At 43.7% G+C, this 57,671-nt stretch carries 49 protein-coding genes, 11 tRNA genes and 3 rRNA genes (2 of these 63 only partly in view); 39 read left to right on the top strand and 24 right to left on the bottom strand.

Features of this window, described 5'->3' with window-relative positions; translation table 11 throughout:
- The 8 genes from alr to C1X04_RS14930 all read left to right on the top strand — a co-directional run.
- Positions 1-915 carry the 3' portion of an alanine racemase gene (alr, locus tag C1X04_RS14965; protein WP_137170352.1) on the top strand. It extends 183 nt beyond the left edge of the window, so 915 of the gene's 1,098 nt are visible here — the last part of the coding sequence; its start codon lies off the left edge, out of view; its stop codon occupies positions 913-915.
- Positions 916-1,140: 225 nt separating this feature from the next.
- Positions 1,141-3,759, top strand: coding sequence for an alanine--tRNA ligase (gene alaS, locus C1X04_RS14960; protein ID WP_137170351.1), 2,619 nt, complete (start codon positions 1,141-1,143; stop codon positions 3,757-3,759).
- A gap of 45 nt (positions 3,760-3,804) precedes the next feature.
- On the top strand, positions 3,805-5,046 hold the full coding sequence (locus tag C1X04_RS14955) for an aspartate kinase (RefSeq protein WP_110577004.1): 1,242 nt from the start codon (positions 3,805-3,807) through the stop codon (positions 5,044-5,046).
- Positions 5,047-5,190: 144 nt separating this feature from the next.
- Entirely contained in the window at positions 5,191-5,379 is a 189-nt protein-coding gene (csrA, locus tag C1X04_RS14950) for a carbon storage regulator CsrA (RefSeq protein WP_110577005.1), read from the top strand.
- A gap of 58 nt (positions 5,380-5,437) precedes the next feature.
- Positions 5,438-5,527: transfer RNA gene (locus C1X04_RS14945), tRNA-Ser, on the top strand.
- Positions 5,528-5,585: 58 nt separating this feature from the next.
- A tRNA-Arg gene (locus C1X04_RS14940) sits at positions 5,586-5,662 on the top strand.
- A gap of 54 nt (positions 5,663-5,716) precedes the next feature.
- A tRNA-Arg gene (locus tag C1X04_RS14935) sits at positions 5,717-5,793 on the top strand.
- A gap of 59 nt (positions 5,794-5,852) precedes the next feature.
- Positions 5,853-5,929 (top strand) — tRNA-Arg (locus C1X04_RS14930).
- Between the two features lie 62 nt (positions 5,930-5,991).
- On the opposite strand, the gene C1X04_RS14925 is transcribed toward C1X04_RS14930, so the two are convergent.
- Positions 5,992-6,918 carry a tRNA-dihydrouridine synthase gene (locus C1X04_RS14925; RefSeq protein ID WP_175404991.1) on the bottom strand — a complete coding sequence of 309 codons (927 nt, stop codon included), beginning with the start codon at positions 6,916-6,918 and terminating at the stop codon, positions 5,992-5,994.
- Positions 6,919-7,146: 228 nt separating this feature from the next.
- Between C1X04_RS14925 and C1X04_RS14920 the strand changes: the two genes are divergently transcribed.
- From C1X04_RS14920 to C1X04_RS14860, 13 genes are all read left to right on the top strand, one after another.
- Entirely contained in the window at positions 7,147-7,395 is a 249-nt protein-coding gene (locus C1X04_RS14920) for an OadG family protein (RefSeq protein ID WP_137170349.1), read from the top strand.
- 38 nt (positions 7,396-7,433) lie between these two features.
- On the top strand, positions 7,434-9,230 hold the full coding sequence (gene oadA / locus C1X04_RS14915; RefSeq protein WP_137170348.1) for a sodium-extruding oxaloacetate decarboxylase subunit alpha: 1,797 nt from the start codon (positions 7,434-7,436) through the stop codon (positions 9,228-9,230).
- A 19-nt stretch (positions 9,231-9,249) separates the two neighbouring features.
- Positions 9,250-10,422, top strand: coding sequence for a sodium ion-translocating decarboxylase subunit beta (locus tag C1X04_RS14910; RefSeq protein WP_110577009.1), 1,173 nt, complete (start codon positions 9,250-9,252; stop codon positions 10,420-10,422).
- A 406-nt stretch (positions 10,423-10,828) separates the two neighbouring features.
- A 16S ribosomal RNA gene (locus tag C1X04_RS14905) occupies positions 10,829-12,366 on the top strand.
- A gap of 172 nt (positions 12,367-12,538) precedes the next feature.
- Positions 12,539-12,615 (top strand) — tRNA-Ile (locus C1X04_RS14900).
- A 134-nt stretch (positions 12,616-12,749) separates the two neighbouring features.
- Positions 12,750-12,825 (top strand) — tRNA-Ala (locus C1X04_RS14895).
- Between the two features lie 267 nt (positions 12,826-13,092).
- Positions 13,093-15,979, top strand: a 23S ribosomal RNA gene (locus C1X04_RS14890).
- Positions 15,980-16,164: 185 nt separating this feature from the next.
- Positions 16,165-16,279 (top strand): 5S ribosomal RNA (rrf, locus tag C1X04_RS14885).
- Together the 16S, 23S and 5S rRNA genes with 2 tRNA genes alongside form the textbook arrangement of a ribosomal RNA operon.
- 1,144 nt (positions 16,280-17,423) lie before the next feature.
- Positions 17,424-17,633: a cold-shock protein gene (locus C1X04_RS14880; RefSeq protein ID WP_024024079.1), complete on the top strand. Its 210-nt coding sequence runs from the start codon at positions 17,424-17,426 to the stop codon at positions 17,631-17,633.
- A gap of 148 nt (positions 17,634-17,781) precedes the next feature.
- Positions 17,782-18,327 (top strand): DUF2058 domain-containing protein, encoded by a 546-nt coding sequence (locus C1X04_RS14875; RefSeq protein WP_110577453.1) that lies wholly within the window; start codon positions 17,782-17,784, stop codon positions 18,325-18,327.
- A gap of 685 nt (positions 18,328-19,012) precedes the next feature.
- Positions 19,013-19,915 (top strand): porin, encoded by a 903-nt coding sequence (locus tag C1X04_RS14870; protein WP_137170347.1) that lies wholly within the window; start codon positions 19,013-19,015, stop codon positions 19,913-19,915.
- Positions 19,916-20,168: 253 nt separating this feature from the next.
- Positions 20,169-20,807, top strand: coding sequence for a cupin domain-containing protein (locus C1X04_RS14865; protein WP_137170346.1), 639 nt, complete (start codon positions 20,169-20,171; stop codon positions 20,805-20,807).
- 31 nt (positions 20,808-20,838) lie between these two features.
- Positions 20,839-21,546, top strand: coding sequence for a fumarylacetoacetate hydrolase family protein (locus C1X04_RS14860; RefSeq protein WP_137170345.1), 708 nt, complete (start codon positions 20,839-20,841; stop codon positions 21,544-21,546).
- Here C1X04_RS14860 and C1X04_RS14855 read toward each other — a convergent pair.
- Together C1X04_RS14855 and C1X04_RS14850 are read right to left on the bottom strand one after the other, a co-directional pair.
- A complete protein-coding gene (locus C1X04_RS14855) occupies positions 21,536-21,994 on the bottom strand; it encodes a tRNA-uridine aminocarboxypropyltransferase (protein ID WP_137170344.1) in 459 nt (152 codons plus the stop codon). The genes C1X04_RS14860 and C1X04_RS14855 overlap by 11 nt on opposite strands.
- A gap of 144 nt (positions 21,995-22,138) precedes the next feature.
- Complete coding sequence (locus C1X04_RS14850) at positions 22,139-23,350, bottom strand: ammonium transporter (RefSeq protein ID WP_137170343.1); 1,212 nt, start codon at positions 23,348-23,350, stop codon at positions 22,139-22,141.
- A gap of 439 nt (positions 23,351-23,789) precedes the next feature.
- Between C1X04_RS14850 and C1X04_RS14845 the strand changes: the two genes are divergently transcribed.
- Together C1X04_RS14845 and C1X04_RS14840 are read left to right on the top strand one after the other, a co-directional pair.
- Entirely contained in the window at positions 23,790-24,002 is a 213-nt protein-coding gene (locus C1X04_RS14845; protein WP_110577459.1) for a cold-shock protein, read from the top strand.
- Between the two features lie 123 nt (positions 24,003-24,125).
- Positions 24,126-24,791, top strand: coding sequence for a glutathione S-transferase (locus C1X04_RS14840; protein ID WP_137170342.1), 666 nt, complete (start codon positions 24,126-24,128; stop codon positions 24,789-24,791).
- Between the two features lie 13 nt (positions 24,792-24,804).
- On the opposite strand, the gene C1X04_RS14835 is transcribed toward C1X04_RS14840, so the two are convergent.
- Positions 24,805-25,647, bottom strand: coding sequence for an outer membrane protein assembly factor BamD (locus tag C1X04_RS14835; RefSeq protein ID WP_110577461.1), 843 nt, complete (start codon positions 25,645-25,647; stop codon positions 24,805-24,807).
- 159 nt (positions 25,648-25,806) lie between these two features.
- On the opposite strand from C1X04_RS14835, the gene rluD reads away from it, so the two are divergent.
- The 3 genes from rluD (at position 25,807) to clpB (ending at position 30,313) form a co-directional block, all read left to right on the top strand.
- Positions 25,807-26,790: a 23S rRNA pseudouridine(1911/1915/1917) synthase RluD gene (rluD, locus tag C1X04_RS14830; RefSeq protein WP_110577462.1), complete on the top strand. Its 984-nt coding sequence runs from the start codon at positions 25,807-25,809 to the stop codon at positions 26,788-26,790.
- 66 nt (positions 26,791-26,856) lie between these two features.
- Positions 26,857-27,603 carry a peptidoglycan editing factor PgeF gene (gene pgeF, locus C1X04_RS14825; protein ID WP_137170341.1) on the top strand — a complete coding sequence of 249 codons (747 nt, stop codon included), beginning with the start codon at positions 26,857-26,859 and terminating at the stop codon, positions 27,601-27,603.
- Positions 27,604-27,727: 124 nt separating this feature from the next.
- Positions 27,728-30,313 (top strand): ATP-dependent chaperone ClpB, encoded by a 2,586-nt coding sequence (clpB, locus tag C1X04_RS14820; RefSeq protein WP_137170340.1) that lies wholly within the window; start codon positions 27,728-27,730, stop codon positions 30,311-30,313.
- Between the two features lie 69 nt (positions 30,314-30,382).
- Here clpB and C1X04_RS14815 read toward each other — a convergent pair whose 3' ends face one another.
- The 13 genes from C1X04_RS14815 to C1X04_RS14755 all read right to left on the bottom strand — a co-directional run bounded on the left by C1X04_RS14815 (position 30,383) and on the right by C1X04_RS14755 (position 38,293).
- Positions 30,383-30,967 carry a TIGR04219 family outer membrane beta-barrel protein gene (locus C1X04_RS14815; RefSeq protein WP_137170339.1) on the bottom strand — a complete coding sequence of 195 codons (585 nt, stop codon included), beginning with the start codon at positions 30,965-30,967 and terminating at the stop codon, positions 30,383-30,385.
- Positions 30,968-31,081: 114 nt separating this feature from the next.
- Positions 31,082-31,156 (bottom strand) — tRNA-Gln (locus C1X04_RS14810).
- Positions 31,157-31,174: 18 nt separating this feature from the next.
- Positions 31,175-31,251, bottom strand: a tRNA-Met gene (locus tag C1X04_RS14805).
- Positions 31,252-31,285: 34 nt separating this feature from the next.
- Positions 31,286-31,360: transfer RNA gene (locus C1X04_RS14800), tRNA-Gln, on the bottom strand.
- A 14-nt stretch (positions 31,361-31,374) separates the two neighbouring features.
- A tRNA-Met gene (locus C1X04_RS14795) sits at positions 31,375-31,451 on the bottom strand.
- Positions 31,452-31,461: 10 nt separating this feature from the next.
- A tRNA-Gln gene (locus C1X04_RS14790) sits at positions 31,462-31,536 on the bottom strand.
- A gap of 114 nt (positions 31,537-31,650) precedes the next feature.
- Positions 31,651-32,742 carry a redox-regulated ATPase YchF gene (ychF, locus tag C1X04_RS14785; protein ID WP_110577433.1) on the bottom strand — a complete coding sequence of 364 codons (1,092 nt, stop codon included), beginning with the start codon at positions 32,740-32,742 and terminating at the stop codon, positions 31,651-31,653.
- Positions 32,743-32,767: 25 nt separating this feature from the next.
- Complete coding sequence (pth, locus tag C1X04_RS14780) at positions 32,768-33,352, bottom strand: aminoacyl-tRNA hydrolase (RefSeq protein ID WP_110577432.1); 585 nt, start codon at positions 33,350-33,352, stop codon at positions 32,768-32,770.
- 21 nt (positions 33,353-33,373) lie between these two features.
- The gene (locus C1X04_RS14775; protein ID WP_110577431.1) at positions 33,374-33,952 is read right to left on the bottom strand and encodes a 50S ribosomal protein L25/general stress protein Ctc; all 579 of its coding nucleotides are present in this window, start codon (positions 33,950-33,952) and stop codon (positions 33,374-33,376) included.
- Positions 33,953-34,021: 69 nt separating this feature from the next.
- Positions 34,022-34,969: a ribose-phosphate diphosphokinase gene (locus tag C1X04_RS14770; RefSeq protein ID WP_110577430.1), complete on the bottom strand. Its 948-nt coding sequence runs from the start codon at positions 34,967-34,969 to the stop codon at positions 34,022-34,024.
- Between the two features lie 80 nt (positions 34,970-35,049).
- On the bottom strand, positions 35,050-35,925 hold the full coding sequence (gene ispE, locus C1X04_RS14765; protein ID WP_137170338.1) for a 4-(cytidine 5'-diphospho)-2-C-methyl-D-erythritol kinase: 876 nt from the start codon (positions 35,923-35,925) through the stop codon (positions 35,050-35,052).
- Positions 35,910-36,488, bottom strand: coding sequence for a lipoprotein insertase outer membrane protein LolB (gene lolB, locus C1X04_RS14760; protein ID WP_137170337.1), 579 nt, complete (start codon positions 36,486-36,488; stop codon positions 35,910-35,912). Before lolB ends, ispE begins: the two co-directional genes overlap by 16 nt.
- On the bottom strand, positions 36,485-38,293 hold the full coding sequence (locus C1X04_RS14755) for a tetratricopeptide repeat protein (protein ID WP_137170336.1): 1,809 nt from the start codon (positions 38,291-38,293) through the stop codon (positions 36,485-36,487). The genes lolB and C1X04_RS14755 overlap by 4 nt, the downstream gene beginning before the upstream one ends.
- Positions 38,294-38,491: 198 nt before the next feature.
- On the opposite strand from C1X04_RS14755, the gene hemA reads away from it, so the two are divergent.
- The 3 genes from hemA to prmC are packed head-to-tail and all read left to right on the top strand — an operon-like array spanning position 38,492 to position 41,714.
- Positions 38,492-39,760, top strand: coding sequence for a glutamyl-tRNA reductase (gene hemA / locus C1X04_RS14750; protein ID WP_110577426.1), 1,269 nt, complete (start codon positions 38,492-38,494; stop codon positions 39,758-39,760).
- Positions 39,761-39,763: 3 nt separating this feature from the next.
- On the top strand, positions 39,764-40,852 hold the full coding sequence (gene prfA, locus C1X04_RS14745) for a peptide chain release factor 1 (RefSeq protein ID WP_110577425.1): 1,089 nt from the start codon (positions 39,764-39,766) through the stop codon (positions 40,850-40,852).
- 22 nt (positions 40,853-40,874) lie between these two features.
- Positions 40,875-41,714 carry a peptide chain release factor N(5)-glutamine methyltransferase gene (gene prmC / locus C1X04_RS14740; RefSeq protein WP_137170335.1) on the top strand — a complete coding sequence of 280 codons (840 nt, stop codon included), beginning with the start codon at positions 40,875-40,877 and terminating at the stop codon, positions 41,712-41,714.
- 47 nt (positions 41,715-41,761) lie between these two features.
- Here the strand turns inward: prmC and yaaA are convergent, their stop codons facing one another.
- The gene (gene yaaA / locus C1X04_RS14735; protein WP_137170334.1) at positions 41,762-42,544 is read right to left on the bottom strand and encodes a peroxide stress protein YaaA; all 783 of its coding nucleotides are present in this window, start codon (positions 42,542-42,544) and stop codon (positions 41,762-41,764) included.
- Positions 42,545-42,635: 91 nt separating this feature from the next.
- Between yaaA and C1X04_RS14730 the strand changes: the two genes are divergently transcribed.
- The 3 genes from C1X04_RS14730 to C1X04_RS14720 all read left to right on the top strand — a co-directional run bounded on the left by C1X04_RS14730 (position 42,636) and on the right by C1X04_RS14720 (position 45,433).
- Positions 42,636-42,821: a hypothetical protein gene (locus C1X04_RS14730; RefSeq protein ID WP_110577422.1), complete on the top strand. Its 186-nt coding sequence runs from the start codon at positions 42,636-42,638 to the stop codon at positions 42,819-42,821.
- Between the two features lie 53 nt (positions 42,822-42,874).
- Complete coding sequence (locus C1X04_RS14725; protein WP_137170333.1) at positions 42,875-43,786, top strand: hypothetical protein; 912 nt, start codon at positions 42,875-42,877, stop codon at positions 43,784-43,786.
- A gap of 99 nt (positions 43,787-43,885) precedes the next feature.
- Positions 43,886-45,433 carry a PAS domain-containing methyl-accepting chemotaxis protein gene (locus tag C1X04_RS14720; protein WP_137170332.1) on the top strand — a complete coding sequence of 516 codons (1,548 nt, stop codon included), beginning with the start codon at positions 43,886-43,888 and terminating at the stop codon, positions 45,431-45,433.
- A 62-nt stretch (positions 45,434-45,495) separates the two neighbouring features.
- Here the strand turns inward: C1X04_RS14720 and C1X04_RS14715 are convergent, their stop codons facing one another.
- The 4 genes from C1X04_RS14715 to hemC are packed head-to-tail and all read right to left on the bottom strand — an operon-like array spanning position 45,496 to position 49,687.
- The gene (locus C1X04_RS14715; protein ID WP_110577419.1) at positions 45,496-46,725 is read right to left on the bottom strand and encodes a heme biosynthesis HemY N-terminal domain-containing protein; all 1,230 of its coding nucleotides are present in this window, start codon (positions 46,723-46,725) and stop codon (positions 45,496-45,498) included.
- The gene (locus tag C1X04_RS14710) at positions 46,722-47,993 is read right to left on the bottom strand and encodes a uroporphyrinogen-III C-methyltransferase (protein ID WP_137170331.1); all 1,272 of its coding nucleotides are present in this window, start codon (positions 47,991-47,993) and stop codon (positions 46,722-46,724) included. The genes C1X04_RS14715 and C1X04_RS14710 overlap by 4 nt, the downstream gene beginning before the upstream one ends.
- On the bottom strand, positions 47,986-48,747 hold the full coding sequence (locus tag C1X04_RS14705) for a uroporphyrinogen-III synthase (RefSeq protein WP_137170330.1): 762 nt from the start codon (positions 48,745-48,747) through the stop codon (positions 47,986-47,988). Before C1X04_RS14705 ends, C1X04_RS14710 begins: the two co-directional genes overlap by 8 nt.
- Positions 48,748-48,763: 16 nt before the next feature.
- Positions 48,764-49,687: a hydroxymethylbilane synthase gene (gene hemC / locus C1X04_RS14700; protein ID WP_110577417.1), complete on the bottom strand. Its 924-nt coding sequence runs from the start codon at positions 49,685-49,687 to the stop codon at positions 48,764-48,766.
- A 156-nt stretch (positions 49,688-49,843) separates the two neighbouring features.
- Here hemC and argH point away from each other — a divergent pair, with 156 nt between their 5' ends.
- Positions 49,844-51,244, top strand: a complete 1,401-nt coding sequence (gene argH, locus C1X04_RS14695) for an argininosuccinate lyase (RefSeq protein WP_110577416.1) — start codon at positions 49,844-49,846, stop codon at positions 51,242-51,244.
- 84 nt (positions 51,245-51,328) lie between these two features.
- Here the strand turns inward: argH and C1X04_RS14690 are convergent, their stop codons facing one another.
- Complete coding sequence (locus tag C1X04_RS14690) at positions 51,329-52,159, bottom strand: hypothetical protein (RefSeq protein WP_137170329.1); 831 nt, start codon at positions 52,157-52,159, stop codon at positions 51,329-51,331.
- A 108-nt stretch (positions 52,160-52,267) separates the two neighbouring features.
- Here C1X04_RS14690 and C1X04_RS18585 point away from each other — a divergent pair, with 108 nt between their 5' ends.
- The 6 genes from C1X04_RS18585 (at position 52,268) to trxA (ending at position 56,428) form a co-directional block, all read left to right on the top strand.
- A complete protein-coding gene (locus C1X04_RS18585; protein ID WP_217494972.1) occupies positions 52,268-52,504 on the top strand; it encodes a lipoprotein in 237 nt (78 codons plus the stop codon).
- Positions 52,505-52,518: 14 nt separating this feature from the next.
- A complete protein-coding gene (gene lysA / locus C1X04_RS14680; protein ID WP_137170328.1) occupies positions 52,519-53,772 on the top strand; it encodes a diaminopimelate decarboxylase in 1,254 nt (417 codons plus the stop codon).
- A gap of 10 nt (positions 53,773-53,782) precedes the next feature.
- Entirely contained in the window at positions 53,783-54,613 is an 831-nt protein-coding gene (gene dapF / locus C1X04_RS14675; RefSeq protein WP_110577413.1) for a diaminopimelate epimerase, read from the top strand.
- Between the two features lie 7 nt (positions 54,614-54,620).
- Positions 54,621-55,286: a DUF484 family protein gene (locus tag C1X04_RS14670; protein WP_110577412.1), complete on the top strand. Its 666-nt coding sequence runs from the start codon at positions 54,621-54,623 to the stop codon at positions 55,284-55,286.
- Complete coding sequence (locus C1X04_RS14665; RefSeq protein WP_110577411.1) at positions 55,283-55,996, top strand: HAD family hydrolase; 714 nt, start codon at positions 55,283-55,285, stop codon at positions 55,994-55,996. The genes C1X04_RS14670 and C1X04_RS14665 overlap by 4 nt, the downstream gene beginning before the upstream one ends.
- A gap of 105 nt (positions 55,997-56,101) precedes the next feature.
- Entirely contained in the window at positions 56,102-56,428 is a 327-nt protein-coding gene (gene trxA / locus C1X04_RS14660; RefSeq protein WP_110577410.1) for a thioredoxin TrxA, read from the top strand.
- A gap of 53 nt (positions 56,429-56,481) precedes the next feature.
- Here the strand turns inward: trxA and C1X04_RS14655 are convergent, their stop codons facing one another.
- On the bottom strand, positions 56,482-57,671 hold the 3' portion of the coding sequence (locus C1X04_RS14655; RefSeq protein WP_137170327.1) for a peptidoglycan DD-metalloendopeptidase family protein. Its footprint extends 217 nt past the window's final position; only the last 1,190 of its 1,407 coding nucleotides appear in the window; its start codon lies off the right edge, out of view — the gene reads right to left on this strand; the stop codon is at positions 56,482-56,484.

The raw sequence follows: 57,671 nt of genomic DNA, 5'->3' as shown, positions 1-57,671 counted from the left end.
ATTGAGGAAGCCATTGCTTTGCGTGACGCTGGCGTTGTTTCCCCTATTTTGCTGTTGGAAGGTGTGTTTGAGGGTGAGGAGTGGGCGCTGTGTGAAAAGCATGGCTTCTGGGCCGCTATCGAAAACACTCAGCAGCTTGATGAGTTGCGTGCTAGTCATGCCAAAATCGAAAAGGTTTTTTTGAAATTAGACTCTGGCATGCATCGCCTTGGTGTTGATAAAGAGGCTGCACCGTCATTCGTAACTGCTCTAAAAGAGAGTGGTCAAGTGGGTGAAGTGGTGCTTATGACGCACTTTGCTTGTGCCGATGATTTGTCTGATCTTACGACAATGAAGCAGTTGGCGTATTTTGAACAAACTCGGCAGTTAATTGGTGACATTGAATCCAGTGTCGCTAACTCGGCTGCCATAATGAAATGGAGTGTGCCTGAAGGTGGTTGGATTCGTCCCGGCATTATGTTGTACGGAATTTCACCTTTTGCAGAGGTGAGTGGGCGTGCAATGGGGCTACGACCTGCCATGACATTGTCGTCAAAAGTGATTTCGACACGTAAAGTCAGTAAAGGCGATAAAGTGGGTTATGGATTGGGTTATGTCGCCGCAGAAGACCATATGTTGGCGACGGTTGCAGTGGGTTATGGTGATGGTTACCCACGCCATGCTGAAAACGGTACGCCCATGTTAGTGGGGGGGGAGCCCGCTTGTTTGGCTGGTCGAGTCTCGATGGATATGATTACTGTGCGTATGCAGGATTATTCTGCTGAACTTGCCATGGGCGAAGAGGTGGTTCTATGGGGTGGGGATGTTCCTGTCGAGGAGGTTGCCGACTACGCTGGTACTATAGGTTATGAATTGGTAACTAGAATGACAGCGCGACCTCATTATCGTTATACCCGCGGTGATCATTCTCAGTAGTCCTTTCTTAGAAAACCTTAGGTGAAAGTCGGTTTGTGTCAGCAAATTGGGCTTTTGCTTAAGGTTTGCACAAAATAAGCGTTAAATTACTATAGTTTCTTTTGAAAACACCTATCCTTTGCGTGTACTATTTTGTGCTTTTCATTGCATCGAGTAGGCATGTGTTAATCTGCCATTCACGCAATCCAATTCGTCCAGAAAATAGAGATAGAGACTCATCCCATTATGAAGAGTTCTGAGTTACGCCAGTCATTTTTATCGTACTTTGAAAGTAAGCAGCATCAAATCGTGGAATCCAGCTCTTTGGTACCAGGAAATGATCCGACTTTGTTGTTCACCAATGCTGGCATGGTCCAGTTTAAAGACGTGTTTTTGGGAGAGGATCTTCGTCCATACTCACGAGCAACAACGTCTCAGCGTTGTGTGCGAGCGGGTGGCAAGCACAATGACCTAGAAAACGTTGGTTACACGGCGCGTCATCATACTTTCTTTGAAATGCTAGGTAACTTCAGCTTTGGTGATTACTTTAAAAAAGATGCCATTCATTATGCTTGGGAGTTTCTAACCGTTGTGTTGAAGTTGCCAACAGAGAAACTCTTGGTAACGGTTTATGCTGAAGACGATGAAGCCTACGATATTTGGAATAAAGATATAGGTCTGCCTGCAGAAAAAATCGTTCGCATTGGCGATAACAAAGGTGGCCGTTACCAGTCTGATAACTTCTGGGCAATGGGCGACACAGGGCCATGCGGTCCTTGTACTGAAGTATTTTATGATCATGGTGAGCATATTTGGGGTGGGCCTCCAGGTTCTCCGGAAGAAGATGGTGACCGTTTTATCGAAATCTGGAACGTGGTCTTCATGCAGTTTAATCGTTCTGCTGATGGTGAGATGGCGCCTTTGCCTAAGCCTTCTGTTGATACTGGCATGGGCTTAGAACGTATTGCTGCAATTCTGCAAGGTGTTCACAGTAACTATGAAATCGATTTGTTTCAGAATCTAATCAAAGCTGCGGCAAAAGTTGTTGGTACTCAGGATCTGAGTGCGCAGTCTCTTCGCGTTATTGCAGACCATATTCGTTCTTGTTCCTTCATGATCGTCGATGGTGTGATTCCGTCGAATGAAGGTCGTGGTTATGTCTTGCGTCGTATTATTCGTCGTGCCATTCGTCACGGTAATAAGCTGGGTCAAAAAGGTGTCTTTTTCCATAAGTTGGTAGAAGCGCTTGATGTTGAAATGGGTGAAGCTTACCCAGAGCTAACTAAGTTAAAAGAGCGTGTTGCTTCTATTCTGTTAAAAGAAGAAGAGCAGTTTGCTAAGACGCTTGATCAAGGGATGAAAATCCTTGAGGAAGCGATTTCTGAACTAGGCGATAAAAAAGTTATTCCTGGCGAGACAGTGTTTAAACTTTATGACACTTATGGTTTTCCAGCAGATTTAACCAATGATGTCGCTCGTGAGAATGATCTAGAGATTGATGAAGCTGGATTTGAAGTTGCAATGGATGCACAACGTGCTCGTGCTCGCTCAGCAAGCAATTTCTCTATGGATATGTCCGGCAGTATAAAGCTGGACTCTGTTACTGAGTTCACTGGTTATGACAATCTGGCTGGTGCTTGCGAAATTGAAATGATCCTTGTTGACGGTGAATCTGTTCAGTCTATTGAGGCAGGTCAAGTTGCCGCTGTCGTTTTGAAATCGACTCCGTTTTACGCTGAGTCTGGTGGTCAAGTTGGTGACCAAGGTTGGTTGCGTGGCGCAGGAGCGTTCAAAGTTTCTAACACAACAAAACAAGCTAAGGCACACCTGCATTATGGTGAGTTAAAAGAAGGTAGTTTGACTGTTGGAGATCAAGTGACGGGTGAGGTAGATCGTACTTTGCGTATGGCTACAACATTGAATCACTCTGCGACTCACTTAATGCATGAAGCGTTACGTCGTATTTTGGGGGATCATGTTCTGCAGAAAGGCTCTTTGGTAAACGCGGAGCGTTTGCGTTTCGATTTTTCGCATTTTGAAGGTGTGACAGCGACCGAAATTGAGCAAATCGAAGATATGGTAAACGAACAGATTCGTTTAAACCGTGTTGTAGAAACAGACATTATGGATGTCGAGTCCGCTAAAGCGAAAGGCGCTATGGCGTTATTTGGCGAAAAGTATGACAGCGAAGTGCGTGTGTTGACGATGGGCGCTGATTACTCGATTGAGTTATGTGGTGGTACTCACGTAAGCCGCACAGGTGACATTGGTTTCTTTAAAATTGTTTCAGAGAGCGGTATTGCAGCCGGTGTTCGTCGTATAGAAGCGGTGACGGGTAAAGTTGCGATTGATACAACGCGTCAAACAGAGTCAATTCTTGACGGTATTGCCAGTCTTGTTAAAGGCAATCAAGACAGTGTTCTAGATAAAGTTGTGGCCTTAAATGATCATGCTCGTAGCTTGCAAAAAGAGCTGGATGCAGTGAAAAGCAAAATGGCAGCTTTGGCTGGTGCTGATTTGGCTTCTCAGGCAGTGGATATCAATGGCGGTAAGTTGTTGGTCGCTCAAGTTGAAGTGGAAGATCCAAAAGCATTGCGCGATTTGCTTGATGAGTTGAAGAGCAAGCTTGAATCTGCCGTTATTCTTTTGGCAGCGGTGAATGATGGTAAGGTAAGTTTGATTGCTGGTGTAACAAAAGAACTGACTAAAAACGTGAAAGCGGGTGACCTGATTAAGATGGTTGCACCTTTGGTTGATGGTAAGGGCGGTGGTCGTCCTGATATGGCTCAGGCTGGTGGTAATAATCCAGATGGTTTGCCTGCTGCGCTTGCGTTAGTGCCTGATTGGGTTGCTGAACGAGTATAACTTGATACGCTCTGTTTGAGCTTTGATTTGGGTGATAGAAAGATTATGGCGTTGTTAGTTCAAAAATACGGCGGCACTTCGGTAGGTACTATAGAGCGTATCGAAGCGGTTGCAGATCGAGTGTTAAAGCATAAGCAACAAGGCGATGATATTGTCGTAGTTGTTTCGGCTATGAGTGGTGAGACCAATAGACTGATTGATCTTGCTAAAAGCATCAGTGCTTCACCTAATGCGCGGGAGATGGATGTTCTTTTGTCGACAGGGGAGCAGGTTACCATCGCTCTTTTGTCAATGGCGTTGATGAAGCGTGGGCTTGATGCTCGTTCTTATACGGGATCTCAAATTCGTATTACAACTGACAACGCACATGGTAAGGCTAGAATCCAAAAAATTGACACCGAAGCGATGCGTGCAGACTTAGATGCTGGACGAGTGATTGTAGCGGCCGGTTTTCAAGGGGCGGATGAGTTTGGCAATATTACGACTCTGGGGCGAGGTGGCTCAGATACGACTGGTGTGGCTTTGGCGGCGGCTTTAAAGGCGGATGAATGCCAGATCTACACGGACGTTGATGGCGTTTATACGACAGATCCTAGGGTTGTGGACAGTGCTCGACGTTTGGAAAAGATTACCTTTGAAGAAATGTTGGAGATGGCCAGTCTTGGTTCTAAAGTGTTGCAGATTCGCTCTGTAGAGTTTGCTGGTAAATATCAAGTGCCACTGAGGGTACTGTCTAGTTTTGTTGAAGGTGAAGGTACATTGATTACAACTGAGGGGGTTAAGGGTATGGAGCAACCAGCGGTTTCTGGGATTGCATTCAATAGAGATGAGGCAAAGTTAACCCTGAAAGGTGTGCCTGATATACCTGGTATCGCTTCTCGTATTCTTGGCCCTATTAGCGATGCCAACATAGAAGTAGATATGATTGTTCAAAACGTATCTGTGGATGGTACGACTGACTTTACCTTTACTGTTCATCGCAATGAATATGATCAGGCGCTTGCAACATTGAATACGATTGCGAGTGAGCTTGGTGCGAAAGCCGTGTTGTCTGATGCTAAGATCGCTAAGGTGTCTATTGTGGGGGTGGGGATGCGCTCTCATGCCGGCGTGGCGAGCACAATGTTCAAGGCTTTGGCTGCTGAGTCGATAAATATTCAGCTGATTTCGACATCAGAAATTAAAGTTTCAGTCATTATTGATGAAAAATACATGGAGTTGGCTGTTCGAGCTTTACATTCAGCATTCAAATTAAACGAAGCGACACCAGGCGTGAGCGAAGCGTAACAATTGGATACATAAAACCCTGTACGAATGGATGGTTTAATTTTTAGAGAGGGGCTACAATAGCCCTTGTAGGAATTGCCCTACACCATGTGTAAGGCAATTCGACTAAAAACATTTAAAAGCTATTACAGGGAGATTGCTCAAATGCTTATTCTTACTAGACGTGTTGGTGAAACTTTAATGGTTGGTGACGAGGTTTCTGTCACTGTATTAGGCGTAAAAGGTAATCAGGTTCGTATTGGTATTAATGCACCTAAAGATGTTTCTGTTCATCGTGAAGAGATTTATCTACGCATTCAAAAAGAACAAGACGATCAAGATTTAGAAGATTAATTTTAAAAAAAGCCTTTACAAGACAAATGTGTCGTATATAATGCGCCCCACTTGTTACGGAGAGTTGGCCGAGTGGCCGAAGGCGCGCCCCTGCTAAGGGTGTATGGGTTAACACTCATCGAGGGTTCGAATCCCTCACTCTCCGCCATTTCAAGTTTTATTTAGAGACTATCCTTTCTAAATAAAAAGAGAAAAGAAATTGCAGTGCACCCGTAGCTCAGCTGGATAGAGTACTCGGCTACGAACCGAGCGGTCAGAGGTTCGAATCCTCTCGGGTGCACCATTTCAAAAATACATTTTGTTTTATCCAGAATAAAATGTAGGAATAAATTGCTATGCACCCGTAGCTCAGCTGGATAGAGTACTCGGCTACGAACCGAGCGGTCAGAGGTTCGAATCCTCTCGGGTGCACCATTCATTCCCCAATGCATTTTTTATTTATCCACATTTAAAATGTACTAAAAAATTGCTATGCACCCGTAGCTCAGCTGGATAGAGTACTCGGCTACGAACCGAGCGGTCAGAGGTTCGAATCCTCTCGGGTGCACCATTTCCTTTTCTTATTTATCTCCCCAAATATTTATATCCTCCCAATATTTTTTACCTCCTTTGTTATTTCATTATTTCTTCAAAGCACGTTGTTATTTCGTCTGTATTTTTGCTACGACGTAGTGCCTGCAGGTTTTCTTTGATTTCTACAAAATTGAAGCGTAAGTGTCCGCACCATTGTTTTAACCTGCCAAGTGTTGCAACCTCATCATAGTGCTGTTTCAGTTCCTTAGTGTAAGTGCTGAATAGCTTTATAAAAGTGGATTTATCAATGCTGCTTATTTCACAGTTTAGCTCGGCTCTTAGTTGTTGAAAAATAAATGGGTTATTAAGAGAGCCTCTTCCAATCATAAAATGTTGGCAGCCTGTGATGGCTTGACAGCGCAGTAGGGACTCTGTGTCTATGATGTCGCCATTTGCGACAACGATCATTTTTGTCTTATCCTGAATTGCGCCAATTTTTTCCCAGCGAGCCGGTGGCTTGTAGCCATCTTTTTTGGTCCGCCCATGGATTGTCAGTGTACCTACTCCAGCGGCTTCAATTGCTGCCACATTTTCAAATAATAGGTCTTCATTCTCAAAGCCTAAGCGAATTTTTGCAGAGACAGGGATTTCGTTTGGTAGGCTTTTGCGAATGGCGCTCATGATCTCGTGCAATGTATCTGGCGTTTGCAGTAGCACTGAGCCACCGCCATGACCATTTACACGTTTTGCTGGGCAGCCAAAATTTACATCGATATGTGTGGCACCAGCCTCAACAGCATTTAACGCACTTTGTGCCATGAGTTCAGCATTGCTGCCTAGTAATTGTGTGTGGACTGGGTGATTGTATTGTGTTTTTGCTGCCTGTTGGTTTTCAGGAATAAGGCGTTTAAATGTGCTTGAAGGGATGGGGTATTGCGTAACCCTAATGAATTCGGAAACTAAATAGTCCATTCCACCAATTCTGGAAAGTAATGCTCTCATTGTGTGATCCATAACACCCTCCATTGGGGCTACGGCCAGTACAATATTATTCTTGTGTGCTCTTTTAATGGGAAAAGGTGCTTTTTCTAGGGAATTGTTCACGAAATAAGTCTAACTGTTATGCGAAAAAAATATGAAACTGTTCTGGTTTATGATAAAAACTATCTATAACAAATAAACAGTGCTGCTGTGTGTGCATCTGATCACATTAGGTCTGTACAAACAAGGCAAGATAAATAAGGTGTTAATGCTATGAATGGGCTGATAGAAGATGGTTTTGGGCTGATGGTCTTGGGAATGGGGTTTGTTTTCCTGTTTCTGGTTGTCTTGATATATGCGACTAAGTTCATGTCGCGTCTGCTTAATAATTGGTTCCCTGAGCAAGCTGTTGTTGCTCCAAATTCTGCGCCAAAGGTTTTGACCCCCTCTGGTGTCGATGCGCAACTGACAGCCGTTATTACCGCAGCAGTTCACCAGCATCAAAAAAGTAAAAAATCCTAATCTCATATTAATAACTTTACTCTCTACGAGGCAGAAACATGACAACAACAAAGCAACCTCTTGGCATTACTGATGTCGTTTTGCGTGATGCTCACCAATCTTTGTTTGCTACGCGTATGCGTATTGACGATATGCTTCCTATTGCTGAAAAGCTTGATCAAGTTGGCTTTTGGTCGCTTGAGTCTTGGGGCGGGGCGACGTTTGATGCTTGTATTCGCTTTATTGGTGAGGATCCATGGGAGCGTATTCGTGAGCTTAAAAAGGCAATGCCTAATACGCCTCAGCAAATGTTGTTGCGCGGGCAAAACTTGCTTGGTTACCGTCACTATGCCGATGATGTAGTTAATAAATTTGTGGAGCGGGCTGCGTTTAATGGCGTAGATGTTTTTCGAATTTTTGATGCAATGAATGATCCTCGTAACTTGGAAACGGCGATTAAGGCGGTTAAGCAGCAGGGTAAGCATGCACAAGGCACTATTTCTTATACTAAGAGTCGAGTACATACAACTCAGAACTGGGTTGATTATGCCAAAACGCTTGAGGATATGGGTGCGGACTCTATTGCCATCAAGGATATGTCGGGGATTTTAACTCCATATGATGCTTTTGAGTTGGTGAGTTTGCTTAAAGCTCAAACTCAATTAGAAGTTCAATTGCATGCACACGCAACTTCTGGCTTGTCAGATATGACGATACTAAAAGCGGTTGAGGCTGGCGTGGATCGTGTTGATACTGCGATTTCTTCTATGTCGATGACATACGGTCATAGCGCAACAGAATCTGTAGTTGCAGCTTTGCAGGGTACAGATAGAGATACAGGCTTGGATTTAGAGTTGCTAGAAGAAATTGCTTCGTATTTCCGAGATGTAAGGAAAAAGTATGCGAAGTTTGAAGGGTCTCTTCGTGGTACAGATTCTCGTATTTTGATAGCTCAAGTTCCTGGTGGCATGTTAACGAACATGGAAAGTCAGTTGAAAGAGCAAGGTGCTGCAGATAAGTTTGATGAAGTGTTAAAAGAGATACCAAAAGTTCGTGAAGATCTAGGTTTGATTCCACTTGTTACGCCTACTTCTCAGATTGTTGGTACTCAGGCTGTTTTGAATGTCCTAACAGGTGAGCGTTATAAATCAATTTCAAAAGAGACAGCAGGTATTTTGAAAGGGGAATACGGTGCTGCGCCAGCTGAGTTTAATCGTGAATTGCAGGCGAGAGTGTTGGATGGTTCCGAGGCGATCACTTGCCGACCAGCTGATTTGTTGTCACCAGAAATGGAGAAATTGACCGATGAATTGGTTGCTCTTGCCAAGGAAAAGAGTATTTCCCTATCAAGTGATCAGATTGATGATGTTTTAACGTATGCTTTGTTTCCTCAAATCGGGCTGAAATTCTTGCAAAATCGCGGGGATTCTAGTGCTTTTGAGCCAGCTCCTTCCATTGAAGATGCCGTTGAAAGTACGTCAGTAGCGGCGAGCGCCCCTTCGAGCGAGGCGAGTGTTTATACTGTTTCAGTTTCAGGGCAGAGCTTTGTTGTTCAGGTGTCGGAAGGTGGTGATGTAAGTAATATTCAGCCAGTAGCAAGTGCTCAAACTTCTCCGGTACCGGTATCAGCGCCAGCACAAGCTTCTGGCGAGGATGTGCCTTCTCCATTAGCAGGCAATATATTCAAAGTGCTCGTGTCTTCAGGGCAGCAAGTGAATGAAGGCGATACCGTCATGATTCTAGAGGCGATGAAAATGGAGACTGAGATCTCTGCGCCTAAGTCAGGTGTCGTGGGTTCCATTAATGTAAAAGAAGGTGACTCCGTACAGGTCGGTCAGTCGCTTCTCACTTTGTAGTTAAAGGAACAAGTTTAAAATGGAAAATAAATTATTAAACCTTTACCACGATACTGGGATTTATCAGCTCGAATTTGGCCAGTTTGTGATGATCTGTGTCGGTTTGTTGTTGGTCTTTTTGGCGATAAAGAAAGGCTTTGAGCCGTTATTGCTGTTGCCTATCGGTATTGGGGCGGTGCTTGTCAATATTCCTGGTGCAGGATTTATGGCGGCTCCTGTCTATGATGCCGCTGGTCACATGGTGTCGCCAGGTGGGCTGCAATATTATATCTACCATGGAGGAATTGAGACGGGCTTGTTTCCGTTGCTCATTTTCATGGGGGTTGGAGCCATGACGGATTTCGGTCCTATGTTGGCGAACCCTAAAACCTTGCTTCTTGGGGCTGCTGCACAGTTTGGTATTTTTGCTACCGTAATTGGGGCGGTGCTTCTTGGTGCTTCAGGTATTATGGATTTCTCATTAGCGGATGCTGCTGCAATTGGTATTATCGGTGGTGCAGATGGTCCGACAGCTATTTTTGTTGCTAGCCGATTAGCTCCTGATTTATTGGGTGCCATTGCTGTTGCTGCTTATTCTTACATGGCGTTAGTTCCGCTTATTCAACCGCCAATAATGCGAGCGCTAACAACCAAAGAAGAGCGCTCTATTAAAATGGAGCAGCTTAGACCTGTTACTAAAAAAGAGAAGATTGTCTTCCCTATTGTTGTGACTATTCTTGTCGCTATGTTTTTGCCATCTGCAGCGCCTCTATTAGGGATGTTTTGTTTTGGTAACTTGATGCGAGAGTGTGGCGTTGTTAATCGCTTAAGCGATACGGCTCAAAATGCGTTGATTAATATTGTTACTATCTTCTTAGGTTTAGGGGTAGGGTCAAAGCTGAGTTCTGAGGCTTTCTTAAATTTAGAAACACTTGGAATATTAGGTTTGGGTTTGGTTGCTTTTTCTATTGGTACAGCTGCTGGCGTATTAATGGCGAAGGTAATGAATCGATTCTCCAATGAAGCTATAAACCCACTTATTGGCGCGGCAGGTGTTTCAGCTGTTCCCATGGCTGCGCGTGTCGCTAATAAAGTCGGGCTTGAAGCCAATAAACAAAACTTCCTTTTGATGCATGCGATGGGGCCGAACGTTGCAGGTGTAATTGGTTCTGCTGTCGCGGCAGGCGTAATGTTGAGTTACGTTGGTGGTTAGCGTTTAGTTCCGTTCCAACAAAAAGACACTTAGGTGTCTTTTTGTTTATGTGGGGCTTAGAGAAGAAAAATAAAAACTTTTCATAAAAAGTGAAAAAAGAGCTTGCGCTAAAAAATTCAGAATGTATTATACGCCCCCACTGACACGGAGAACAACGCAAGCGAAGGTTTGCACTTACCAAGGTAAGTAAGTTGAACAAGGTGTCAAACGCTCTTTAAAATAGATAATCAGATAATTTGTGTGGGCGCTCGCTGGAGGCTTCAGAAGATCCTTTTAGGATCAAAAAAATTGAAGTCTTGCGAAACGTCTAACACGTCAATTCGCTTTATGTTGGCTTATTGTTTTTAGGAACGGTGAGTCGATTAAGTTATTGTTAGTGTAATAGATTTTGAGTAAGCAAACTTTTTAACTGAAGAGTTTGATCATGGCTCAGATTGAACGCTGGCGGCAGGCTTAACACATGCAAGTCGAGCGGTAACAGGGGAGCTTGCTCCTGCTGACGAGCGGCGGACGGGTGAGTAACGCGTAGGAATCTGCCTAGTAGAGGGGGACAACATGTGGAAACGCATGCTAATACCGCATACGCCCTGAGGGGGAAAGGAGGGGACTTTTCGGAGCCTTCCGCTATTAGATGAGCCTGCGTGAGATTAGCTAGTTGGTAGGGTAAAGGCCTACCAAGGCGACGATCTCTAACTGGTCTGAGAGGATGACCAGTCACACTGGGACTGAGACACGGCCCAGACTCCTACGGGAGGCAGCAGTGGGGAATATTGGACAATGGGCGGAAGCCTGATCCAGCCATGCCGCGTGTGTGAAGAAGGCCTTAGGGTTGTAAAGCACTTTCAGGAGTGAGGAAGGGCGTTTGGTTAATACCCAAGTGTTTTGACGTTAGCTCCAGAAGAAGCACCGGCTAACTCTGTGCCAGCAGCCGCGGTAATACAGAGGGTGCAAGCGTTAATCGGAATTACTGGGCGTAAAGCGCGCGTAGGTGGTTTGTTAAGTCGGATGTGAAATCCCAGGGCTCAACCTTGGAATGGCACCCGATACTGGCAGGCTAGAGTACGGTAGAGGGGTGTGGAATTTCCTGTGTAGCGGTGAAATGCGTAGATATAGGAAGGAACATCAGTGGCGAAGGCGACACCCTGGACTGATACTGACACTGAGGTGCGAAAGCGTGGGGAGCAAACAGGATTAGATACCCTGGTAGTCCACGCCGTAAACGATGTCTACTAGCCGTTGGGTTGTAATGACTTAGTGGCGCAGCTAACGCAATAAGTAGACCGCCTGGGGAGTACGGCCGCAAGGTTAAAACTCAAATGAATTGACGGGGGCCCGCACAAGCGGTGGAGCATGTGGTTTAATTCGAAGCAACGCGAAGAACCTTACCTACTCTTGACATCCAGTGAACTTAGCAGAGATGCTTTGGTGCCTTCGGGAACACTGAGACAGGTGCTGCATGGCTGTCGTCAGCTCGTGTTGTGAAATGTTGGGTTAAGTCCCGTAACGAGCGCAACCCTTATCCTTATTTGCCAGCACTTCGGGTGGGAACTTTAAGGAGACTGCCGGTGACAAACCGGAGGAAGGTGGGGACGACGTCAAGTCATCATGGCCCTTACGAGTAGGGCTACACACGTGCTACAATGGCGTATACAGAGGGCTGCGAACTTGCGAGAGTAAGCGAATCCCAGAAAGTACGTCGTAGTCCGGATTGGAGTCTGCAACTCGACTCCATGAAGTCGGAATCGCTAGTAATCGTGAATCAGAATGTCACGGTGAATACGTTCCCGGGCCTTGTACACACCGCCCGTCACACCATGGGAGTTGATTGCTCCAGAAGTAGCTAGCTTAACCTTCGGGATGGCGGTTACCACGGAGTGGTCAATGACTGGGGTGAAGTCGTAACAAGGTAGCCCTAGGGGAACCTGGGGCTGGATCACCTCCTTAAACGATAGAAACCTCTGGTGAGCGTTCACACAAATTATCTGATGTCTAATTTATGAGAAGCACAGAAGTGTTTTAATCTGTTGTTCTGTTGGTTAGAGCGTACCCCCTTATTTTGGTAAAGAGTAGGGTGAGGTCGACCGAACTAAAACAAACAGCAAGTTATATTGTATTTGGGTCTGTAGCTCAGTTGGTTAGAGCGCACCCCTGATAAGGGTGAGGTCGGCCGTTCAAATCGGCCCAGACCCACCAGAATTCCAATAACATCGTTATTTAAGCTCTCGTTTAGCAAGCTAAACGTCGACCTTAAAAGCCTTGTTCTTGAAAACCTGGTATTTGATTAGAGATATGTTCTTCAATCCACCAAATACAATCTAGTAAATAATGGGGCTATAGCTCAGCTGGGAGAGCGCCTGCTTTGCACGCAGGAGGTCTGCGGTTCGATCCCGCATAGCTCCACCATTTACTTAAGATACTGTGTGAAAGATTAGAAGAGAGTTCTAAGCAAGACGCTAAACATCTTACGCATTCGTGTGTTGGGTGATTTTTAGTCTCTGACTTAGTGCTTTGCACTAAACTTGCTCTTTAACAATTCAAATTTTGAAATAGACGATAATCAAGCGTCAAACCGGTGGAAAGCACCTTTAACCTAGGTGACTTTCTAAATCGTAAATCCAGAGGGGGACAAAAGCCCTTTGGTATGTGATCCGAAACTATTTTGGGTTATATGGTCAAGTGACCAAGCGTGCACGGTGGATGCCTTGGCAGTCAGAGGCGATGAAGGACGTGGTAATCTGCGAAAAGGTTCGGGGAGTTGATAAACAAGCTTTGATCCGAACATGTCCGAATGGGGAAACCCACCCGCTTGCGGGTATCGTATGGTGAATACATAGCCATACGAGGCGAACCCGGGGAACTGAAACATCTAAGTACCCGGAGGAAAAGAAATCAACCGAGATTCCCTAAGTAGCGGCGAGCGAAAGGGGATTAGCCCTTAAGTGATTTTGGTGTTAGTAGAAGGCTCTGGAAAGGGCCGCCGTAGAGGGTGATAGCCCCGTATACGAAAACACCTTAATCATGAAAACGAGTAGGACGGGACACGTGTTATCCTGTCTGAATATGGGGGGACCATCCTCCAAGGCTAAATACTCCTGACTGACCGATAGTGAACCAGTACCGTGAGGGAAAGGCGAAAAGAACCCCTGTGAGGGGAGTGAAATAGATCCTGAAACCGTGTACGTACAAGCAGTGGGAGCGGACTTGTTCCGTGACTGCGTACCTTTTGTATAATGGGTCAACGACTTATTTTCAGTAGCAAGGTTAAGCACATAGTGGAGCCGTAGGGAAACCGAGTCTTAATAGGGCGTTTAGTTGCTGGGAATAGACCCGAAACCGGGCGATCTATCCATGAGCAGGTTGAAGGTTGAGTAACATCAACTGGAGGACCGAACCCACATCCGTTGAAAAGGCTGGGGATGACTTGTGGATAGGAGTGAAAGGCTAATCAAGCTCGGAGATAGCTGGTTCTCCTCGAAAGCTATTTAGGTAGCGCCTCGTATCTCACCATTGGGGGTAGAGCACTGTTTGGGCTAGGGGGTCATCCCGACTTACCAACCCCATGCAAACTCCGAATACCAATGAGTGCAATTACGGGAGACACACGGCGGGTGCTAACGTCCGTCGTGGAAAGGGAAACAACCCAGACCGTCAGCTAAGGTCCCAAAGTTACAGTTAAGTGGGAAACGATGTGGGAAGGCTTAGACAGCTAGGAGGTTGGCTTAGAAGCAGCCATCCTTTAAAGAAAGCGTAATAGCTCACTAGTCGAGTCGGCCTGCGCGGAAGATATAACGGGGCTCAAACTGTACACCGAAGCTACGGATGCTTAGTTTACTAGGCATGGTAGAGGAGCGTTCTGTAAGCCGTTGAAGGTCAAGCTGTAAGGCAGGCTGGAGGTATCAGAAGTGCGAATGTTGACATGAGTAACGATAAGGGGAGTGAAAAACTCCCCCGCCGGAAGACCAAGGTTTCCTGTCCCATGTTAATCAGGGCAGGGTGAGTCGGCCCCTAAGGCGAGGCAGAAATGCGTAGTCGATGGGAAACAGGTTAATATTCCTGTACTCGTGCATATTGCGATGGAGAGACGGAGAAGGCTAGGCCAGCACAGCGATGGTTGTCTGTGTTTAAGGCGGTAGGTTTAGGGCTTAGGCAAATCCGGGCCCTTTTAAGACCGAGAACTGATGACGAGCCCTCTTTTGGGCGAAGTGGTTGATGCCATGCTTCCAGGAAAAACTTCTAAGCTTCAGATATGCAGGAACCGTACCCCAAACCGACACAGGTGGTCAGGTAGAGAATACCAAGGCGCTTGAGAGAACTCGGGTGAAGGAACTAGGCAAAATGGTACCGTAACTTCGGGAGAAGGTACGCCGGCCGGTGTGAAGGACTTGCTCCGTAAGCACTAGTCGGTCGAAGATACCAGGTGGCTGCGACTGTTTATTAAAAACACAGCACTCTGCAAACACGAAAGTGGACGTATAGGGTGTGACGCCTGCCCGGTGCTTGAAGGTTAATTGATGGGGTTAGCGCAAGCGAAGCTCTTGATCGAAGCCCAAGTAAACGGCGGCCGTAACTATAACGGTCCTAAGGTAGCGAAATTCCTTGTCGGGTAAGTTCCGACCTGCACGAATGGCGTAACGATGGCCACACTGTCTCCACCCGAGACTCAGTGAAATTGAAATCGCAGTGAAGATGCTGTGTATCCGCGGCTAGACGGAAAGACCCCGTGAACCTTTACTATAGCTTCACAGTGAACTTTGAACCTACTTGTGTAGGATAGGTGGGAGGCTTTGAAGCGGTGACGCCAGTTACCGTGGAGCCACTCTTGAAATACCACCCTGGTATGTTTGAGGTTCTAACTCAGGTCCGTAATCCGGATCGAGGACACTGTGTGGTGGGTAGTTTGACTGGGGCGGTCTCCTCCCAAAGAGTAACGGAGGAGCACGAAGGTGTGCTCAGCATGGTCGGAAATCATGCATAGAGTGTAAAGGCAAAAGCACGCTTAACTGCGAGACAGACACGTCGAGCAGGTACGAAAGTAGGTCTTAGTGATCCGGTGGTTCTGTATGGAAGGGCCATCGCTCAACGGATAAAAGGTACTCCGGGGATAACAGGCTGATACCGCCCAAGAGTTCACATCGACGGCGGTGTTTGGCACCTCGATGTCGGCTCATCACATCCTGGGGCTGAAGCCGGTCCCAAGGGTATGGCTGTTCGCCATTTAAAGTGGTACGCGAGCTGGGTTTAGAACGTCGTGAGACAGTTCGGTCCCTATCTGCCGTGGACGTTTGAGATTTGAGAGGAGCTGCTCCTAGTACGAGAGGACCGGAGTGGACGAACCTCTGGTGTTCCGGTTGTCACGCCAGTGGCATTGCCGGGTAGCTATGTTCGGACGGGATAACCGCTGAAAGCATCTAAGCGGGAAGCCTCCCTTAAGATAAGATCTCACTGGGACCTAAGTCCCCTAAAGAGCCGTTCGAGACTAGGACGTTGATAGGTTGGGTGTGTAAGTGCTGTGAGGCATTGAGCTAACCAATACTAATTGCTCGTGAGGCTTGACCATATAACACCAAAGTGGTTTTAGAAACACAAAAGACACAGATTACGATAAAGCATCAGCAATGATGAGCATCGGTTTGATACTTGGTTATCACTATTTCAAAATGAATTGTTAAAGATCCAAGCACGTATTCGCGTGTTGTGGTGAGACGAAAAAAGTCCAGCCAGAACAAAACGCAAAACGAATTGCTTGACGATCATAGAGGCGTTGAACCACCTGATCCCATCCCGAACTCAGAAGTGAAAAGCGCCATCGCCGATGGTAGTGTGGGAGATCCCATGTGAGAGTAGGTCGTCGTCAAGCTTTAAAATGAAAAGAACCTCGTCCTGCGAAGCAGGGCGGGGTTTTTTCGTTTTGGAATATCGTCATCTATCTCTTTACTACTTTTGGATACATGTGATCACACGATGCACCGAAGGTGCTAGTGGAAGACATCCGCAGGATGCCCGAAGGTGATGAAGCACCGCTTCAGATCATTGTGGTCGTCGTATCGTGCTCCAAAGTCAGGTTTTTTCGTTATGGGGAATTAATAGGCTAAGCTGTAATGGCTTACTCTTTTGTGCCCCGCTTGCGCCTGTCTCATTCTTCGACGCGTCTGCTCGGGTCATCAAAAGAGAACGCCTTAAATCGTCTATCTGAACTCATGCCACGTAGTAATGGCTTACCCTCTGTATCCAGTTTGCGCTTGTCTTATCCTTCGGTGCGTCAGTGCGGGATATTAAGCGCGCCTTGTGTCATTTAGTGGGCATCAGTACACGATGTGATCGTTGATGTTATTCTGACGAAGGTGGGAGTCTACGGGGGAGTCTTTGCAGATTAGTCTGTCCGGTAGTTTACTTTGCTATCCGATTCGCTTTTGTTTGCTGTACAAGCTGTTGGTGTAGCAAATACACTTAATAGAATTACATTAAAAATGTGTGCTTGGACTGTACTAATTTTCAAAATGGATTTGTCTAACTGTATCAATATTAGTGAAAATGGTAGGGGAAAAGTTGTGTTTTATGGGGGGTAAAAAAAAATTATGCTTCTATTCAGCTTGAGCATCCTACCTAAAATACTGACGTCAATGCGTGTTATTTTACAAAAAATGTATGGATGTTGGGGGGCTTGGTAAAAAATATTTTATTCTTCATTTGTTTTTTTTGATGTTAGATTTTTATAAATATTCTTAAAAAACATGAAGTTAAAATATATCCGGTGATAATTTGAGGTTTGTATTATGAAGTACTGTAATTTTTTTTTAAAACTTCATTGACCCAACGCTTGAAAGCGGACTACAATCAGTTTCGTTTAAAAGAGTTGGCAATATTTATGTCCAGAGTTGCGAATAATACGTCATGTATGTTCGGTCCTGTTAAGTCATAAGTAATACCGAGTTTTTTTAGCACTATAACGTAGATGATTTACATCTTCGTATAAATTAACTTAACCTACAGGATAAACAGACATGTCTGACGTAGTAACTGGTACAGTAAAATTTTTCAACGAAACTAAAGGTTTCGGTTTCATCACTCAGGATTCTGGTCCTGATGTTTTTGTTCACTTCTCTGCAATCAACACTTCTGGTTTCAAAACTTTGGCTGAAGGCCAAAAAGTTGAATTCCAAGTAGCTCAAGGCAAAAAAGGCCCTGAAGCTCAAAACGTTACTCCTCTATAATTAAGAGTAAACGTTGCTGAGGTTTTGCTCAGCAGTGCGAATGCTAAAAAGCGACTTTATAAGTCGCTTTTTTTGTTTTTGTTGTTTATGGTGCTTTAAAGTCCCATAGCGAAGTCGGCAGACTTGTTGGTATAAGAGGAGAAATGGAATGGCTGCAAAATCACTGCAAGAGCAATTACTAGGTGTTGGGCTTGTAGATAAAAAGAAAGTAAAGAAGCTAAAGGCTGAATCTTTACAGCATAAGCAAAAAGTTAAAAAGGGTAAGGTCTCTGCAACCGAAGTAGATGACCGACAAGAGCTTTTAAAGCGTCAACGTGATGAGAAAGCTGAAAAAGATCGACTGTTAAACTTAGAGCGCCAAAGGCTTATAGAAGAAAAGGCTGTTCATGGGCAAATACGACAGATGATAGAGCAAAATCGTATTAAACGAGAGAGTGGTGATATTTCTTATCACTTCACTGATAATAAAAAAGTTAAGAAATTGTATGTTACCCAATCTATTCATAATGACTTGAGTTGCGGACGCTTAGCGATAGTAAAACTTGATGAAAATTATGAACTTATCGCTGAGCCTGTTGCGGTTAAAATAACCGAGCGTGATCCTTCTTATGTTCTCGTGTGCAATAACCGTACAGAAAGTATTGAAGATGATCCTTATGCAGACTTTCAAATACCTGATGACTTAATGTGGTAGCTGCATTTTACCCTGCACTGTATGCGTATTTTTTAAGTAAAATGTAAATTATCGCTTGCATAATCCAGATTAGCAGGATAGTTTATTAGATAGACAGAGAGTAAAGGAATTACTCATGCCTCCAGGATGGAGGCTCTGTCACTTCTCAGGAAGAGTTTAGCTGCAAGGATGCAGCGGAAATTTCATTTCATACAAGACCCACCCCCATTTCAATAAATTTTCATATAATTGTTTTACTCTTGTATGTGTAACCTATGCGTACCACGCCTTAAAGGTTGTTATTTTAGCGCCTTCATTTTTTGATTTAATTGGAGTATGAAATAGGCTTTGCCATCATCTCCTCCTATGCTTTTGTCTAAATTTCGCTCATCTTTGCACATAAAATCTTATTTGATGTTTAAAAATTCACTTATTGTAGTTTTTATATGCACATTATTTTCAGTGTTTATCTTTGTTTTTTATTAACATTTTGATTTTTAAGGTTTTTTGTTTTTTTCTTTTGCTCTTCTTTCAACTTTAGTCCTTTATTGGTGAATTATTTCATATAAAAAGCACTCAGAGTGGATTGTTTGTGCATGCAAGCCGCGCCTACTTGTCAATTTCTGCAGAATCTTTAGATTAATTGACTGTTGCTTGCAATATTCAAGCGCCTACAAGAAAGCTATATATTTAAAGGGAAACGAGAATGAAAAAATCGATTATTGCTATCGCAGTATCTAGCGCTGCTTTTGCTGCTGTATCTGTTCATGCTGCTGAAGGTTCTACAGTAGACGTTTACGGTAACATCCAATACGCATACACAGACAACGATGCTGGTTCTGACTTTGAAGACAACGGTTCGACTTTTGGTTTCAAGGGCGAAACAACAATCAATGAAGATTTGACTGCTTTCTTCAAGTACGAGCTTGAAGCTAATGCTGATGAGAAGAACACTGTTTCAACTCGTCTTGATCAAGCTTTTGTTGGTTTGAAAGGTAACTTCGGTAAAGTACAAGTTGGCTCTTTCGATTCTATCTACAACAATGCTATTCAAGATTCTGTAGATCAGTTTGAGAACCTAGGATTTAACAACAACTCTACTACAACTGAAGGCGACACTATCGCTTATTTCTCACCTTCTTTTGGTGGTCTAGAGATTCAAGCTTCTGCACAAGTTAAAGGTAGTGATAACGCAAATGATGGCACTGCAGTTACACTTGTAGGTAAATACAGTGTTGATGCTTTGACTGTTGCTCTAGGTTTCGATTCTCTTGAGAATGATCAAGCTGATGACGAAAACACTATCGGTTTGAATGTTGGCTACCAAGTGATGCCAGCTTTGAATGTAAGCGCAAAATTTGAGACGACTAAAGACATCGAAGACACTTTCGGTTTAGCTGCTCGTTACGGTTACGGTGCTGGTGACATTTATGCTTCTGCACAGGTTATCTCTCCAGATTCTGGTGATGACTACAACGAGTTCGGTGCAGGTGTAACTTACAGCCTAGCATCAAATGTTTATGTATACGGCGAAGTAGCTAGCATTGAAGCTAACTCTACTGCTGATTCCGACACTCAAACAGCTGTTGGTGTTTACTACGGTTTCTAAGATCTTCTCCTAGAAGATTTTATTTACTCTAAGGCTCCCTAGCTTTTAATAAGGTGGGAGCCTTATGTTAAGTACGATCATTCAAGGTTCCATATTTCTTCTCTTGTAGGCGATTGTTGGAACATTTTGGCACTTGGTGGAAACACTAAGTGCCTTTTTTATGTAAAAAAGTGCCCAGCCTTGGCATTACAAATACTTGATTGTTATTTGACCAAACCGTTACACTGGATTTTTACTTTGATTGGCGGTTGTTATGCTTAATATGGACTTTACCCAAGCTGTATTGATCGATACAAATAAACTTGATTGGGTAGCAAGTCCAATGTCGGGTGTGTTTAGGAAGCCTTTGGCGCGAGAAGAGGCTGAACGAGGTCACGCAACTAGCCTTGTACAGTACGAGGCAGGGTCAGTTTTTCGCCCACACCCACATCCTTTGGGTGAGGAAATATTGGTGCTATCAGGTGTTTTTTCCGATCAGCAAGGCGACTTCGAGGCCGGTAGTTATTTTAGGAACCCCCCTGGCACTAGTCATGCGCCCCATAGTGAAAAAGGGTGCTTATTGCTCGTCAAGCTGCACCAGTTTCAGTCGTCCGACTTAAATCAAGTTTCTGTAAATACCCCTAAAATCTGGTCGTCTAATGAATCCGAGATTTTGCCGCTGTATACATTGGGTATGGAGCGTGTTTGGCTTGTTAGGATTCAGAATGGTGACAATTTATTAGGTGAATTAGACTTACCTGATGCGGTTGAGTTATTTATTATCTCAGGGCAAGCTCGTTACGGTGAGCTTTTATTGTCATCTGGCATGTGGTTGCGAGAGCCGCAATTTTTGTCAAAGGAGTGGAGTGTAGAATCGAGCTGTTTTATTTGGCTAAAATCGGGGCACTTCTAAATCGTCTGTTAATGAAAATATTGAGGCATTAGTGAAATATATTGTACCAGAGCAAAAAAGAGTGGTTCTGCCGATAGTTGAAAGCGATGAGTGCTTCCCTGTAGGCCGAGTTTTCTGTGTCGGCCGTAATTATGCTGAGCACTCAAGAGAAATGGGTGATGACCCTGAAAGAGATCCGCCATTTTTCTTTGCTAAAGGTGCAGCTGATGTTGTGCCTGTTGGTTTTTCTGAAGCGGTGTCTATTCGTTATCCCATGGCTTCTAAGCAGTTTGAGTATGAGGTTGAATTAGTTGTGGCGATTGGTCGTGGAGGGCGTAACCTAACGCTGGAGCAAGCTGCTGATGCTGTTCTTGGTTACGCTGTTGGCTTAGACATGACTCGACGAGATCTTCAGGCGCAGGCTAAGAAGAAAGGCCGTCCATGGGAGGTTGGAAAATCATTTGATGAATCTGCGCCAATCAGTCCAATTCTCCTGAAAACAGATCTGTTGACTAAACAAATATTGAATGCTGAGATTGGGTTAAAGGTGAATGATGATTTGAAGCAGATTAGTCATATCTCCAATCTAACTTGGTCAATAGAAGAAGTTATCTGTAAATTGTCTGAGGTATTTGAGTTGCGACCTGGAGACTTAATCATGACAGGTACGCCTGAGAATGTTGGGCCTGTTATTTCTGGTGATGAAATGACAGCTTGGGTTGATTCCATCGGTGAAATTCGAGTCCGCGTTACTGATTAAATTCTGTGAATCTGTTCTGTAAGGCCGGTGCTAATGGGTGGCCGTATTCGTTTAAAAGATGAATCGCCACTTCTGCTGTACAAAGACCGGTTGTCTTTTGATTTCTGCGTTTACTAAAAACGGACTTCATGTCTTTGATTTCATAGTGGGTAAACTTTTTTAGATATGGAGACTGGTTGTACATTTTTTGTGCTTGCTGCCAAGTGCCGTCAATGACAATAATGTTCTCTATGTTGAGTGGGAGTTGGTTGCTTTGTGCTGAGTCTGTATTGTTGTCTGGGAAGATAAGCAAGCTATTATTCAGAGGTAGGTTGATTATGTCTGGGTTAGGCGCAACACGGGACCAGATAATGACTTTGCAATCAGTCCCCATTATCTCTTCTACTAATTTCCCTGTTCCAGTTTTCTTTTTGAGCTCTTCACTGTGTGTCAGCAGCCAAATAATCATGTATCTCTTTTACCTAGGTAGACGTTTGTTGTGGGATTGTAATCATAGCGGGCTCTATTATGCACTAAAAAGCCCCTCTTGTTTTGTGTAGGTAGCACACTGACAAGAAGAGCTCTTTAAGATTGGTTGAGTAGAAAAAATGGGTTACTCTTTTCCTATCGAACCTATTTTATGAATAGATAAGTCCGCGCCATTAAATTCATCTTCCTCATTTAGACGTAGTCCGCTGATGGCTTTTATTGCGCCATAAACAGCAAAGCCACCTAGGCTGGCTACAGCAATACCTGCCAAGCTTCCAATGAGCTGTGAGATAAAGCTAACACCACCTAGACCGCCAAATGATTCAGCGCCAAATATACCCGCTGCAATACCTCCCCATGCACCACAAACTCCGTGTAATGGCCATACACCGAGTACATCGTCTGTATTCTTGAAGTTTTGTTGAACATAGGTAAATAGCAAGGTAAATATAGCACCCGCAAATGCGCCTGTTGCTAGCGCCCCTATTGGGTGCATTATGTCTGATCCAGCACAAATGGCCACCAATCCGGCCAGTGGGCCGTTATGTATGAAGCCTGGGTCGTTTTTGCCAAATATCATCGCGGTAATGATACCACCCACCATCGCCATTAAAGAATTTACGGCGACGAGTCCGCTGATGCCATCCAGCGTTTGTGCTGACATAACATTAAAGCCAAACCAGCCGATACAAAGGATCCAAGCCCCAAGGGCAAGAAAAGGTATGTTGGAAGGGGCGAAGGCAACGAGCTTTCCTTGTTTGAATCGACCACGTCGAGTGCCGAGTAAAACAATTGCTGCAAGAGCGACCCAGCCCCCAAACGCGTGCACAACAACGGAGCCAGCAAAATCATGAAATGGGGCTCCAAATTGGCTTTCTAATAGACCTTGAAAGCCATAGTTACCATTCCAGACAATACCCTCAAAGAATGGGTACACAACACCAACTATCATCGCTGAAGATATTAGCATAGGGTAGAACTTGGCTCGTTCAGCAACGCCACCAGAGATGATAGCGGGGATTGCAGCAGCAAATGTCATTAAAAAGAAGAACTTAACCAGGCTATATCCATTATTTTGAGATAAAACGACCGCACTATCAAAAAAAGTAATGCCATAAGCGATTTGATAGCCAACAAAGAAGTAGACAAGCGCAGATATGGCAAAGTCAGTCATGATTTTAACCAGAGCATTGACTTGATTCTTGTGACGTACGGTTCCTACTTCAAGAAAAGCAAAGCCAGCATGCATAGCAAAGACCATAACAGCCCCAAGTAGAATAAAAAGAGTGTTTGAGCTGGATACCAACATTTCGACTGCACTATTTATGGGTGACACGGAGTAACTCCTATTGTTTTTTGCACTTATATGGTTGCCCGTTCTCTTTTTTTGCCCTTGTTTAGGGCTTTTTTAAAAGAAAATGGCGTGTTTTTTTATCATCTAGTGCTTTTTAAGCAAATTCTATTCCATTCTGCATTTCTTTGGTGCTTTATCGTTTCTTTTTATTTCTTAGTGTTCTCTTTTGGTGCTTGTCGATTTTGCATGCTGTCAATGTCCGTCATTTTATGACTAGGGAGGTTAGTTATGTGATGCCTCCAAAATCTCGACTTATATGTGCTTCCTATTTTATTTCTAACAACTTATTATCAATATGTGGCTATATTTATTAGTACTAATGTACTTATGAATTAGCTGGATATTGTCTTTTTTAAGACGAGTAGAGTTTTAATTTAGTTAAAAAGATTGCTCATTAAGAGCAGCATAAAATGAGGTTATTATGTCAGATCAGTTAGTTTCAGGAATTGTTAAGTGGTTTAATGACGAAAAAGGGTTTGGTTTTATTGAGCGTGAAGGCGGTGCAGATGTTTTTGTTCACTTTCGTGCTATAAATGGTACTGGTCGTCGTACTTTACAAGAAGGTCAAAGTGTTACTTTTGAAGTGACTCAAGGTCAAAAAGGTCCTCAAGCTGAAAATGTAACTATTGTATAATTAATTTAGTTCCATTTTTAAAAAGCCATGTATCCATTGCGCTCCATTTCAATTATTTAGCGTACTGGTAACATGGCTTTTTTACGCTTCAAATTTCAGATATAGGTTTTATAGGAGGAGGAGTTGTTTCCTGTTTTATACTCATTTAGGCGCTGCCCTTATGCCATTCGAGCAAGGTATACCCTTTCACTGTTGGGAGTGAATGTCTATTTAAGGGAAGTTGATCTAAAACGTAAGCCACAGGCTTTGTTGTCGTTGGGGGGGAGGTCTAGCGTTCCTCAACTGGTTGATACTGAAGGAAACCGTTACCCGGAAAGCTTGGATATTATATTCTGGGCACTATCAAGGGTCGAGCATGGGCTAGATATAGAGCGTATATGGCCGAATGAATCGACGAAAAAAAACAACATGATGGCGTGGGTTCGATACAATGATCATATTTTTAAGATATGGCTTGATCGCTATAAATATGCCGATCGTCATCCTGAATACAGTCAAAACTACTATTATGAAAAAGGTGAAGTGTTCTTGAAGCGCTTGAATCAGCGTTTGGCGAATAAGACTTACTTATTTGGTGAAAATGTGAGTGTTGCTGATATTGCAGTATTCCCTTTTGTTCGCCAATTTGCAGGTGTAGATCAAAAGCGTTTTGATGAATCACCTTATCATCACCTTAAGTTATGGCTAGCAAGGTTTTTAGACTCATCACTCTTTAAAGATATTGTGATGAAAAAGTATTCTACTTGGGAGATCGGGCAGGAAGAAGTTGTGTTCCCACCCAATCAGTAGCCTAGATTATTGTCTAGCCGATTAAGCCAAACGTTATCCAATATAGAAAGCTAGGATCTGCGTCACTTGGTAGTTCAAGCTGAATGAATTTACCTTCTTCATCTAGATACTTGGATTCAGGAAAGTTTTGTTTTAATACAGCTAAATTCGTATTTGCTAAATCCGTTTGCTCTAAGTCCATATAAGACTGAATACTGATAGCAAGTGCTTCTTCGACAGATCGGGTGCTAGGATAGTGTAAAATCACTTCTTGGCTTCTACGTAATGCAGAAAGAGGTGCCTTTCTTTTTAAATAGTAATTCGCTACTTTCAGTTCATGTCGCGAAATCATTTCACGTAAATGCAACATGCGGGCTTTTGCATCTGGCGCATACTGGCTGTTTGGAAAGCGTGATGTGAAGTCTGCAAGTTCATTAAAGGCTTTGGATAATTCTTTTGAGTCTCTTTCGCTTGGGTCTAAATCCAAGTAGCGAGACATAAAGGTTTCAGCGCCTTTGTAGGTGGATAGAGCGCGCATGTAGTACGCGTAATCGATAGAATCATGTTCGGGGTGATTTTTGATGAAACGCTCGGTAGTAGAGTGCGCAGCAATGAAATCGCCTGCTTCCATTTGGGCATAGATCAAGTCCAGTTCTGCACGAGTACTGAATTCGCCAAATGGGTAACGTGAGTCTAAGTCTTTCAGATGTTTTATCGCCGTGGACGGAAGGTTGTCTTCCAATGCTTGTTGCGCTTTGTCGTAATAAACGCGTTCAGGCAAGTCTGGTTCCTGTACTTGAGTGCTTGAACAGGCAGCAATGAATAAAGAAAAACTAACTATTCCAGAGAATCGGAGCAACGAGTGATGAAATCCCATGTATAATCAAAACCTTGATATGGTAGTAGATTGGCCTCAATCGGCATTTTGTAGCGTTATACTGCGAAAGATGAAGAAGAGCAAGGCGCTACACGTTTTTTCACATTTAGCCCAATGATAAGTTTATTGGGCTGATAACAACAGATTAAAGTACATTGTATGGCAGAGCGAATAGTAAAAGAAGCCTTAGTTCCTTTCGATTTGGGAGGAAGTCGGTTTGATCAAATTGCAACAGAATTGTTTAGCGACTATTCCCGTTCTCGTATCCAGTCATGGATTAAGGAAGGGGTTTTAAAAGTTGACGGAAAAATCACGAAGCCTAAAGAGAAGTTGTTTGGTGGTGAAACGGTGTCTCTGGATATTGTTATTGAGGCTCAAGAGGACCATGAAGCCCAAGAGATGGATCTTGATATTGTCTATGAAGACGATGATATTATGATCGTTAATAAGCCTGCTGGTTTGGTGGTTCACCCTGCTGTCGGTAACAGAGATGGCACCTTGATGAACGCTATTCTTCATCACGCCCCCGAAACAGCGCACATTCCTCGAGCTGGTATTGTGCACCGTTTAGACAAAGAAACAACGGGCTTGATGGTGGTTGCAAAAACACTGGCGGCTCAAACGGACCTAGTTGCTCAATTGCAAGAGCGCAGTATGGGCCGAGAGTATGAAGCGATTTCTATTGGTGTGATGACTGGTGGTGGTGTTGTAGATGAGCCTATTGGTCGCCATCCACATAATCGCCAAAAGCAGGCGGTAGAGCCTGTAAATGGGAAAGATGCTGTAACGCATTACCGTTTGGTTGAACGCTTTAAAAATCACACACATATCCGCTTAAAGCTTGAAACAGGACGAACTCATCAAATTCGAGTTCATATGGCGTTTATTCAATATCCATTGGTGGGAGACCCTCAATATGGTGGCCGTTTAAAAATGCCAAAAGCTTGCTCTCCAGAATTGCAGGATGAGCTACGTCATTTCCGCCGCCAAGCTCTGCATGCGAAAAAGCTAGAGCTTTCCCATCCTATTACAGGGGAATGGATGCAATGGGAAATTGATTTGCCTGAAGATATGCAAAAATTGCTAGAGGCGTTAAAGAAAGATATGGTGGAATCAGGCAGTAACGATTCTGAGTATTTTTAATAGAATGATGTATTCTCTAAAGGCAGCTTCGAGCTGCCTTTTTGTTATTTGCTTGCGAGGGATTTGATGGCTTCTCAATTTTCTTCATATATTTTGCCAACTTGGCCTGCGCCTGTGTCAGTTTGTGCTTATGTGTCGACACGTGTTGGTGGTGTTAGTAATCCGCCTTTTGATGGGCTTAACTTGGGCTTGCATGTAGATGATGATCCTGCAGCGGTTAAGCAAAATCGACAATTGTTTGCTTCATATATTGATATGCCGGACTCTGCGGTTTGGCTAAATCAAGTTCATGGTACAGAGGTTGTTCAGTTGCCATGTGGTCTACCTCTAAAAAGTGCCGATGCCGCAACTTCTCGGACTGTTAATCAAGTTTGTGCTGTGCTCACCGCTGATTGTTTGCCTGTGTTTTTTTGTAATCTGTCAGGAACTCAAGTGGCCGTCGCGCATGCAGGCTGGCGTGGATTGTGTTCAGGTGTTTTGGAATCGACATTGGCTCAATTTGATGAGAAAGACGATGTGATTGCTTGGTTGGGGCCGTCTATTGGGCCGAGTGCATTTGAAGTAGGTGATGAGGTGAAAGAGGCTTTTATGTCGGTTGATCCTCAGGCTGAATTAGCATTTGGCTCTTCTATGCGAGCGGGAAAGTGGTTTGCCGACTTGTATCTGCTAGCTCGACAGCGTCTATTATCTGCAGGTGTTAAGCAAATTTATGGCGGTGACTATTGTACTTTTACAGACAGTGAGCGCTTTTTTTCTTATCGTCGAGAAGGAATGACTGGGCGAATGGCCTCTGTTATTTGGCTAAAAGAATAAGATATTTTCAATTAATGTGACCAGTGTCAAAAAAATGACACCTATCATCTTGAAAAGCTGGTTTTCGGGATTATTAAGATCGTAATTGAATATTTCATCTTATGTTTATAAAGGATGTCAGATTATGCGTATAGATCGTTTAACCAGTAAATTACAGTTAGCGCTTTCCGATGCTCAATCGATTGCGCTTGGACAAGATCATTCCTATATCGAACCACTTCATTTAATGATGGCTTTGCTTGATCAGCAGGGCGGTAGTACGCGCCCGATTCTTCAGCAAGCTGGTATTCCCGTTGCTAAATTTCGTGAAAGTTTGAATGAGCTTTTATCCCGTCTTCCTAAAGTGAATGACCATGATGGCAATGTGCAGATGTCTCCAGAGTTGGGGCGATTGCTTAACCTTGCTGATAAAGAAGCGCAGAAACGAAAAGACCAATATATCTCTTCCGAATTGGTTTTGATGGCAATGTTTGATGGCAAGGACGATCTTGCCAAAAGCCTAAAGGCCAGTGGCGTTACTAAATCCGATATTGCCGTTGTTATTGATGGTATTCGAGGTGGCGATTCGGTGAATGATCCTGATGCAGAAGAAAATCGACAAGCGTTAGATAAATATACAGTTGATCTTACAGCGAGAGCGGCCGAAGGTAAGCTGGATCCAGTCATTGGGCGTGATGATGAAATTCGCCGTACGGTTCAGGTGCTACAGCGTCGACGTAAAAATAACCCTGTCTTAATTGGTGAGCCAGGTGTTGGTAAGACCGCTATTGTTGAAGGTTTGGCGCAACGAATTATTAATGGTGAGGTGCCGGAAGGTTTAAAGAATAAGCGTGTTTTGTCCCTTGATATGGCGGCGTTAATTGCTGGGGCTAAATATCGTGGTGAGTTTGAAGAGCGCCTAAAAGCTTTGTTGAATGAACTGGCGAAGCAAGAAGGGCAGGTGATCTTATTTATTGACGAAATTCACACCATGGTGGGGGCGGGTAAATCTGAGGGCTCAATGGACGCAGGTAATATGCTTAAACCTGCGCTTGCTCGTGGTGAGTTACACTGTGTTGGTGCCACTACGTTGAATGAATATCGTCAGTTTATTGAGAAAGATGCGGCATTGGAAAGACGTTTCCAGAAAGTATTGGTAGAAGAACCGAGTGTGTTGGATTCTATCGCTATTCTGCGGGGCTTAAAGGAGCGTTATGAGGTTCACCATGGCGTAGACATCACTGACTCCGCGATTATCGCTGCAGCGAAGCTCTCGCAGCGTTACATAACGGATCGACAGTTGCCGGATAAGGCAATTGACCTTATTGATGAAGCGGGCAGTCGTATTCGTATGGAGATGGATTCAAAACCAGAGGATATGGATCGTTTGGAGCGTCGTCTAATTCAGTTGAAAATTGAAAAAGAGGCTTTGAAGAAAGAGAAAGACAAAGCCTCCAAATTACGATTAGAGGAATTGGGTGTAGAAATAGATAACCTGCAGAAACAATTTTCGGATTTAGAAGAAATTTGGAATGCGGAGAAAGCGGCTGTTCAAGGGGCTCAGAAGCTCAAAGAGGAGTTAGAGTCAGTACGCCACGAAATGGAAGAGGCCCGTCGAAGCGGAAATTTAGCCAAAATGTCAGAGCTTCAGTATGGCGTCATTCCAATGTTGGAGGCTGAAATCGAAAAAGCGAGCAAGGCCGAGGAAACAACGGAAACACGGCTGCTAAAAAGGCGTGTGACTGAAGAGGAGATCGCCACGGTCGTTTCTAGATGGACAGGCATCCCAGTCGATAAAATGTTGGAAGGTGAGCGTGACAAGCTGCTGCGAATGGAAGAAGCATTGCATGAGTCTGTAATGGGACAAGATGAGGCGATTCGGGCGGTTTCAAATGCGGTTCGTCGTTCAAGGTCAGGTCTAGCCGATCCGAATCGTCCAAACGGCTCGTTTTTGTTCTTGGGGCCGACAGGTGTTGGTAAAACGGAATTATGTAAATCCCTTGCGAAATTCCTTTTTGATACCGAACAGGCGATGGTTCGGATCGATATGTCAGAGTTTATGGAGAAGCATTCGGTCGCACGCTTGATAGGAGCGCCTCCAGGTTATGTAGGTTACGAGGAGGGTGGTTATCTTACAGAAGCTGTGAGACGTCGCCCGTACTCTGTGTTGCTACTTGACGAGGTCGAGAAAGCTCATCCAGATGTTTTTAATATTCTATTGCAGGTTTTGGATGATGGACGACTAACTGATGGACAGGGGCGCACTGTTGATTTTAGAAATACGGTGATTGTCATGACCTCTAACCTTGGGTCGGATTTAATTCAGGAATATCAGTCGGCTGACCAATACGATGAGATTAAAGCGAAAGTAATGGAGGTAGTAGGAATGCACTTCCGTCCAGAGTTTATTAACCGTATTGATGAAACTGTCGTCTTCCATCCTCTGATGAGGTCTCAAATCAAAGGTATTGCGACAGTGCAGCTTGCTCATCTTAATGAGAGATTGGCTGAGATGGGGATGTCTTTGACTCTTACTGATGCTGCAGCAGATCAGCTTGCTGAGGTTGGATACGACCCAGTTTATGGCGCTAGGCCATTAAAGCGGGCAATACAGAAATTGATAGAAAATCCATTGGCTAATGAATTGTTATCTGGGAATTTTGTAGTGGGTGATAGTATTGTTGCTGGATTATCTGATGATGGTCTTATTGGTTTTTCAAAAGCGAATTAGCAGGTCTCTGAAATGAAAAATCCCGCTGAGGCATAACAGACCTCAGCGGGATTTTTTTATTTAAGAGACTTAGAAGTCTACAAATGCACCAATGAAAAGACCTTTTGGCTCAACCTTTCCGTTAGATTTAAAGTCTTCTTTGATCGTTCTGTAACCTAGCTCTAGTCCGGCAAAGACCAGTGGTTGGAATTTAACTTTGAAGGTCGTGTCGGTAATATCTGCATCACTATTGCCACCTGTTTTCACTTCGGCGCCAACTGATAAAACAGTGCCTGGGATGTCTAAGAAAGCAGACGCATATAGTAATGGGTAAGTGCCACCGATGTCTGAGTTATCATGATCGATTTTTCTGAACGTTGCACCTACATCCAAATGTACTAATGTTAACCCATCCAAAAGCTCGTAATAGAGAGTGTAATCATTAAAAGGGAGGTCGTAAGAGTTGTTGCTATCTTTACTTTCTAATGATTGATGTTGTATGCGAAGGTTTGGAATAAGTGGGATAGGGTGCTCTAGAGCGATGCCGAAGTATGAGTTAAAATCATCACCATCATTGATAAGGTAAGATCCAGCTTCAGCAGTAACACCAAGAACGTCAGCGTTTGCCGTACTTGCTAATAAAGCAGTTGATAAGATTAGGGCCGATTTCTTCATGAGTATTGTCCATAGATCGAGAGGATAAATTTAGGCTAATTATAGGAGGAAGAAAGCCAAAATCCAATGAAATAAGGAAAAGATATGAGGAATTGTGGAGAATATTTACATAGATGGCTGGGGTAGAAGGATTCGAACCTACGCATGACGGGATCAAAACCCGTTGCCTTACCGCTTGGCTATACCCCAATAAAAAAGTGCTTTTACTGGTGGCTATGACTAGATTCGAACTAGTGACCCCATCATTATGAGTGATGTGCTCTAACCAACTGAGCTACATAGCCTTAATTGTATTGTCTATTACTAATGGTAAATCGATGGCTGGGGTAGAAGGATTCGAACCTACGCATGACGGGATCAAAACCCGTTGCCTTACCGCTTGGCTATACCCCAATTTATCGAATTACTGGTGGCTATGACTAGATTCGAACTAGTGACCCCATCATTATGAGTGATGTGCTCTAACCAACTGAGCTACATAGCCGTTTGTCTGTTGGCTGGGGTAGAAGGATTCGAACCTACGCATGACGGGATCAAAACCCGTTGCCTTACCGCTTGGCTATACCCCAACAGACTGACACAAAAACAGTTCACATGAATTGATCTACTGCCTCTGTGGCGCGATATTATTCATATAACCTGTTAATGGGTCAAGTGTTTTTCTAAAAATGTTTCATTATTCGTTATACGTTAAAACGGAAGTGCATGACATCGCCATCTTTTACGATGTAATCTTTGCCCTCAAGACGCCATTTTCCAGCTTCTTTGGCACCGCTTTCGCCTTTATATTGGATGAAATCGTTGTAACTGATGACTTCAGCACGAATAAAGCCTTTTTCAAAGTCTGTGTGGATCACACCAGCGGCCTGTGGGCCTGTTGCGCCTTGTTTGACTGTCCAGGCACGTACTTCCTTTACGCCTGCTGTGAAGTAGGTCTGAAGGCCTAGCAATTCATAGCCTGCACGGATGACTCGATCTAAGCCTGGCTCTTCCATTCCCATCTCATCAAGGAACTCTTGCATCTCTTCTGCATCTAGTTCAGAAATTTCTGCTTCAAGCTGGTTGCAGATAGGAACCACCATAGCGCCTTCGGCTTCTGCGATTTCACGTACTTGGTCAAGATATGGATTATTTTCAAAACCGTCTTCAGCCACGTTGGCAATGTACATAGTTGGTTTGGTCGTTAGCAGGTGCAAAGAGCGGACTTCTTTTTTCTGCTCGTCTGACAATGTCATAGAACGAACTGGCAAGCCGTCTTCTAGGTGTGCTTTGATGCTTTCTAGAAACGCTTTATGGGCTATGGCTTCTTTGTTACCGCTTTTGGCATTTTTTGCTGTGCGGAAAAGTTGTTTGTCGATGGACTCGATATCCGCAAAGATTAGCTCAAGGTTGATAACTTCGATGTCTAGTTTTGGGTTAACGTGATTTGAAACGTGAATAACGTTTTCGTCTTCAAAGCAACGAACAACATGAGCAATCGCATCCGTTTCACGAATGTTGGCAAGAAATTTATTGCCAAGACCTTCGCCTTTTGATGCGCCTTCTACTAAGCCTGCAATATCAACGAATTCCATTGTTGTTGCTAGAACTCGTTCAGGTTTAACTATTTCGGCCAATGCATCCAAGCGCGGATCTGGCATAGCAACAACACCTGCGTTTGGCTCGATCGTACAGAATGGAAAGTTTTCTGCGCCAATACCGGCTTTAGTTAATGCATTAAATAGAGTTGATTTACCAACGTTAGGTAGCCCAACGATGCCGCAATTAAAACCCATAGTGAGATTCCTAATAATTAAGTGGTTATGCTTTGAAGCTGTGTAGCTGATTCATCACGGCGTTAAGGTTGCCGCGGACGATGTCATCAACATAGCGCAGTGATTCGTCGATTGTTTGTTCTATTTTTGTGTAATCGTCTGGAGCGGCTTTCTTAAGAACGTAATTAGCGACTTGGCTGGCGTGACCAGGGTGCCCAATACCAATTCTTAGGCGGCCAAATTCTCGATTATTTGCCAGCTTTGAAATAATGTCTTTTAACCCGTTGTGACCACCATGCCCACCGCCTTGCTTTAGTTTGACGGTACCTGGGGGAATATCTAATTCATCGTGAATAACAAGGATTTCTTCAGGAGGGATTTTATAAAACTGGCACACGGCCTGAACCGCTTTACCGCTTAAATTCATATAGGTGGTGGGAATAAGGAGATAGCACTCTTCACCAGCTATATAAACTTTGCCAAATTGGCCAAAAAACTTTTTCTCAGAACGAAGAGGGCATTGGCTCTGACGAGCCAATGCCTCAATCCACTGAGCGCCTGCATTGTGGCGAGTGTTCTCGTATTCGCTACCTGGATTTCCCAAGCCTACTAATAATTTGAAACCTGCCACAATACTGCCTTCAATTAGATCTTAACGTTTAGACTTACCGATACGAGCGATAGGTTGGTCGTGATCTTCGCCTTTAAGCAAAGATACAAGCTCTACGCCTTCAGGAAGGATAACATCAGACAAGTGGAAGATCTGGTCAAGTTGACCTTTGATCACGTCTACTGTTAGTGCTTCAGGTAGGTTCGCTGGCAAGCAACGAACTTCAGCCAATTTAGACTCAACAGTCAAACGACCACCTTGCTTACTAACACCTTCACTTTGAGCAGCGTTGATGAAGTTTAAAGGAACGCGAGTTGTGATTGGCTTATCAGCTTGTGCGCGCTGAAGGTCCATGTGCATAACGTCGCCAGTAGATGGGTGGCGTTGTAGTGCTTTAACAAGGACTTGCTCAGTTTTGCCTTCTACAGATACTTCAACTAGACCAGTTAAGAAACCTGGAGTGCCAACAGCTTTAAGTAGCTCGTTGTTTTTGAAAGAGATAGATACTGGAGCAGCTTCACCGCCATAAATAACAGCTGGCACTAGGCCTTCGTTACGAAGGCGGCGGCTCGCACCTTTACCTTCTTGAGTACGTGCTACGGCATTAATAGATAATGACATGGTATTTTCCTAATAATTAATAAAGTTTGTGCCCAGAAATGCGACCCGTTCCGAGCGTTAGTGTTTGGCTTAGGCCCCAAACATGGCACTGATAGACTCTTCGTTGCATACGCGACGAACAGCCTCCGCCATAATGTCAGACATCGACAATTGGCGTATTTGAGGGCAATTAAGCGCCTCTTGTGTCAATGGGATGGTATCAGTCACGACCAACTCATCAAGCACGGAATTTTTAATGTTTTCAATGGCTTTGCCAGACAGTACAGGGTGAGTACAGTAAGCAAGCACTTTTGCGGCGCCATGTTCTTTTAAGGCTTTTGCCGCTGCGCACAATGTGCCGCCTGTGTCACACATGTCATCTACTAAGACGCATGTTTTTCCTTCTACATCACCAATCAAATGCATGATCTGAGCTTCGTTAGCACGAGGGCGACGCTTATCGATAATAGCCAAGTCGGCATCATCAAGTAATTTTGCAAAAGCACGAGCACGAACCACACCGCCCACATCAGGAGAAACAACCGTGATGTTCTCATGGCCTTGACGTTGTAGGTCGTCTAGCAATAACGGTGTTGCATAAACGTTATCAACCGGAATGTCGAAGAATCCCTGAATTTGATCTGCATGAAGGTCAACCGTTAAGACGCGGTTAATGCCTACTGCTGAAATCATATCTGCAACGACTTTTGCGGTAATAGGCACGCGAGCAGAGCGCACTCGGCGGTCTTGTCGAGCGTAGCCAAAATATGGAATAACCGCTGTCACTCGGGTAGCAGATGCACGACGCAGCGCATCAGCCATGACAATGAGTTCCATTAAATTGTCGTTACTTGGTGCACAGGTGGATTGGATAATAAAAACGTCTTTACCACGAACATTTTCATTGATCTCGACCGTAATCTCTCCGTCGCTAAATTTACCTACGGTTGCGTTTCCGATAGGTAGCCCTAGGCGGCGTACCACCCTGCGAGCGAGTTCAGGGTTTGCATTACCGGTAAAAACCATCAACTTGGACACTGTGTATACCTTTGTATTTTGTAGCGATGACTATTTATTAGCCAATAAAAGACTGGCTGAGGAGTGCTGTTTCAGATGCACTAACCTCTATTTTGCTCAATCCACTGGTTTAACGCGGTGTGCGTCGGAGATGTATTACAACCGCGGCAAACCCAACTCTGCCATTTTGTCGGTGTAGACGATCTCACTCGTTCAGCGTCGTGTAAATTATCAAATGCTAAAAAGAGGCAAGCCCCTGTTCCCGTTAGCTTTGCGTCGCCATGATTTTTCAACCATAAATAGGCTTCTTCGACCTCGGGATTGTGCGCTATTACCACGTTTAAGCAATCATTATGCCCACCCAGCTTCAAGGCGTGCGATATTCTGATGGGAGGGGTGTCTCTTGTCAAATATTTATCGGTAAAAATTTGACCAGTTGAGACGTGACAGTTGGGCTTGATAAGCAAAAAATAGGGGGTATCCAGCTCGACTTGTTGTAGCTTTTCACCGACGCCTTCTGCAAAGGCGGCAAACCCCATTATGAAAACAGGGATGTCTGCGCCTAACTGCACGCCTAATTCAGCCAGTTTTTCCAAAGAAAGGTGGCATTCCCATAATACGTTTAGAGCAAGTAAAGTCGTTGCTGCATTTGAGCTGCCACCACCGATTCCACCACCCATAGGTAATTGTTTTGTTAGGATTATATCGATCCCGAAAGAGGAGTCTTTCTTAAACGGGGTAAGCAATTTTGCCGCTTTGTAAATAAGGTTATCTTCGATAGGCAGCTGTTCAATAATAGGGGTAATTGTGATCCGATTATTGCGTGTGAGTGCAAAGTCTAGGGTGTCACATAAATCGATAAACTGAAACAAAGTTTGCAGTTCATGGTAGCCGTCTTCTCGTCGGCCAGTAATGTGTAAAAATAAATTTAATTTTGCAGGAGAAGGTAATTGCATCTTAGTTACTGAATAGTCCATTGGTTAATAATTAAATTCACTCTAAATGGCGGGTTCGATACCTGCATTTTTTGAGGTAGTGATAGGCCTTCGACTTCGGTGAAATTGCTATAAGTTATTTTCCATCCGTCTTGCTCTATGGTGTTAGGCAATTGGCTTTCAGGGTCTTTCGTTATTTTTGAGGCTGAATTTGGATAGGCAAGCCCTCTCATCCAATAAGTTACTTGCTCGACAGGAAATGCCCAACCCAGCTCTTGCTGCAATAAAATAGCCGGATTGTTACCCGTAACAACTTTGTCTTCGTATTCAAGAGTCACGACACCGTTGCTCGACTGGTTCATATATGTGGCGCCTTGGCCAAAGGGGCCTACGATGCTTAAGGCGAATGTGTTTGGGTCTTTTTGCCAGTTGAAGTTTCCTGACACTGCGTCATTTTGTGTTCTAATGCCGACTCTGCCCGAGGTTTCCCATTTTGAAATGGCATCTACGCTTTCTGGTGGTGGCGTTATGGGGCCTGTTGGTCTAGAACTACAGGCACTAATGATGGCAGTTAAGGCTAGAATACTGAGTACACGATAATTCATGATGATGAGTCCTGTTTGTGTTCTTCAAGTAACGACGGTGACAGTCGTTCAATGGTATCTATTAAAAGTGGTGTATCAGGCGATGTTTCTAAGGCGCTTTTCCAAATAGAGATCGCTTCTTCGTAATGGCGTTGTTTCCATAGAGATTCACCGTAGTGAGCGCCTATCTCCGCATCGGGTAAAATAGACCAAGCTTTCTTTAAATAGTAAGACGATTGCTCGAACTCCCCCTTTAAAAAGAATCCCCAGCCTAAACTATCAATAATGGCTGGGTCATTGTCTGCTTTTTCGTAAGCGGCTTCTATGTAAGCCATTGCTTCATCAATTCGTGAGGTCCGAATGAGTAAGGTGTAACCTAATGCATTTAGATATTGTGGATTGTCAGCGTCTTTTTGTAATAAGGTTTTAAGCTCTGTTTCGGTTACTTTCCAGTTGCCAAGCGTTTCTGCGAGTAATGCTTTTCGATAACGCAACGAGTCAGATTCAGGAAACTTGTCTAAAGCGGTACTGACTAGTTCAAAGGAAAGCTCCGGGTGGCCTTTTTCTTCGTGCAGTAGACTGATTGTCGTTATTTGTTCAGGGATATTTTCGCGCGGTGTTCTAGTTAGCACCATGTTGTTGATGCTGTTCTCCATCCCGTCTTCATAAAACCAAAGGGCCAACTGATTGGTGGCATTCGAGCGTAGGGCGCCTTCAACATTTTTCATGGCTTTTATTGCTTGGTCTTTTTTATCCAGTTGGAAAAAAGCCAGCGCAGTTAAATACTGTATTTGATCAGAAAGCCCCAGCTGTTTTTGTGGCAGGCTATTGGCTATATTTAAGGCTAGCTCTGCTTGATCATGCTCTAAAAGAGAGCGCATCAAATTGATGCCTACTTGGAGCTTCTCAGGGGTCTCTAAGTTAGCATTTAGATAAATGTCTGTTCCTTGTTGGGCTTGTTTATTTTCAACAAGAAAATCAATCAAGGGAGTGAGTATTCTTGTGTTTTTAGGATAGTGAGTTAGAGCTGAATTCAGTGTTTTGATCGCGTCATCGAGTAGTCCAAGGTTTTTCTGACTGAAGGCTAAAATAAGATAGAGAGATTCGCTTTTGTCTGCAGACGATTTTTCTAAAAGCTTTTTCGAGGTAGTGATGGCGAGTTGATACTCTCCTGAGAGTAATAACAAATGAGCGTAGCTTAACTGAATGTATTGATTGGCTTTCCGCTCTGGAGGTAAGGCTGAGATGGCTTCCTCTATAGTGGAAACTTGTTCATTTTCTCGAATGTTTTCTTCTAGATAAATGGGCAAGAAACGCACAGAGACATTATGTCTCATGGCGTTTGTTAGCAAGGTAGTGACTTCTTCTGTGCGATTGCCTTGTATTAGAACTTGCATCTTTAGTGCGTAGGCTGCTTCTGCAGTAGAGTCGACAGAAAGCCATAAGTTAGAGCTTCTTTCTATCAGCATAGGATTTTGAGAAGCAACGGCAATCTGTGTGAGCCTTTTTATAAGAGCGAGATCCTTTGATTTGTTCGCTAACTCATAAAACGATTCAAAGGCTTTGTTAGGGCCTTCTCTTTGTAGCATAAATTCGGCGTTCAGAAGAGATTCGATGTCATCGTTGCTTGCTTTAATGACGAGGGATCGTTCTTCAGGCGTTAGTGATTCAATGTCTTCCGATATCGTATTATGACTGCACGCACTGAGAAGAGTGACGCTAAGCGTAGCCACTAGGGTTAGTAGCCCTTTTTTATAAGGCGTATGTTGTACTTTTTGTGTCAGCCTAAAAACAGCAGGCATATTTTTTCTCGATGCTAAATTCATATAGCCCTTATGGTATCGTTAGCGGATCGTTATGTCAGTCATAACTATAAACTAATCCTATTACTTTTATTGATCATATGGGGTGCGAAAAAAAGCGAATTTCTCGTATAATGTGTCTTCTTTATGTAAAGAGTCATGTTGGAGCAATGCTTGCTTCTGTCATTACCTTAAGATCTCGATCTTTGATAAGAGTCCTGAATGCCGCTAATTACTGTAGGTGTAAATCACAAAACAGCGCCAGTTTCGATACGTGAGCGCGTCGCCTTTGCGCCCGAGAAAATGATTGATGCTTTGTCTTCTCTTATCTCTGAAAGAAAAGCCAGTGAAGCCGTTATTGTCTCGACTTGTAATCGTACAGAACTATACTGTTCTGTTGAAGATTTCACCAAAGCAAGTGACGTTATTGCTTGGTTGGGGGAATACCACGGTATCGCCTTGTCTGATCTTCAGCAGTATTGTTATACGCACACAGATGACGATAGTGTTCGTCATGTGATGCGAGTTGCATCTGGCTTGGACTCTTTGATTCTTGGTGAACCTCAAATTTTAGGGCAAGTTAAGTCTGCTTACGCGGTGTCTCAGGAAGGTTCTTGTATTGGCCCAGAGTTAGAATCATTATTTCAGCGCACCTTTTCTGTAGCCAAACGTGTTCGAACCGATACGGCTATAGGCGAAAACCCAGTTTCGATTGCGTTTGCAGCGGTCAGTCTTGCGCAGCGAATTTTTGCCGATATTAGAAACAGCACAGCCTTGCTGATTGGTGCAGGCCAAACGATTGAGTTGGTTGCCAGACACCTCAAAGAAAATGGTATCAAGCGCATTATTGTTGCGAACCGAACATTAGCGAGAGCCGAGGCGTTAGCGACAGAGCTGAAGGCAGAGGCAATCATGTTGGGTGAGGTCGGTGACTATTTGTCTCAAGCCGATATTGTCATTTCTTCGACCGCGAGTCAGCTGCCTATTATCGGTAAAGGCATGGTTGAGCGTGCCACGGCAAAACGTCGTCATTCTCCGATGTTACTGATCGACATTGCGGTACCTCGTGATATTGAGCCTGAAGTCGACGAAGTTAGTGATGCTTACTTATATACTGTTGACGATCTTCATTCAGTGATTGAAGAAAATGTTAGAGCAAGGCAAGATGCGGCGAAAGCCGCTGAGCAAATGATTGAAGAAGGGGTAGACTCTTACCGACGAGTGATTGAGTCGAGAAAAGTCTCAGACCTGATAGTCGCCTTTAGGCAGTCTGCCGAGGCGATAAAAAATACCGAATTGGAAAAAGCGCTTAAAGGCCTAGAGATGGGACAGTCTCCAGAGCAAGTGGTTAATAAACTTGCTCATAGTCTAATGAATAAGCTAATTCACTCGCCAACGCGTTACTTACGCGATGCCGGAGCTGACGCTGACCAACATGCATTAACCATTGCCTCAAATGTATTGGGCATCTACGAAGAAAAAGATAATTAAAAAATGAAAGAATCGATAAAGTTAAAATTAGAAAGCTTATCTGATCGTTATGATGAATTGGCGGCGCTACTCGGTGTTGCTGAAGTCATCATGGATCAAGAATTGTTTCGTGCTTATTCGAAAGAGTATGCTGAGCTTGAGCCTGTTGTTAAATGTTTTAATGAGTTTCAGCAAATAGATGAAAATATCGCTGAGGCTGAATTGATGATGACAGATGCCGACCCTGATATTAAAGAAATGGGGGTTGAGGAATACAAAGCAGGTCAAGCGCAAAAAGAAGAGCTTCAGTTGGTATTGCAGAAATTGTTACTACCAAAAGATCCGAATGATTCCCGCAACGTGTTTTTGGAAGTGCGTGCCGGAACTGGTGGCGATGAAGCGTCTATTTTCTCCGGCGATTTATTCCGTATGTACTCTCGTTATGCCGAGGCGCAACGTTGGAAAGTAGAAATTGTCAGCGCGAGTGAAGGCGAGCATGGTGGTTATAAAGAAGTCATAGCGCGAATCGTCGGTGACGGAGCGTATTCAAAGTTGAAGTTTGAATCTGGCGCGCACCGAGTTCAGCGAGTACCTGCGACAGAATCTCAAGGCCGTATTCATACCTCGGCTTGTACTGTGGCTGTCATGCCTGAAATGGATGAAATTGATGACATCATCATCAATAAAGCTGATCTGCGTATTGATACGTTCCGCGCGTCTGGTGCGGGTGGTCAGCACGTTAACAAAACAGACTCTGCTATCCGTCTTACTCACATTCCAACGGGTGTCGTTGTAGAGTGTCAGGAAGAACGATCTCAACATAAGAACCGTGCTAAAGCCATGTCATTACTGGCGTCTCGTTTGCAAGCTGCAGAGCAAGAGAAAGCAGCCAGCGAACAATCAGAAACGCGTAAGTCTTTGGTTGGTAGTGGTGATCGATCAGAGCGTATCCGAACATATAACTACCCGCAAGGGCGTGTTACAGATCATCGTATTAACCTGACTTTGTATAAGTTAGATGAAATCGTAACCGGTGATTTGGATGTCCTGATTAATCCGTTGGTGAATGAGTTCCAAGCTGAGCAATTGGCAGCACTGAGTGGCGATAACTAATTATTAAAGGTAATCATCGCACATGCGAATTGATGAACTATTAAAAGGCGCCTCTGAGCGCCTTTCTTCTGTTTCAGAGACGGCCTTATTGGACGCACAGCTGTTGCTTGCTCATGTCTTGGCTGTGTCGACTTCTTATTTTTATACTTGGCCTGAAAAAAAGGTCAGTGTGAGAGATAGTGAAAGGTTTAATGTCCTGTTGTCTCGTCGAGAGTTAGGGGAGCCAGTTGCTTACTTATTGGGAGAGCAGTCATTTTGGAGCTTGGATCTGGAAGTGGCGCCCTGCACATTAATTCCTCGAGCCGATACTGAGCGGCTGGTGGAAGTGGCTTTGTCTGTGCTGGATATAAGCAAAGTAAATCGCATTCTAGATCTTGGTACTGGAACAGGCGCAATAGCCTTGTCGCTGGCGTCAGAGCATCCTAGGTCGATTATCGTTGGTGTCGATTTGGTTGAAGAGGCAGTTGCTCTTGCTAAGAGAAATGCTGTGCGTAATCAATTGAGTAATGCAACGTTTATGCAAAGCAGTTGGTTTGAATCATTAGAAGGTGGTGAGTTATTTGACCTTATAGTATCTAACCCTCCTTATATTGATCCAGAGGACGCGCACTTGTCTCAGGGGGATGTGCGTTTCGAGCCTAAAAGTGCTTTAGTTGCTGAAAATCATGGCATGGCAGATATTGAGCATATTATTCAAGTTGCACCTCGTTTTATGAAGCAAGGCGCCTATTTGATGTTTGAGCATGGCTATGATCAAGCTATCGCTGTGCAAAAATGTTTTGTAGAAGCGGGTTTTATTGCGGTCGAGAGCTTTCAAGATTTAGGTGGCAATGATCGAGTGACGATTGGCCAGTATGTTTAGGAGTTAGAAGCAAGCGCCATCGTTAGCGCTTGCTTCCATAGGTCCTTCTATTTTTTCGGTTGAGCACTTTCTGGGCGGATGAATACGGGGTTGTTCTTGGTAGATTGCTGGGCATCGTATCGATATCCTGCAAGATCAAACGCCTTGAGTTCATCCAGTGTTTCGCAGCGATTTTCTATCAGATAGCGCGCCATTAAGCCGCGAGCTTTTTTTGCGTAAAAACTGATGACTTTAAACTTACCATTTTTTTCATCTAGAAAGTTTGGCGTAATCAACTGCGAAGTAAGTTTTTTCTTATTCACGGCTTTAAAGTATTCATTTGACGCTAGGTTGACCAACAATTCACCTTCCTCAAGCGTGTCGTTAATCTTGTTTACTATGATGTCTCCCCAGAATTGATAAAGGTTAGTGCCTCTGTCGTTTTTAAGGCTAGTACCCATTTCTAGCCGATAAGCCTGCATTAGATCTAATGGCTTTAGTAACCCGTAGAGTCCGCTTAAAATGCGCAGAGATGTTTGGGCGTATTTCATATCGCTTTCATTTAATGTGTAAGCATCCAACCCAGTGTAAACATCGCCCATAAAGGTATAAATGGCTGGGCGGCTGTTGCTGACTGTGTGTTCTTTTTGCCATTCTTGATAACGTGACACATTGAGCGTGGCGAGTTTGTCACTCAGCTTCATGAGAGACGCTATTTCTGCGGGAGAGTATGGTTTGATCGTATTGATGAGTTGTTGAGACTCATCCAAAAGTTCTGGTTCACTAACGATATCAATACTAGGAGTGGAGGTTAGGTCCAGTGTTTTTGCTGGTGATATTAAAAACTTCATAAGGATTCCATCTGCTTCATCATTGCGTTTGCTAAAGATTATCCATAGAGTGCCGATAGATATCCAGACAATGCTTTAATAGAGATAGTTTATGAAGAATAATCTGATACAATTTCCTAAGGCTCGTCAAGCTGCCTTTAAAAAGGAGGGCGCACTTGTTACGAGTGATGAGCTCAATGCTCTTCGGGCTGCATTTGATCAAGCACGTGCCGGATGGGTCGTGGAACTTGCAGAATTACCTGAAAATAATAAAATTTGTTGTGGTTCTAAAAAATAATTAGATAACTTCTGATATTTATAATGGACTATTTTATCTAAGGTTATCGCTCCATGTTGCTGTTCCTCGTTCGAAATTCTCTTCCTTTCATGTTTGTGTTTGCCGTGCTCGGCTTTTTATTACCTTCTATTTCGCTCGCTTTTTTCCCTTTCTTGCCTATTGTTTTATTTACCCTAATGTCGCTGACGTTGCTGGGAATGAAACAGAGTGAATTAATTAAACGAATAAGCAGTAAAGAAATCTGGTTTTATGCGGTTTTGCATTCGGCTGTATTTATGGTTGTAGTCAGTCTTATTGGCTGGTGGCTATCATTTGATTCCGATCTTCTGCTTGCGGTTGTTGCTGTGGCTGCAACGGGTTCTTTGTTTGCTACTCCTGCCATTGTACGTGCGTTAGGTTTTGATAGCTTGCAAGCTATGGCGATGACGATAGCCACTACATTGATTTTGCCAGTCTCTATTTTCATCACTCTAATCATTTTTCAAACAGAACATGTTGAGCTTGATTGGTCTGGCTATTTTGTTCGGTTAATGGTGTTTATTTTTGGACCAATGTTGTTTTCATTTTTGGTTCACCGCTTGTTTCCTGAAGAGGCACTAAGCCGATTTTTGATGAAAATATCGCCTTACACTATTTTATTGGTGTTTGCTTTTCCGTTTGGGTTGGTCGGTAGCTTTCGACTTTTGTTTGATCAGGACCCGCTGATTGCGTTGAATTACTTTCTAATTGCCACGGGGTTGTGTTGCCTGTTTTTTGCATTGTCATACCTTTTTTATCGTAAGCAAGGTAAGGCGATCGCCCTTACTGCTGCCATTACTTCCGGTAATCGAAATGTCTTATTAACATACAGTATTGCCGGAGTCTTATTAGGACCCGCGTTTTTACCTCTCGCTGGTGCTTTACAAATACCTACATATTTATTGCCCGTTTTTACTCGCTGGTTAAATAAAGTCTTACTAAAGTGATAAATGAGAATTCGGGTGAGTTTACTATAAGCTTATTTTATGATGCTCAACTGAAGGTTAGTTAATGCCCCCCATGTAAAGTTTTAAGGATAGCTTTCTATGCGTCAAAATTTGCCTGTTACGAAGCAAGAGAAAACGTTTTCTCAGAATGAAAAATTGATCACAACGACAGACTTAAAAGGTCAAATAATCCACTGCAATGATGCTTTTGTAAAAATTAGCGGCTTTGATAAAAGTGAGTTAATTGGTAGTCATCATAATATTGTACGTCATCCAGATATGCCGAAAGAGGCGTTCCAAATCATGTGGGAAACCCTTAAGCAAGGGAAGGCCTGGATGGGGTTGGTAAAAAACCGCTGCAAGAACGGTGATTATTATTGGGTAGATGCTTATGTGACGCCTGTCACTGATTCAGGAAAAGTCATTGGGTATGAGTCTGTTAGAACGGTGCCCAAACGAGAAGATGTAGTACGAGCTGAAAAGGTGTATCAGCGCATTGTTAGCGGTAAAAATGTGTTGCCGCGCCCCTTTATGTCATGGAAAGTATTGCTGCCTATTGGTGGTCTTATTTTGGCTGCGGCGGCAGGAAGCGTCAATATTCTTTATGGCTTGGGGGTTCTAGCTGGAACAAGTTTGTTGGTAAATGGCCTGTTTGTACTAAACAGTGTTCAATTGCAGTCGACATTAAGGAAGCGCTTATCTACGTCCTTCCTTCATCCATTGGCTGGTATTACCTACTCTGATCGAAGCTTAGAGGTTGCTACGCTAGATGTTGGTATAAAGAGCTTGATATCAAGGATGGATGCGGTATTAACGCGTTTTGAAGATGAATCTTTAAAGGTTTCCGAGCAGTCTAAAATAGGGCTGGCATTGACTCTTGAAACGACGAAAGGCATGGCTAGCCAGCAACATGAAACTCAAGATGTTGCTGCCGCAATGCAACAAATGACAACAACGATTAATGATGTTGCCGAGCATGTTCAAATGACGGCGGATAGCGCTAAGTCTTCTTCTAAATCTGCTGAAAGTGGGCAGAAGATCGTTGAAGAGACTCGACACTCAATACGTAAGTTGAGTGACACGGTTGATGATATTGGGGCTACGGTACAAGAATTGGCCGACCGTTCTGAGCAAATTGCACAAGTTGCGCAGATGATTGATCAGATTGCAGAACAAACCAATCTTTTGGCTTTGAATGCGGCTATTGAAGCTGCCCGAGCGGGTGAGCATGGTCGAGGTTTTGCGGTGGTTGCAGACGAAGTTCGACAACTGGCGCAAAGAACACAAGGGTCAACCAAAGACATTCACCATATTATAGAGACCCTTCGAAGTGGCGCAAAAAGCTCAGTATCTATTGCTAACCAAGGCAAACAAGATGCAGCGCAAGGTTTGGAAAAAATCATCGAGATGGAAAACTCGTTTGCAAACATTGTAAGCGCTGTTTCAAATATCTCAGAGATGGCGATGCAAATGTCGGCTGCAGTCGAAGAGCAAGCTCATGTGTCAGAAGATATTAACAGGCAAGTTGTACGTATTTCTGATTTGTCCGTGGCAAGCTCTGAAAAATCGAACCAATCGAGTGATAGTATTCGTTCGTTGCAAAGTGTTGCAGATAACATGCATGAGTTGGTAGTTCGATTCAAATAACCTGATGTGGTAATAAAAAAAGCGCCGTTGTGTACAACGGCGCTTTTTTTTATGCCTTATTTCTAAGGTAGGGGCAGTGGTTTTAAGTTATGGCTAGCCTGATTTAAATTAATCATCATCAGTTCTTGGCTTGCTTTGGTGTCACCCATGGCGTTAAGGAGACGGCTAAGTTCCGCAAGCGCTTCATTTTGGCTATCCAGTGAAAGCGCCTGTTCGTAGTAATCTCGCGCTTTGCCCCATAGCATCATAGCTTGGCTTAAACGACCACAAGCCAGGTAAAGGTTGGCGCTTGCAGGCTCTTTTTTTAGCCAGTTTTCGCAGTGGTTTAATAACTTCTTAGGGTTATCCTGTTTTATATTGCTGTATTCATAGATAAGCTCCTCAGACCAGCTTTCATTTAAACTTGATCTAATAAAGCTTTCTGCTTTGTCATCATCACCAAAATGGATAAGTGTTTGTGCGTAAAGCTGTCTCATTCTATCGTCTTGAGACAGTGTATCTAGCTTGTTCCATAGGCTTTCCACTTCAGACACGAGCTCTTTTTTATTCTGGCCAAGCTTATTCCGAAATTTAATTTTATCCAGCATGGCTAAAAAAGCATTTTTTTCTAGCTCGAGCATATTGTCGCCATCAAAAATGCCTTCTTTTTTGAGTGTTGGGGTTAGAGCTAATAAAGCATCCCAATCTTTCAGGCGAGTGTAGACACTGACCAGCATTTTTAAGGTTTGTCTGTGTTTAGGTTTTAGTTTTTGCAAACGTAATAATGAGGCTAGGGCGCCTTCGTAGTGTTCTTGCTTAATTTGTATCTGGCTCTGAGCAAAGCCAATAGCGAACTCTGCTTCCGGTGTGGATTTATGGGCTAAACGAAGTAGGGCTTTTGAGCGTTCATGTTCATCTTGCTCACTGGCTGCGTATGCCGCACCAATGTAGTTTATTAATGGATAAGGAACTTTCTCAGCGCTATTGGTAAGCAGTTTCTCTGCTTTGTTCCAGTTGCCACCAACAAGCTCCAGCATACCGCGGATGGTGTTCCGAGAGGCTCTTTTTTGTGCGAGATTCCCTGTTACTTTTGCTAGAGAGTTGCTTGGTCTTAGTGTGATGAATAGTATGCGCTTTACCCAGCTAAGCACATACAGGGCAATAATCATGACAACGATCAGTACCCATAAACTGGTTTCAATAGTGACGCCATTGTAGGCGACCAAAACGTAGCCACTGTCTTGGCGCATAAGCAAGCCCAAGACACCACCGACGGCCATCATAATGACAAGTAAGAAGAGGAGCTTTCTCATGCATTATCTCCTTCGTCGGTCTGAGGTGTCGCCATATCTAAACTTTTAACTTTGTTTTCGCTTTCTGTTTGAGATTGTTCCGTATTATTAGACGAATCTGCTTTATTGAAGCCACGATTATTCCATTCTTTCATTAATGATTTCATCGACATTAATGATTCTCTAGGGAGTGGTAATTCTGGTGATGGATTCAACTGTTGTAAGGCCGTGAGGCTGGCTAAGAATGTTGTAACCGTATTTGACTGAGTTTCAAAGTGCTCTGTTGTCGCTTTGGCGACGCGAGATAACGCTTGTTGATAAATGGCTGGCTCACCTTTTATTAACGCGACTTGGGCCACTTCTAGCTGTAATTGTAGACCTGTAATGAGTTGTTGGTACTCCGCTGGTGGCAGCAAGGCTTTGATTGGTTTGTGATTGTAATTAATGACGACCAACGAACGTATTGATGCCCAAAAACTGTCGAGTGCTGATTTAACGCTGCTAACAGATGTGCTTTCACTGTCTGTGTTTTCAGGTAATGTTTCTGATGTATTGGTCTGCCACTCTTTCGATGGCTCTCGCTGAGGTAGAGAGGCGACACTGTCATAAAGAGCATTCAGTTGCAGGTATGCGCCTTCTAAATCAAATTGATTAATCGATTTTAGGGCTTGAATGTCCTTGGCGAGCGCTTTTCGTGTTGCAAATACAATAGGGTCTTCTAATTCGTTTAGAATATCGTCTGCATTTGACAACAGAGAGGCGGCTCCACTGCTATCGGCTTCTAGTAATAGTCGCTGATTTGCAAGGCGAATTAAATATTCTGCTTCCGCTAACTTCCAATCTTCTTTGGTGGTATTGCTTAGGCGATTAAGTTTGGCTTGAAGTGATTGCAGCTTTTCATTTTGCAGAGTTTGTTGGGCAATTAACTGCTCTTTTTGCGACTGAATCATTTGTTCGGATAAGCTTACTTTTTTGGTGAGCTCGCTTAGCTGAGATTGATTCAGTGTATTACTCGAAAGTTTACTGCTTAGCGTATTTTGCTGCGCAATCAGTTGTTGGACGTCTTGTGGAAGAGTGGTCTGAGTGCTTTGGAAATAAAGCCAACCGCTGGTCGCTACGGCAATAGTTGATAGACCTAATGCAAGAGAGCCTAATAGATTGCTTGTTGACGTAGGTTCGTTTTTTGATTTTGGAGAACTTGACTGATCGGCGTTATCTTTTTTTGCCGTGACAGGAGTGGCTTCAATCGCATCTTTTGGGTGTTTCTCTTGCTGGTTGCTCTCAGTCATTCTGTTGTCCTGTATGAAGTTCCGTCGCTTTGATTAAGCTGTTATCGTCTGCACCATTTGCGCATGTGGCGTTTACCCAACCCATATCTATTGCTTGTTGGTTCACTCTGCTACTCGGCGTGAGTATGGGGAGTGACTTCCAGTGTGGCATATGGCGTGTTACGTATTCTGAAAGATTGGCTAAGCTTTCACCACTGGTAACCCATATTAAATTAATATCGGGTAACATGACGAAAGTTTGAGCAGAATAACGTGGTTTTTTTCTATCGTATAGTGAAAGATAGCTGACTTTTGCGCCTCGTTCTTCTAATTTATTGCCAAGCTCTGGTCGTCCGCCTTCCCCTCGAATGATCAGAATTTTCTGGTCTTTCATTCTGGCAGGTTTTAACCATTCAAGTAAGGCTTCTGTGGTGTGTCCTGGATTAGACAAAGCGGGGACGCCTTCATCTATCAATGTTTGAGTGGTGCCTTGTCCAATTCCGATCCAATGAACATTGGCGGGCAACATTGGCCAACAGTCATCTAGCCAGTCACAAGCGATTCGAGCTGCATTTTTGCTAACAAATATGACGTAGTCGAATGTGTCGATATCAAATATTTGAGCTCGAATAGCCGCTTTTCTGTCGTTCTCTTCGATTGGCGCTATCTCAAGCATGGGGAGGGGGATCGCAGACCAACCATGATGGCGAACACGTTCGCAGCTAAGCGTGTTTTCAGGCTCTGGTCGAGTAATAAGAATATGACAGTCTTGCACCAATGTTTCGCCTATTTTATTTGTACAAAGCATCGAGGATGACGTCAGCACCACGAGCAAGTAAATCATCGGCTAATTGCACACCGAGTGCTTTCGCATCGTCTTTATGGCCTCGGATTTCTCCTTCAATCATGGTTTTACCGTCTGGGCTGCCAACCAATCCTCTTAGCCAAATCGTGTCGTCATTTAGTGTTGCAAAGCAAGCGATAGGAGCCTGACAACCACCATTAAGACGCTCATTGACTGCTCGTTCAGCGATCACGCGAATAGCGGTTTCTTCATGTTGTAATGGGGCTAGTAGTTGAATGGTTTGCACATCATCAGAGCGACATTCTATTCCCATCGCGCCTTGTCCGCCTGCGGGTAAACTGGTTTCGGCAGGAATTCTCTGGCGGATACGGTCAAACATTTCTAAACGCACTAATCCTGCTGTTGCCAAAATAATTGCGTCGTATTCACCATCGTCCATTTTTCTTAAGCGTGTATTCACATTGCCGCGTAGGTCTTTGATGATCAAGTCAGGGCGATTCATTTTTAGTTGGCAGGAGCGTCGTAAGCTGGAGGTTCCCACGACAGAGCCACTGGGTAATTGATCTAGAGAGTCTACTTTGTTGGAAACAAAAGCATCGCTGGGGTCCTCTCGTTCACAAATCACGGCAAGACCTAGCCCTTCAGGGAAGGCCATTGGCACATCTTTCATGGAGTGAACAGCAATGTCTGCTCGACCATCCATAAGCGCACTTTCTAATTCTTTAACAAAAAGACCTTTTCCACCGATTTTAGAAAGGGGTGAATCTAAAATTTGATCGCCTTTTGTTGTCATGCCCAGCAACTCTACTGTCATGTCTGGGTAGAGGCTTTCTAGTTGCGCTTTGACATTGTTGGCTTGCCAAAGGGCTAACTGACTTTCTCTGGTTGCGATCACAATTTTATCTTTCACTTCATCTCCTAATAGCTTGTAGATGGATAAATGCCTTCCAATTTTCTGACTCAATGATACTCGCTAAGAAGGACTCCGTCATCTTTCAATGCTTTATAAGTCGAGGCGCTTAATGTACTCTTGGCAGCTGTTTGAATTTGTGTGGGAACCAACCGAATGACTGATACTAATAAAACCACGAACCAGCAATGGGGTGGTCGTTTTTCTGAGCCTGTCGATGCGTTTGTTGCGCGTTTTACCGCGTCTGTTGAGTTTGATCAACGTATGGCAAAACAGGATATTCAAGGATCAATTGCGCATGGCAAAATGCTTGCTAGCGTTGGTGTTTTGACGGCAGAAGAACGAGATCAGATTATTCAGGGTCTGACTGAAATAGAGGGTGAAATTGAGCGCGGTGAGTTTGAGTGGTCTGTTGAATTAGAAGATGTTCACATGAACATCGAGGCTCGCTTGACGCAGAAGATCGGCATTACTGGCAAAAAACTGCACACTGGCCGCTCTCGTAATGACCAAGTAGCGACGGATATACGTCTTTATATGCGTGACGAAGTGGACTTCTTGATGGAAGAAGTGACTCGTCTACAACAAGGTATTTTGAGTTTGGCGGAAAAAGAAGCCGATACTATTATGCCTGGCTTTACGCATTTACAAACGGCTCAGCCTGTCACTTTTGGCCACCATTTAATGGCTTGGTACGAAATGATGCAGCGTGATTACGAGCGCTTAGCTGATTGTCGTAAACGCATTAATATTCTGCCGCTTGGTGCTGCGGCACTTGCTGGCACAACGTATCCGATTGATCGTCACATGACGGCAGAGTTGCTAGGGTTTGAACGTCCGACTTATAACTCTTTGGATTCTGTGAGTGATCGCGATTTTGCCATCGAATTTACAGCAACTGCTTCTATCATCATGATGCACATGTCTCGTTGGGCGGAAGAGATGGTGATGTGGGTGTCTGCTCAGTTTAACTTTATTTATCTGCCTGACCGTTTCTGCACTGGCTCATCTATTATGCCGCAGAAGAAAAACCCTGATGTACCAGAATTGGTACGTGGTAAAACGGGTCGCGTCTATGGTCATTTGATGGGCTTGTTAACTTTGATGAAGTCGCAATGTTTGGCGTATAACAAAGATAACCAAGAAGACAAAGAGCCATTGTTTGATACCGTGGATACGTTGAAAGGTTCATTGCGCGCCTTCGCAGATATGATTCCTGCGATTGAGTCTCGTAAAGAACATATGTATGAAGCGGCTCGTCGCGGCTTCTCTACGGCGACGGATTTGGCAGATTACTTAGTTCGCCACGGTGTGGCTTTTCGTGATGCTCATGAAATTGTGGGTAAAGCAGTAGGTTACGGAGTTAAGGAAGGTAAAGATTTATCTGAAATGACATTGGAAGAGCTCCAATCTTTTGGCGACATGATCGAAGCGGATGTTTTTGATGTCTTGACGCTTGAAGGTTCGGTTGCAGCGCGTAATCATATTGGTGGAACCGCTCCAGCTCAAGTGTTAGAAGCCGTTGAGCGTGCTAAAGCGGATCTTGCAAAACGGTAAACTGTGTAAAATCGTGAAATGAAATGATTAAAAACGGCTGCCTTCTGGGAGCCGTTTTTTTTGAGAGTAAATAGTTCAGACCAATTACTGAACTGGCTGGTTAAGATTGAATGGTGAGTCTGGTCCTAACAGCTCATTGGTAAAGACGCTTGGTGAAATATTTAACTCAAAGTGAAAAAGCTTAGATTTAACTCCGCAACCGTCAAACACAATTGCCCAGCTTTCATTGCTGCCTTCTTTAGGCAGTCGCCAGCATACGCCTTTTATATTAACGTAGCGTGTGCCATCGGCATCTTTGGTAACGGGGTAGTCCGTTTCTTTTGTTAAACCTTTTAAATACTCTTTCTGTGCTTTTTTAGATTCTTCAATTTTCTCTCGTAGTTCTGCGGAGAAAACACCGCTTAACGATTCATTGCTTGCTTCTGGTGATAAAGATACTTTTGATAAATCAAGAAGTTCTGGTTTATCTAAGTTCAGCTGTTGCTGGGCGAAAATGGAGTCCTGTTCAGTACTCTGTAATCCGTCTTCCTGTAATTCGCCACTTGAATCTTCAGGCGGATTATCCATGTTGCTAATGATCTCTTCAGGATCAAATGCTGTTGTTCTTTCACTGAGTTCTTTGCCTGTTGGAGCTCCAGAATTATCGATTGATGCAGGTTCAACCTGTTCCGCGTTTGCGGGTTGGGGCTCTTCTGGCATATCAGGCAATGCCATTTCTTGATCTTGTGCAAACGTATCGCTTTCTTCGGGTTGATCGTTTTCGTTGTTTTGTGCCGGTAAGAGCAATAATTGAAAGTTTGAGGGTTGTGTGTCGATATCAAACCAATGTTGGTTTTCTGATATTTCGAGTATGAGTATGTGTATTGCGATGGCACAGACAAGTGCAGCCATCCATGGGGCAATCTTGTTTCTCATAGCGCTTCTTGCTGTTGGCGTTTTATTGATGTTGGGAATATTTGAGTCCAAGTTAATCCAGTACCTTTTATAGCTTGAGGTTAATATACCAAATTCAAGCTCGCGCGCATGTTAAATCCGATGAAAGAGTGCTTTGAAAAGATTATCACGGTAATTAACTCGCTGGGGTTGGGAAACGAACTGGCTGCAAGGTATACTGTCTTAATCAAAAATAGAAGAGATAAGATGATGTCTAAGTGGGCTTTAGTATGTGTTTTGGCTGTTGTTTTGGCCTCTTGTGGAAATAAAGGTGCTCTTTATTTGCCAAATGATGCTGCTGTGTCGCAACAAGAATCGTCTTTATAGCTGAGGATTCCCCTTTGGATTTTTTTAATTATACAAATCAAACTCTGCATGCAGAGGATGTTGCTTTATCAGAGATCGCTAATCAGTACGGTACGCCTTGTTATGTCTATTCTCGTGCTACGTTAGAACGACATTACAAAGCCTATGCAGATGCGTTTGCATCGCACCCGACGTTAATTTGTTATGCCGTAAAAGCTTGCTCTAATATTGCGATATTGAATGTATTAGCTCGACTTGGATCAGGTTTTGACATCGTTTCTGTTGGTGAGTTGGAGCGAGTTTTAAAAGCTGGTGGTGATCCATCAAAAGTGATGTTTTCAGGTTTAGGTAAGCAAGCCGTTGAAATGCGTCGAGCGCTTGAAGTCGGTATTCATTGCTTCAATGTTGAATCTGAAGCGGAACTGTATCGGCTGGATCAGGTTGCGGGTGAAATGGGCAAAATAGCCCCCGTTTCTTTGCGCGTTAATCCAGATGTGGATGCCAAAACGCACCCTTATATTTCTACTGGATTAAAAGAAAACAAATTTGGTATTGATATACAAGACGCAGTACGTATTTATAAAATTGCACATGAATTACCTAACCTAAATGTTATGGGGGTCGATTGTCACATTGGTTCTCAGTTAACAGAGCTTAAGCCTTTTTTGGATACCTTTGATCGTTTAATCGGTCTGGTGGATGAGCTTTCTGCCGAAGGGATTAAGATCAAGCATCTTGATCTTGGTGGTGGCCTGGGTGTTCGTTACCGTGATGAAGTGCCACCAGAACCTGCAGAATACGCCAAACTTTTATTAGATAAAGTAAAAGGCATGGATTTCCAATTGGCCTTCGAGCCGGGTCGCTCTATCGCTGCAAATGCGGGTGTTTTATTAACGCAAGTTGAGTTTTTAAAATGCACGCCGCATAAAAACTTTGCCATTATTGATGGCGCAATGAACGACCTTATTCGACCTTCTTTATATGGCGCATGGATGAATATTGTTCCAGTGTCTTTGCTACCGACTCCTGAAGGTAAACGCAGTTATGACCTTGTTGGTCCTATTTGTGAAACAGGGGACTTTTTAGGTAAAGACCGTGAATTAGATATTCAGGCCGGTGATCTTTTGGTTGTCCGCTCTGCTGGGGCGTACGGATTTACTATGGCGTCAAACTACAACAGCCGTAATCGCGCAGCAGAGGTGATGGTTGATGGTGACACAACGCATTTAATTCGTGCTCGTGAAACGATTGAGCATCAGCTAGCTGGTGAGCAAGTTTTGCCAGACTGAGGAGTGCGCCGTGTTATTGAAATTTACCAAAATGCATGGTCTAGGTAATGACTTTGTTGTTGTTGATGCTGTGTCTCGTAAAGTGTTTTTTAATAAACAACAAATCGAAAGATTGAGTGATCGTAATTGGGGGATCGGTTTTGACCAGCTTCTAGTTGTCGAGCCTCCGATGAATCCAGATATGGATTTTCGTTACCGCATTTATAACTCTGATGGCAGTGAAGTGGAGCATTGTGGAAACGGTGCTCGTTGCTTTGCTAAGTTTGTTTTAGATCGTGAATTAACCAATAAACGTATCATTAACGTCGAGACAAAGCGTGGCGCTATTCAGTTACGTGTGCTGGATGGTGGTCTTGTTACGGTAGATATGGGCGAGCCAAGCTTTGCACCAGAAGATTTGCCATTTACTGCGGAGCCTTGTGATGGGCTTTATAGTGTCATGGCTGGTGATACGGAATATTTCATTACACCTGTCTCTGTTGGTAATCCTCATGCTGTGATTAAAGTGGATCAGCTCATTGACAGTGAGGTCGCCAATATTGGTGCCTTAATAGAGTGTCATGAACGTTTTCCTCGTAAAGTGAATGTAGGTTTTATGCAGGTTGTTAGCCCTGATGAAATCAATTTACGTGTATTTGAACGTGGCGTGGGTGAAACTCAAGCCTGCGGCACTGGTGCTTGTGCTGCTGTAGTTGCTGGAATTAAGCAAGGTTGGTTGTCACCTAAAGTCACTGCACACCTACGTGGTGGTGATTTGCATATTGAATGGCAGGGTGAGGGGCTGCCTATTCTGATGACAGGCCCTGCAGAGAAAGTATTCGAAGGTCAAATTTACCTATAGAGGAATTATGAGCGAAGACGATGTTGTTCAATATTTGTCACAAAAACCGGACTTTTTTAGCCGGCATACTGATTTGTTGGAGAGCCTGACGCTTCCTCATCCAGTTAATGGAAAAGTGATTTCGTTGCTTGAGTATCAAGTGAATTTATTGCGAAAGACGACTGCGGATTACCGCAGTCAGTTTGAGCGTTTAGTTGAAGTTGCTCGCGATAATGAAGCGACTATGCAAAAGAGTCGTCGCCTCGTTTTAGCAGGTCTTAATTGCAGCTCTTTAGACGATCTTGCTGTTGTTATTGATGACATGGTGCGCGATGATTTTGAAGTGTCTCACCATGCGCTTATCTTGTATGGTGAGTTTCCTGATAGTGCTATTAGGACTCATCAGCTAGTGGAAGATGATGCATTTTTGTCTCATACCGCAGGTTTCTCTGATTGTTTTTGTGGCGTACTGCCAGCTAATGAAATGAACTACCTTTTTGCTGATGATGCCTCTTCGATCAAGTCTGTTGCTGTTTTGCCATTACTGTCTAGAGCGGGTGGTGAAATCAAAAGGTGTGGTGTTCTTGTGTTGGGGGCGGAAAGTAAATCTGCTTTTGATAAAGAGAAGGGGGCTTTGTTTCTTCAATACGTTGCTGATTTGTTAAGTGCAATTTTATTGAGGCTACTGCCATGAGTGTGTTGATTACCTTCGATTTAGATAACACTTTGTGGGATGTTTCTCCTGTTATTACCCGTGCTGAATATGCAATGGAGTCTTGGTTTGAAACTCGCTTCCCTGGTTTCTCCCGTCAGTTCCCTTTTTCTGTTCGAGAAGAGCTGAAAGGCCAAGTTATACTGTCAAATCCTGAGATTGCACCGAATTTAACGGCAATACGTTTGGCTATTTATAAACTTGCTTTAAAACAATTCGGCTTGCCATCAGAGGAAGCGGATTCTGTAGCAAGTGCTGCCTTGGCGCACTTTTGTGAATGGCGGCAGAAAGTGGATCTTTATCCACATGCTGTTGATGTTTTGGAAGCCTTGAGCCAAGAATACTCAATGGCTGTTATTACGAATGGCAATGCCGATGTGTTTCATCCTTATGTTGGTCTAGGGCAATATTTTGATTTTGCTGTTCGTGCCGATCAACTAGGTGTTGCTAAACCTTCTGTAGATGTCTTTTCTATGGCAGCGAAACAGGCGGGTGTTGACCTGACGGATATCATCCATATCGGTGATCACCCAGTTGATGATGTGTTTGGAGCATCAAATGCTGGAGCGAGAAGTGTTTGGTTTAATCGTCATGGTGCTCAACGCTGGGAGGATGAATGGGGGGCTCGCTCGCATGCGGAAGTCCATTCACTGTTGGAGTTACCAACGGCTATTCGTTCTTTGTTATTATAGTTTTTTTCTATTATTTTAATTTGTTTGAACACATTTTTACCCTCATGATTTAGTGGTACACTAGCCCCATTCATTAGGTAAAGAGATTTTTTAAGGAACTTATATATGAGTGAAAATACAGTTCAGATTACTGACGCGCAATTTGCAGAAGAGGTTTTGAATTCAGATATCCCAGTTCTTGTGGATTTTTGGGCTCCTTGGTGTGGACCTTGCAAAATGATCGCACCTGTTCTAGAAGACGTAGCGGCTGAATACGCGGGCAAAATTAAAGTGGTTAAGCTGAATGTTGATGAAAACCAAGAGACAGCGCCAAAATACAATGTTCGTGGTATTCCTACTTTGCTGATTGTTAAGGGCGGTGAAGTGGCTGCAACTAAAGTTGGTGCGGTTTCTAAATCTCAGTTGATCGAGTTTGTTAACAGCGCAATTTAATCTTGTTGTGACATGTAAAAAGCAGCCATATGGCTGCTTTTTTTATGCCTGCGTTAATCTTTTAATGAAGCTAGCTTTTGTGCAAAGGTAGGGGAGTGCGAGTTCGCTAGCGTCGCAACGACTTGCTTTGCATAAGGAAGATACTTTTGTAAGTCCTTCTTAGGCATAGGATCATCGTTAGGTAGTTTAACGGTGACAGGATTTTTGTGAGTGCCGTTGATCCTAAATTCATAATGTAGATGAGGCCCTGTTGCCCAACCGGTTTGTCCTACATAGGCAATAAATTGTCCTTGTTTTACTCTTGCACCACGTTTAGTGCCTCTGGCGAATCCTTTTAGGTGTGCATAAAGTGTCTGGTACCCTTTGCCATGATCGATGATGACGACATTTCCATAGCCATTTTGTTTGCCTGCAAATGACACTTTACCATCGCCAGCAGCTTTAACCGGTGTTCCGCTTGCGGCGGCGTAGTCAACACCTCTGTGTGGTCGACTTGTCTTGAAAATTGGGTGTAAACGATTTGGGTTGAATTTTGATGAAATCCTAGTGAAGTCAACAGGCGTTCTTATGAACGCTTTTCTCATCGCTAAACCATCTGGAGTATAGTAGCTGGCTCCTTTCTCGGTTTGGAATCTAATTGCCTGATAGGTTCGGCCATTGTTGATAAATTGGGCTGCGATAATGTTGCCATTTCCAATTTTTTCACCATCAAGAAACTTCTCTTCATAGAGCACGCTTAGGCTATCTCCTTTGCGAATATCTAACGCAAAGTCGATATCCCAGCCGAAGATATTGGCTAGTTCAATTAAAAGAGGCTGGTCTATGCCTGCTTTTAAACCATCTACAAATAAAGAGCTATTGATTTCCGCTTCTTTATACGTCTGGTTAACCTCTGGTGTTCTTGATGCTTCAGATCTAGAAAATTTGTCATCATTCCTTTCAAAGGTAACGCTATCTAACCTATTTAGAACGAGAGTTAAGTGAGTAAGCTCGCCAGAAACTTCGTTTGTTGTAAAGTTGATCTCTTGGCCGGGTCTCATTTGAAGGAGTGTTTTTTGTTTTTTATCTGCTTGAGAGACTTTGTATATATCCTGTGCAGATATACCGGCCTTAGATAGAATTTTTGATAAAGAGTCGCCCGATTTGACTTCAACCGCTTGTGTTTTAAACGTTGGTGGACTGACTTTTTTTACTAGGGCCTCTGGTGCAGGAATTTCGTAGTTTGTATCGCTAAGCTGTTGTT

The sequence above is a fragment of the Marinomonas sp. FW-1 genome (assembly GCF_005222245.1).
Taxonomy (GTDB): domain Bacteria; phylum Pseudomonadota; class Gammaproteobacteria; order Pseudomonadales; family Marinomonadaceae; genus Marinomonas; species Marinomonas alcarazii.
This window is presented reverse-complemented; position numbering and strand designations above follow the sequence as displayed.

Excerpts from the sequence above, each read along its gene's own strand:
- C1X04_RS14670 (WP_110577412.1), top strand. The coding sequence starts at position 54,621 with ATGAGCGAAGACGATGTTGTTCAATATTTGTCACAAAAACCGGACTTT.
- C1X04_RS14835 (WP_110577461.1), bottom strand. The coding sequence starts at position 25,647 with ATGGGATTTCATCACTCGTTGCTCCGATTCTCTGGAATAGTTAGTTTT.
- argH (WP_110577416.1), top strand. The coding sequence starts at position 49,844 with ATGACTGATACTAATAAAACCACGAACCAGCAATGGGGTGGTCGTTTT.
- C1X04_RS14710 (WP_137170331.1), bottom strand. The coding sequence starts at position 47,993 with ATGACTGAGAGCAACCAGCAAGAGAAACACCCAAAAGATGCGATTGAA.
- C1X04_RS14725 (WP_137170333.1), top strand. The coding sequence starts at position 42,875 with ATGTTGCTGTTCCTCGTTCGAAATTCTCTTCCTTTCATGTTTGTGTTT.
- ychF (WP_110577433.1), bottom strand. The coding sequence starts at position 32,742 with ATGGGTTTTAATTGCGGCATCGTTGGGCTACCTAACGTTGGTAAATCA.
- yaaA (WP_137170334.1), bottom strand. The coding sequence starts at position 42,544 with ATGAAGTTTTTAATATCACCAGCAAAAACACTGGACCTAACCTCCACT.
- C1X04_RS14730 (WP_110577422.1), top strand. The coding sequence starts at position 42,636 with ATGAAGAATAATCTGATACAATTTCCTAAGGCTCGTCAAGCTGCCTTT.
- pgeF (WP_137170341.1), top strand. The coding sequence starts at position 26,857 with ATGGCTTCTCAATTTTCTTCATATATTTTGCCAACTTGGCCTGCGCCT.
- C1X04_RS14955 (WP_110577004.1), top strand. The coding sequence starts at position 3,805 with ATGGCGTTGTTAGTTCAAAAATACGGCGGCACTTCGGTAGGTACTATA.
- C1X04_RS14880 (WP_024024079.1), top strand. The coding sequence starts at position 17,424 with ATGTCTGACGTAGTAACTGGTACAGTAAAATTTTTCAACGAAACTAAA.
- prmC (WP_137170335.1), top strand. The coding sequence starts at position 40,875 with ATGCGAATTGATGAACTATTAAAAGGCGCCTCTGAGCGCCTTTCTTCT.
- alaS (WP_137170351.1), top strand. The coding sequence starts at position 1,141 with ATGAAGAGTTCTGAGTTACGCCAGTCATTTTTATCGTACTTTGAAAGT.
- lolB (WP_137170337.1), bottom strand. The coding sequence starts at position 36,488 with ATGAATTATCGTGTACTCAGTATTCTAGCCTTAACTGCCATCATTAGT.
- C1X04_RS14690 (WP_137170329.1), bottom strand. The coding sequence starts at position 52,159 with ATGAGAAACAAGATTGCCCCATGGATGGCTGCACTTGTCTGTGCCATC.
- hemA (WP_110577426.1), top strand. The coding sequence starts at position 38,492 with ATGCCGCTAATTACTGTAGGTGTAAATCACAAAACAGCGCCAGTTTCG.
- ispE (WP_137170338.1), bottom strand. The coding sequence starts at position 35,925 with ATGGACTATTCAGTAACTAAGATGCAATTACCTTCTCCTGCAAAATTA.
- C1X04_RS14775 (WP_110577431.1), bottom strand. The coding sequence starts at position 33,952 with ATGTCATTATCTATTAATGCCGTAGCACGTACTCAAGAAGGTAAAGGT.
- csrA (WP_110577005.1), top strand. The coding sequence starts at position 5,191 with ATGCTTATTCTTACTAGACGTGTTGGTGAAACTTTAATGGTTGGTGAC.
- prfA (WP_110577425.1), top strand. The coding sequence starts at position 39,764 with ATGAAAGAATCGATAAAGTTAAAATTAGAAAGCTTATCTGATCGTTAT.
- rluD (WP_110577462.1), top strand. The coding sequence starts at position 25,807 with ATGGCAGAGCGAATAGTAAAAGAAGCCTTAGTTCCTTTCGATTTGGGA.
- C1X04_RS14865 (WP_137170346.1), top strand. The coding sequence starts at position 20,169 with ATGCTTAATATGGACTTTACCCAAGCTGTATTGATCGATACAAATAAA.
- C1X04_RS14875 (WP_110577453.1), top strand. The coding sequence starts at position 17,782 with ATGGCTGCAAAATCACTGCAAGAGCAATTACTAGGTGTTGGGCTTGTA.
- C1X04_RS18585 (WP_217494972.1), top strand. The coding sequence starts at position 52,268 with ATGTTAAATCCGATGAAAGAGTGCTTTGAAAAGATTATCACGGTAATT.
- C1X04_RS14665 (WP_110577411.1), top strand. The coding sequence starts at position 55,283 with ATGAGTGTGTTGATTACCTTCGATTTAGATAACACTTTGTGGGATGTT.
- C1X04_RS14925 (WP_175404991.1), bottom strand. The coding sequence starts at position 6,918 with ATGGAGGGTGTTATGGATCACACAATGAGAGCATTACTTTCCAGAATT.
- C1X04_RS14910 (WP_110577009.1), top strand. The coding sequence starts at position 9,250 with ATGGAAAATAAATTATTAAACCTTTACCACGATACTGGGATTTATCAG.
- C1X04_RS14870 (WP_137170347.1), top strand. The coding sequence starts at position 19,013 with ATGAAAAAATCGATTATTGCTATCGCAGTATCTAGCGCTGCTTTTGCT.
- C1X04_RS14815 (WP_137170339.1), bottom strand. The coding sequence starts at position 30,967 with ATGAAGAAATCGGCCCTAATCTTATCAACTGCTTTATTAGCAAGTACG.
- C1X04_RS14920 (WP_137170349.1), top strand. The coding sequence starts at position 7,147 with ATGAATGGGCTGATAGAAGATGGTTTTGGGCTGATGGTCTTGGGAATG.
- C1X04_RS14855 (WP_137170344.1), bottom strand. The coding sequence starts at position 21,994 with ATGATTATTTGGCTGCTGACACACAGTGAAGAGCTCAAAAAGAAAACT.
- C1X04_RS14755 (WP_137170336.1), bottom strand. The coding sequence starts at position 38,293 with ATGAATTTAGCATCGAGAAAAAATATGCCTGCTGTTTTTAGGCTGACA.
- C1X04_RS14720 (WP_137170332.1), top strand. The coding sequence starts at position 43,886 with ATGCGTCAAAATTTGCCTGTTACGAAGCAAGAGAAAACGTTTTCTCAG.
- trxA (WP_110577410.1), top strand. The coding sequence starts at position 56,102 with ATGAGTGAAAATACAGTTCAGATTACTGACGCGCAATTTGCAGAAGAG.
- clpB (WP_137170340.1), top strand. The coding sequence starts at position 27,728 with ATGCGTATAGATCGTTTAACCAGTAAATTACAGTTAGCGCTTTCCGAT.
- oadA (WP_137170348.1), top strand. The coding sequence starts at position 7,434 with ATGACAACAACAAAGCAACCTCTTGGCATTACTGATGTCGTTTTGCGT.
- C1X04_RS14845 (WP_110577459.1), top strand. The coding sequence starts at position 23,790 with ATGTCAGATCAGTTAGTTTCAGGAATTGTTAAGTGGTTTAATGACGAA.
- C1X04_RS14715 (WP_110577419.1), bottom strand. The coding sequence starts at position 46,725 with ATGAGAAAGCTCCTCTTCTTACTTGTCATTATGATGGCCGTCGGTGGT.